Origin of the sequence: Pusillimonas sp. (genome assembly GCF_044464525.1) — a bacterium.
Classification (GTDB): domain Bacteria; phylum Pseudomonadota; class Gammaproteobacteria; order Burkholderiales; family Burkholderiaceae_B; genus Pusillimonas.
In genome coordinates this window covers 1-52,339 of the sequence record NZ_JBIQLE010000023.1, presented here as the reverse complement: position 1 = coordinate 52,339, position 52,339 = coordinate 1, and the positions used below count along the sequence as shown (strand labels likewise).

Annotated in this window: 52 protein-coding genes, 1 tRNA gene and 3 pseudogenes; 34 read left to right on the top strand and 22 right to left on the bottom strand. The window is 56.9% G+C overall.

The features are described 5' to 3' along the window. The first annotated feature begins 178 nt into the window (after positions 1–178). Both ACIY1O_RS12920 and ACIY1O_RS12915 read left to right on the top strand, forming a co-directional pair. Positions 179–682: a peroxiredoxin gene (locus tag ACIY1O_RS12920; RefSeq protein ID WP_397475504.1), complete on the top strand. Its 504-nt coding sequence runs from the start codon at positions 179–181 to the stop codon at positions 680–682. A 176-nt stretch (positions 683–858) separates the two neighbouring features. Then, the gene (locus ACIY1O_RS12915) at positions 859–2,262 is read left to right on the top strand and encodes an MFS transporter (protein WP_397475503.1); all 1,404 of its coding nucleotides are present in this window, start codon (positions 859–861) and stop codon (positions 2,260–2,262) included. Positions 2,263–2,356: 94 nt separating this feature from the next. Here the strand turns inward: ACIY1O_RS12915 and ACIY1O_RS12910 are convergent, their stop codons facing one another. From ACIY1O_RS12910 to ACIY1O_RS12900, 3 genes are all read right to left on the bottom strand, one after another. Then, positions 2,357–3,232 (bottom strand): EamA/RhaT family transporter, encoded by an 876-nt coding sequence (locus ACIY1O_RS12910; protein ID WP_397475502.1) that lies wholly within the window; start codon positions 3,230–3,232, stop codon positions 2,357–2,359. A gap of 34 nt (positions 3,233–3,266) precedes the next feature. After that, positions 3,267–4,343, bottom strand: coding sequence for a biotin synthase BioB (gene bioB, locus ACIY1O_RS12905; protein ID WP_397475501.1), 1,077 nt, complete (start codon positions 4,341–4,343; stop codon positions 3,267–3,269). A 264-nt stretch (positions 4,344–4,607) separates the two neighbouring features. Further along, positions 4,608–5,549: a LysR family transcriptional regulator gene (locus tag ACIY1O_RS12900; RefSeq protein ID WP_397475500.1), complete on the bottom strand. Its 942-nt coding sequence runs from the start codon at positions 5,547–5,549 to the stop codon at positions 4,608–4,610. Positions 5,550–5,756: 207 nt separating this feature from the next. Between ACIY1O_RS12900 and ACIY1O_RS12895 the strand changes: the two genes are divergently transcribed. From ACIY1O_RS12895 to ACIY1O_RS12875, 5 genes are all read left to right on the top strand, one after another. Beyond that, positions 5,757–6,893 carry an FAD-dependent monooxygenase gene (locus ACIY1O_RS12895; protein ID WP_397475499.1) on the top strand — a complete coding sequence of 379 codons (1,137 nt, stop codon included), beginning with the start codon at positions 5,757–5,759 and terminating at the stop codon, positions 6,891–6,893. 98 nt (positions 6,894–6,991) lie between these two features. Next, positions 6,992–7,885, top strand: a complete 894-nt coding sequence (locus tag ACIY1O_RS12890; RefSeq protein WP_397475498.1) for a beta-keto acid cleavage family enzyme — start codon at positions 6,992–6,994, stop codon at positions 7,883–7,885. 88 nt (positions 7,886–7,973) lie between these two features. After that, complete coding sequence (locus ACIY1O_RS12885; protein ID WP_397475497.1) at positions 7,974–8,537, top strand: cupin domain-containing protein; 564 nt, start codon at positions 7,974–7,976, stop codon at positions 8,535–8,537. Positions 8,538–8,572: 35 nt separating this feature from the next. After that, positions 8,573–9,745, top strand: a complete 1,173-nt coding sequence (locus ACIY1O_RS12880; RefSeq protein WP_397475496.1) for an ABC transporter substrate-binding protein — start codon at positions 8,573–8,575, stop codon at positions 9,743–9,745. Positions 9,746–9,787: 42 nt separating this feature from the next. Continuing rightward, a complete protein-coding gene (locus tag ACIY1O_RS12875) occupies positions 9,788–10,192 on the top strand; it encodes an acyl-CoA thioesterase (protein WP_397475495.1) in 405 nt (134 codons plus the stop codon). Between the two features lie 64 nt (positions 10,193–10,256). Here the strand turns inward: ACIY1O_RS12875 and ACIY1O_RS12870 are convergent, their stop codons facing one another. After that, positions 10,257–11,186 carry an amidohydrolase family protein gene (locus ACIY1O_RS12870; protein WP_397475494.1) on the bottom strand — a complete coding sequence of 310 codons (930 nt, stop codon included), beginning with the start codon at positions 11,184–11,186 and terminating at the stop codon, positions 10,257–10,259. A 162-nt stretch (positions 11,187–11,348) separates the two neighbouring features. On the opposite strand from ACIY1O_RS12870, the gene ACIY1O_RS12865 reads away from it, so the two are divergent. Beyond that, positions 11,349–11,870 (top strand): MarR family winged helix-turn-helix transcriptional regulator, encoded by a 522-nt coding sequence (locus tag ACIY1O_RS12865; RefSeq protein ID WP_397475493.1) that lies wholly within the window; start codon positions 11,349–11,351, stop codon positions 11,868–11,870. A gap of 69 nt (positions 11,871–11,939) precedes the next feature. Here the strand turns inward: ACIY1O_RS12865 and ACIY1O_RS12860 are convergent, their stop codons facing one another. Together ACIY1O_RS12860 and ACIY1O_RS12855 are read right to left on the bottom strand one after the other, a co-directional pair. Next, positions 11,940–12,296, bottom strand: a complete 357-nt coding sequence (locus ACIY1O_RS12860; RefSeq protein ID WP_397475492.1) for a winged helix-turn-helix domain-containing protein — start codon at positions 12,294–12,296, stop codon at positions 11,940–11,942. Continuing rightward, complete coding sequence (locus ACIY1O_RS12855) at positions 12,293–13,564, bottom strand: LysR family transcriptional regulator (protein ID WP_397475491.1); 1,272 nt, start codon at positions 13,562–13,564, stop codon at positions 12,293–12,295. The genes ACIY1O_RS12860 and ACIY1O_RS12855 overlap by 4 nt, the downstream gene beginning before the upstream one ends. Positions 13,565–13,700: 136 nt before the next feature. Between ACIY1O_RS12855 and ACIY1O_RS12850 the strand changes: the two genes are divergently transcribed. The 7 genes from ACIY1O_RS12850 to ACIY1O_RS12820 all read left to right on the top strand — a co-directional run bounded on the left by ACIY1O_RS12850 (position 13,701) and on the right by ACIY1O_RS12820 (position 20,008). Continuing rightward, entirely contained in the window at positions 13,701–14,375 is a 675-nt protein-coding gene (locus tag ACIY1O_RS12850) for an isochorismatase family protein (RefSeq protein WP_397475490.1), read from the top strand. A 16-nt stretch (positions 14,376–14,391) separates the two neighbouring features. Then, positions 14,392–15,597: an ABC transporter substrate-binding protein gene (locus tag ACIY1O_RS12845; RefSeq protein ID WP_397475489.1), complete on the top strand. Its 1,206-nt coding sequence runs from the start codon at positions 14,392–14,394 to the stop codon at positions 15,595–15,597. Then, positions 15,594–16,493, top strand: coding sequence for an alpha/beta hydrolase (locus tag ACIY1O_RS12840; RefSeq protein WP_397475488.1), 900 nt, complete (start codon positions 15,594–15,596; stop codon positions 16,491–16,493). Before ACIY1O_RS12845 ends, ACIY1O_RS12840 begins: the two co-directional genes overlap by 4 nt. After that, positions 16,487–17,362 (top strand): branched-chain amino acid ABC transporter permease, encoded by an 876-nt coding sequence (locus ACIY1O_RS12835; protein WP_397475487.1) that lies wholly within the window; start codon positions 16,487–16,489, stop codon positions 17,360–17,362. The genes ACIY1O_RS12840 and ACIY1O_RS12835 overlap by 7 nt, the downstream gene beginning before the upstream one ends. Continuing rightward, complete coding sequence (locus tag ACIY1O_RS12830; protein ID WP_397475486.1) at positions 17,359–18,348, top strand: branched-chain amino acid ABC transporter permease; 990 nt, start codon at positions 17,359–17,361, stop codon at positions 18,346–18,348. Before ACIY1O_RS12835 ends, ACIY1O_RS12830 begins: the two co-directional genes overlap by 4 nt. Next, on the top strand, positions 18,345–19,208 hold the full coding sequence (locus ACIY1O_RS12825) for an ABC transporter ATP-binding protein (RefSeq protein ID WP_397475485.1): 864 nt from the start codon (positions 18,345–18,347) through the stop codon (positions 19,206–19,208). Before ACIY1O_RS12830 ends, ACIY1O_RS12825 begins: the two co-directional genes overlap by 4 nt. Before the next feature lie 98 nt (positions 19,209–19,306). Beyond that, positions 19,307–20,008, top strand: coding sequence for an ABC transporter ATP-binding protein (locus ACIY1O_RS12820; protein WP_397475484.1), 702 nt, complete (start codon positions 19,307–19,309; stop codon positions 20,006–20,008). A 126-nt stretch (positions 20,009–20,134) separates the two neighbouring features. Here the strand turns inward: ACIY1O_RS12820 and ACIY1O_RS12815 are convergent, their stop codons facing one another. The 3 genes from ACIY1O_RS12815 to ACIY1O_RS12805 form a co-directional block, all read right to left on the bottom strand. Continuing rightward, positions 20,135–20,794, bottom strand: a complete 660-nt coding sequence (locus ACIY1O_RS12815; protein ID WP_397475483.1) for an SDR family oxidoreductase — start codon at positions 20,792–20,794, stop codon at positions 20,135–20,137. Positions 20,795–20,879: 85 nt separating this feature from the next. Then, the gene (locus ACIY1O_RS12810) at positions 20,880–20,978 is read right to left on the bottom strand and encodes a nuclear transport factor 2 family protein (RefSeq protein ID WP_397475505.1); all 99 of its coding nucleotides are present in this window, start codon (positions 20,976–20,978) and stop codon (positions 20,880–20,882) included. Positions 20,979–21,319: 341 nt separating this feature from the next. After that, positions 21,320–21,772: a winged helix-turn-helix transcriptional regulator gene (locus tag ACIY1O_RS12805; protein ID WP_397475482.1), complete on the bottom strand. Its 453-nt coding sequence runs from the start codon at positions 21,770–21,772 to the stop codon at positions 21,320–21,322. A 259-nt stretch (positions 21,773–22,031) separates the two neighbouring features. Here ACIY1O_RS12805 and ACIY1O_RS12800 point away from each other — a divergent pair, with 259 nt between their 5' ends. The 4 genes from ACIY1O_RS12800 (at position 22,032) to ACIY1O_RS12785 (ending at position 24,686) form a co-directional block, all read left to right on the top strand. After that, positions 22,032–22,766 carry an SDR family NAD(P)-dependent oxidoreductase gene (locus tag ACIY1O_RS12800; RefSeq protein WP_397475481.1) on the top strand — a complete coding sequence of 245 codons (735 nt, stop codon included), beginning with the start codon at positions 22,032–22,034 and terminating at the stop codon, positions 22,764–22,766. A 72-nt stretch (positions 22,767–22,838) separates the two neighbouring features. After that, on the top strand, positions 22,839–23,441 hold the full coding sequence (locus tag ACIY1O_RS12795) for an NADPH-dependent F420 reductase (RefSeq protein ID WP_397475480.1): 603 nt from the start codon (positions 22,839–22,841) through the stop codon (positions 23,439–23,441). Positions 23,442–23,764: 323 nt separating this feature from the next. Further along, positions 23,765–24,202 (top strand): DUF6152 family protein, encoded by a 438-nt coding sequence (locus tag ACIY1O_RS12790; RefSeq protein ID WP_397475479.1) that lies wholly within the window; start codon positions 23,765–23,767, stop codon positions 24,200–24,202. A 10-nt stretch (positions 24,203–24,212) separates the two neighbouring features. Beyond that, positions 24,213–24,686, top strand: coding sequence for a DUF2214 domain-containing protein (locus ACIY1O_RS12785; RefSeq protein WP_397475478.1), 474 nt, complete (start codon positions 24,213–24,215; stop codon positions 24,684–24,686). A gap of 556 nt (positions 24,687–25,242) precedes the next feature. Here ACIY1O_RS12785 and ACIY1O_RS12780 read toward each other — a convergent pair. Beyond that, positions 25,243–25,524, bottom strand: a complete 282-nt coding sequence (locus ACIY1O_RS12780) for a helix-turn-helix domain-containing protein (protein WP_053244314.1) — start codon at positions 25,522–25,524, stop codon at positions 25,243–25,245. Then, positions 25,521–25,859, bottom strand: a complete 339-nt coding sequence (locus ACIY1O_RS12775) for a type II toxin-antitoxin system RelE/ParE family toxin (RefSeq protein WP_397475477.1) — start codon at positions 25,857–25,859, stop codon at positions 25,521–25,523. Before ACIY1O_RS12775 ends, ACIY1O_RS12780 begins: the two co-directional genes overlap by 4 nt. A 375-nt stretch (positions 25,860–26,234) precedes the next feature. Between ACIY1O_RS12775 and ACIY1O_RS12770 the strand changes: the two genes are divergently transcribed. Next, the gene (locus tag ACIY1O_RS12770; RefSeq protein ID WP_397475476.1) at positions 26,235–27,329 is read left to right on the top strand and encodes a DUF4062 domain-containing protein; all 1,095 of its coding nucleotides are present in this window, start codon (positions 26,235–26,237) and stop codon (positions 27,327–27,329) included. 109 nt (positions 27,330–27,438) lie between these two features. On the opposite strand, the gene ACIY1O_RS12765 is transcribed toward ACIY1O_RS12770, so the two are convergent. After that, positions 27,439–28,407, bottom strand: a complete 969-nt coding sequence (locus tag ACIY1O_RS12765) for a hypothetical protein (protein WP_397475475.1) — start codon at positions 28,405–28,407, stop codon at positions 27,439–27,441. Positions 28,408–28,552: 145 nt separating this feature from the next. Next, on the bottom strand, positions 28,553–29,179 hold the full coding sequence (locus tag ACIY1O_RS12760) for a tyrosine-type recombinase/integrase (RefSeq protein ID WP_397475474.1): 627 nt from the start codon (positions 29,177–29,179) through the stop codon (positions 28,553–28,555). 458 nt (positions 29,180–29,637) lie between these two features. Here ACIY1O_RS12760 and ACIY1O_RS12755 point away from each other — a divergent pair, with 458 nt between their 5' ends. The 3 genes from ACIY1O_RS12755 to ACIY1O_RS12745 all read left to right on the top strand — a co-directional run bounded on the left by ACIY1O_RS12755 (position 29,638) and on the right by ACIY1O_RS12745 (position 33,885). Continuing rightward, positions 29,638–30,630, top strand: coding sequence for a hypothetical protein (locus ACIY1O_RS12755; RefSeq protein WP_397475473.1), 993 nt, complete (start codon positions 29,638–29,640; stop codon positions 30,628–30,630). Positions 30,631–31,207: 577 nt separating this feature from the next. Then, complete coding sequence (locus ACIY1O_RS12750; protein WP_397475472.1) at positions 31,208–32,644, top strand: tyrosine-type recombinase/integrase; 1,437 nt, start codon at positions 31,208–31,210, stop codon at positions 32,642–32,644. 68 nt (positions 32,645–32,712) lie between these two features. Further along, a complete protein-coding gene (locus ACIY1O_RS12745) occupies positions 32,713–33,885 on the top strand; it encodes an STY4528 family pathogenicity island replication protein (protein ID WP_397475471.1) in 1,173 nt (390 codons plus the stop codon). A 152-nt stretch (positions 33,886–34,037) separates the two neighbouring features. Here ACIY1O_RS12745 and ACIY1O_RS12740 read toward each other — a convergent pair whose 3' ends face one another. After that, a complete protein-coding gene (locus ACIY1O_RS12740; protein ID WP_397475470.1) occupies positions 34,038–34,400 on the bottom strand; it encodes a hypothetical protein in 363 nt (120 codons plus the stop codon). A 536-nt stretch (positions 34,401–34,936) separates the two neighbouring features. Between ACIY1O_RS12740 and ACIY1O_RS12735 the strand changes: the two genes are divergently transcribed. After that, positions 34,937–35,800 carry an integrase domain-containing protein gene (locus ACIY1O_RS12735; protein ID WP_397475469.1) on the top strand — a complete coding sequence of 288 codons (864 nt, stop codon included), beginning with the start codon at positions 34,937–34,939 and terminating at the stop codon, positions 35,798–35,800. A 52-nt stretch (positions 35,801–35,852) separates the two neighbouring features. On the opposite strand, the gene ACIY1O_RS12730 is transcribed toward ACIY1O_RS12735, so the two are convergent. The 5 genes from ACIY1O_RS12730 to ACIY1O_RS12710 form a co-directional block, all read right to left on the bottom strand. Further along, the gene (locus ACIY1O_RS12730; RefSeq protein WP_397475468.1) at positions 35,853–36,683 is read right to left on the bottom strand and encodes a hypothetical protein; all 831 of its coding nucleotides are present in this window, start codon (positions 36,681–36,683) and stop codon (positions 35,853–35,855) included. Between the two features lie 19 nt (positions 36,684–36,702). Then, positions 36,703–37,224, bottom strand: coding sequence for a SecDF P1 head subdomain-containing protein (locus tag ACIY1O_RS12725; protein WP_397475467.1), 522 nt, complete (start codon positions 37,222–37,224; stop codon positions 36,703–36,705). 102 nt (positions 37,225–37,326) lie between these two features. After that, entirely contained in the window at positions 37,327–41,100 is a 3,774-nt protein-coding gene (locus tag ACIY1O_RS12720; RefSeq protein ID WP_397475466.1) for a YadA-like family protein, read from the bottom strand. Between the two features lie 11 nt (positions 41,101–41,111). After that, entirely contained in the window at positions 41,112–42,260 is a 1,149-nt protein-coding gene (locus ACIY1O_RS12715) for an EAL domain-containing protein (RefSeq protein ID WP_397475465.1), read from the bottom strand. Positions 42,261–42,394: 134 nt separating this feature from the next. Further along, the gene (locus ACIY1O_RS12710) at positions 42,395–42,694 is read right to left on the bottom strand and encodes a fimbrial biogenesis chaperone (RefSeq protein WP_397475464.1); all 300 of its coding nucleotides are present in this window, start codon (positions 42,692–42,694) and stop codon (positions 42,395–42,397) included. Between the two features lie 505 nt (positions 42,695–43,199). Between ACIY1O_RS12710 and ACIY1O_RS12705 the strand changes: the two genes are divergently transcribed. The 7 genes and pseudogenes from ACIY1O_RS12705 to ACIY1O_RS12675 all read left to right on the top strand — a co-directional run bounded on the left by ACIY1O_RS12705 (position 43,200) and on the right by ACIY1O_RS12675 (position 49,523). Further along, entirely contained in the window at positions 43,200–43,760 is a 561-nt protein-coding gene (locus ACIY1O_RS12705; protein ID WP_397475463.1) for a recombinase family protein, read from the top strand. A gap of 192 nt (positions 43,761–43,952) precedes the next feature. Next, entirely contained in the window at positions 43,953–44,315 is a 363-nt protein-coding gene (locus tag ACIY1O_RS12700; protein WP_397475462.1) for a YkvA family protein, read from the top strand. A gap of 219 nt (positions 44,316–44,534) precedes the next feature. Continuing rightward, positions 44,535–44,636, top strand: a pseudogene (locus ACIY1O_RS12695) (RNA polymerase sigma factor); the annotation flags it as partial. 9 nt (positions 44,637–44,645) lie between these two features. Next, positions 44,646–45,497, top strand: a complete 852-nt coding sequence (locus tag ACIY1O_RS12690) for an anti-sigma factor family protein (protein ID WP_397475461.1) — start codon at positions 44,646–44,648, stop codon at positions 45,495–45,497. A gap of 56 nt (positions 45,498–45,553) precedes the next feature. Continuing rightward, a complete protein-coding gene (locus ACIY1O_RS12685; RefSeq protein ID WP_397475460.1) occupies positions 45,554–45,736 on the top strand; it encodes a substrate-binding domain-containing protein in 183 nt (60 codons plus the stop codon). A 392-nt stretch (positions 45,737–46,128) separates the two neighbouring features. Then, the gene (locus ACIY1O_RS12680) at positions 46,129–48,330 is read left to right on the top strand and encodes a TonB-dependent receptor (RefSeq protein ID WP_397475459.1); all 2,202 of its coding nucleotides are present in this window, start codon (positions 46,129–46,131) and stop codon (positions 48,328–48,330) included. A gap of 14 nt (positions 48,331–48,344) precedes the next feature. Then, complete coding sequence (locus ACIY1O_RS12675; protein ID WP_397475458.1) at positions 48,345–49,523, top strand: PepSY-associated TM helix domain-containing protein; 1,179 nt, start codon at positions 48,345–48,347, stop codon at positions 49,521–49,523. A 43-nt stretch (positions 49,524–49,566) separates the two neighbouring features. On the opposite strand, the pseudogene ACIY1O_RS12670 reads toward ACIY1O_RS12675, so the two are convergent. Both ACIY1O_RS12670 and ACIY1O_RS12665 read right to left on the bottom strand, forming a co-directional pair. Next, a pseudogene (locus tag ACIY1O_RS12670) lies at positions 49,567–50,102 on the bottom strand (c-type cytochrome). A gap of 97 nt (positions 50,103–50,199) precedes the next feature. Next, a complete protein-coding gene (locus tag ACIY1O_RS12665; RefSeq protein ID WP_397475457.1) occupies positions 50,200–50,364 on the bottom strand; it encodes a hypothetical protein in 165 nt (54 codons plus the stop codon). Between the two features lie 194 nt (positions 50,365–50,558). On the opposite strand from ACIY1O_RS12665, the pseudogene ACIY1O_RS12660 reads away from it, so the two are divergent. The 3 genes and pseudogenes from ACIY1O_RS12660 to ACIY1O_RS12650 all read left to right on the top strand — a co-directional run. Continuing rightward, a pseudogene (locus ACIY1O_RS12660) lies at positions 50,559–50,957 on the top strand (P-type ATPase actuator domain-containing protein); the annotation flags it as partial. A gap of 471 nt (positions 50,958–51,428) precedes the next feature. Beyond that, on the top strand, positions 51,429–51,743 hold the full coding sequence (locus ACIY1O_RS12655) for a transcriptional regulator (protein WP_397475456.1): 315 nt from the start codon (positions 51,429–51,431) through the stop codon (positions 51,741–51,743). Next, complete coding sequence (locus ACIY1O_RS12650; RefSeq protein ID WP_397475455.1) at positions 51,736–52,020, top strand: helix-turn-helix domain-containing protein; 285 nt, start codon at positions 51,736–51,738, stop codon at positions 52,018–52,020. The genes ACIY1O_RS12655 and ACIY1O_RS12650 overlap by 8 nt, the downstream gene beginning before the upstream one ends. 160 nt (positions 52,021–52,180) lie before the next feature. On the opposite strand, the gene ACIY1O_RS12645 is transcribed toward ACIY1O_RS12650, so the two are convergent. After that, positions 52,181–52,257: transfer RNA gene (locus ACIY1O_RS12645), tRNA-Asp, on the bottom strand. Between the last annotated feature and the right edge of the window lie 82 nt (positions 52,258–52,339).

Sequence of the window (52,339 nt, the reverse complement as noted above, 5' to 3'; positions counted from 1 at the left end):
GTGGGCCAGCGGTCTTAGGAAGACAATAGGTCCGATCAATTCCTTGGGCTTTCCAACTTCCATGCAAGGGTTTTCCCGCGCAGCTTCTTCGGAACGTGCTACAACAAACATTGCATGCGCAGTCAATATTGATCTGGGCCGCAAGCCCGGATCAATCCACCCAATTGGAGAAAGCAATATGACGATCAAAGAAGGCGACCGCATTCCGAACGGCACGCTGGCCGAGTACGTGCAGGTCGAGACCGAGGCCTGCGGCCTGGGACCGAACCCATTCAATGTGGCCGAGCAAGCCAAGGGCAAGACCGTGGCGCTGTTCGCAGTGCCGGGTGCGTTTACGCCCACGTGCTCCGAGCAGCATTTACCCGGCTATCTCGAGGCGGCCGAACAACTCAAGTCCAAAGGCGTGGACGAGATCTGGTGCGTGGCGGTCAACGACCCTTTCGTGATGGGGGCCTGGGGCAAGAGCCTTAACGTAGACGGCCGTGTCCGCATGCTGGGCGATGGCAGCGGAACCTGGACCAAGGCGCTGGGTCTCGAGCTCGACCTTACCGACAAAGGTCTGGGCGTGCGCTCGCAGCGTTATTCTGCATTGTTGCGCGATGGCGTGGTCGAGAAACTTAATCTTGAGAACGGACCGGGTCTTGGCGTCAGCGATGCCCAGACACTGCTTAAGCAGCTCTGATCAGGTCGTTTCATAGCCTGCGTCCCGCTGGATGCATGCCTTCGGGAACGGCGGTTGCCGATGCCGAGAATGCAATGCCTTGCGCCGCCGCCTAACTGCGGCCGGCGTGGCCATGCGGGGCGGAACACTTTTACTTTGATCTGCCGTCCGGTGCACACCGGACGGCAGTGCTATTTATGCTGACGAACGTTGCATCTTTTTTTTCGTTGTACCTGGCAACCCTGGTCATGTTGCTGGGTGTCGGCCTGTTCAACACTTTCTTGAGCCTTTGGCTTACCGCCGCCTCGGTTTCCGAGTTCTGGGTGGGCGCGCAGATTGCCGCCTATTACTTTGGCTTGGTGGCAGGCGCCCGGGTGGGCCATAAACTCATCATCCACTTCGGCCACATACGCGCCTATTCGGTTGGCGCTGCAGTTGTGACTGTGGCGCTGCTTACCATGGCCCTGATCGACAACTTGTGGGTCTGGCTGGCATTGCGGTTTCTGGTGGGGCTGGCCATGGTTGCCCAGCTTATGGTGGTGGAAAGCTGGCTCAACGAACAAGCCGAGAACGAGATGCGGGGCAGCATCTTTGCGTTGTACATGGTTTTTTCGGGGCTTGGCACCGTGCTGGGGCAGCTGGCTCTGGCCATGTTTCCGGAACTGGATTACAAGCCCATTGTTTTTGCGGCTATCTGTTCCGTGCTGTGCTTGTTACCGGTAGCCCTCACACGACGTCTGCACCCGGCCATGCAAGTGCCGGTACCCATCAAGCCCCGCTATTATCTTTCTCTGGTTCCCATGTCGCTGGCCACGGTCTTCATCAGCGGCCTGCTTACCGGCGCCTTCTATGGCCTGGGGCCCGTCTTTGCGGTAAAGCAGGGGCTGGATAACAACCAGGCTGCCCTTTTCGTGGCGGCCGCCGTCGCCGCCGGCCTGTTGGCGCAAGGCCCGCTGGGCTGGCTTGCCGACCGAGTGAACCGGGCCGGGCTCATACGCATCAACGCATTCCTGCTGCTGCTGGTGGGCATCCCCTTGTGGGGCTGGGGGCAACTGCCTTATTGGGCTTTGTTGCTGGTATCCGCTGCATTCGGAATCTTGCAATTCACACTTTATCCAATAGGCGTGGCCTTCGCCAATGACCATATTGAGCCCGAGCGTCGCGTTGGTCTTAGCGCCATCGTACTCATGGCTTATGGATTGGGCGCCTGCCTGGGCCCCTTGGCCGCGGGGGTGCTGATGCGCGACATCGGCACCGATACTTTTTTCATGTTCGTGTCGGCCTGTGCAGCCGTGCTGGTGCTATACGTGAGGCCGCAGCAGGTTAAGGGCGATCACCTTAGTGCCGACGCACCGACCCAGTTCGTGCCCATGTCCGAAGTGCAAGCCACCCCGGTGGTGGCCGCGCTTGATCCGCGCGTCGACGTCGAAAGCGATATCTCGGGCGAGCCATTGCCCGAAGAGATGCCGGAGGAAGCACCTGGCGAGGTGCGGGATGAAATGCTCGATGAGATATCTGCCGAGGTGTCTGCGGAGGACTCTTCCGAGGTATCTGTAGAGTCGCAGACCGGGTGGCAGCCCGATCCCCCGGCAGAACGCTGAGGCGTTTTTTGCCTGAGTTTGGGTTGCGCGCCCCCAAGTAGTGTTGCGGTCTCACCATCGTTTTTGGCTCTTTGCGGGCTCGGCCGGGCTTGGCTTAACGAGGAAGCAGCAAGCCGATCGCGATGACGGCCAGAACCAGGCCCATCACCTTGGTTCTAGGCAGGCTTTCCTTGAACATCCACGCGCCGACCAGGGTGCCCAGGCCGATCACGCCGATGTTCATCGCGGCGAAGACCAATGTGGGGTTGTCGGGATATTGCTGATGGGCGCGCAGGTAGAAATAGATGTTGCTGAAGTTCAAGGCGCCTAATAGAACGCCCGCCGCCATGCTGCGCGCATGCCACCGCGTGCGGCGGGCGAGCAGCCACAACCCCATGATCAACCCGGCCAACACAAAAGACACGAACAGGCTGCTCGAAAAGTTCATGGCGCTGCGCGCCATTTGCTTGAACAGGACGTCTATGGTGCCGTATCCCGCCCATACACACAGAAGAAGGGCCAGGGTGGCGGCTGCAGTAGAAGTGAATGAGCCGGCGGCTGGCGCATTCGTTGTTGGCCTGTCGCGGGGCTGCCATAGCAGGCAGGCAAGAGCTGCCAAGGCGACAGCCATGCCGGCCAGCTTGGCTGCGCCGGCCGACTCGCCAAAAAGCAAGAAGGCGGCGGCCAATGGAATAAGCAAGGACAAGCGTTGTGCGGCGTCGCTAACCACGATGCCCGCATGGCGCACTGCGCCGGCCATGGCCACGAAGATGCTTGGCAGCAGCACGCCCAAGGCAAGCAGCACCCACCACGGGGTGTCCGGCGCCAGCACCTGAGCCGGCACAGGACGCAATAGAACCAGGCACAGCAAGGCCGCTACAGGATAGTTGACAGCGATCGCCTGGTCGACCTCGACGGCGTGCCGCCGGGCGATCTTGAGCAGCACGGAAACAGCGACGCTGGCGGCGACGCTCGCCGCTAGGTTGAGCATGGAAAACGCTTCCGGCGCATGGGAAGCTTTAAGCTCAGGCTCGGCTTGCCGCTACGTGCTCGGGTTCGGTTGAGTTGTGTGCGCCGTGGTCTGCCGCTTGGTGCATTTCATCTGATCCATGCGCAGAGTGGCCGGCCTCGCGCAGGCCCAGCCTGTCGAACAGGGCCAGATCTTGCATGTATTGCGGGTTGCCGGTGGTAAGCAGTTTTTCGCCGTAGAAGATAGAGTTGGCCCCGGCGGCAAAACAGAGGGCCTGCATGGTCTCACTCATGGCTTCGCGCCCGGCCGAAAGACGAACCACCGCCTTGGGCATGGTGATGCGGGCCACGGCGACGGTGCGGATGAACTCGAACGGGTCCAGGTCGGGCGTATCGTACAGTGGCGTGCCTTCAACCTTGACAAGGTTGTTGACCGGCACCGAGTCGGGATAGGGGTTCATGTTGGCAAGCTGCGATACAAGCCCCGCGCGCTCGCGGCGCGATTCGCCAAGCCCGACGATGCCGCCGCAGCAAACATTGATACCGGCTTCGCGCACGCGCTCGAGTGTGTCGAGTCGATCTTGATAGGTGCGTGTGGAAATGATCTGGCCGTAGAACTCGGGCGAGGTGTCGAGGTTGTGGTTGTAGTAATCGAGCCCCGCATCGCGAAGCTGTTCGGCCTGCCCCTCTTTGAGCATGCCAAGCGTCACGCAGGTTTCAAGGCCCATCGCCTTTACCGCGCTGACCATCTGGGCCACATCGTCGATCTGGCGCGCTGTGGGGGAACGCCAGGCGGCGCCCATGCAGAAGCGTTGTGCGCCGCCCGCTTTGGCTTGCCTGGCGGCCTCCAGTACTTCAGCCAGCGGCATCAGCTTTTCTTGTTCGACCTCGGTTTCGTAACGGGACGATTGAGGGCAGTAGGAGCAGTCTTCCGGGCATCCGCCCGTTTTGATCGACAGGAGGCTGGAAAGCTGCACCGCGTTGGGCTCGTGATGTTCGCGATGGACCGTTTGCGCCTGAAACAACAGATCGAGAAAGGGCAGTTCGTAAAGTGCGACGATCTGGTCGATTGTCCAACGCGCGGGCGCGTTGTCTTTATTGCGACGGACTTCTAGCGTTGTAATGGCGGACATGGAACCTGACGTTGAAAAAGAGGGTGCTTGCGAATATGCCGGCATGGCCTGAACCTTTGGAGTCAAGCCATTTGCAGTGCCGGCAATGGTTCTGTCAATAGTATGATTCGCGTGGGAATTCAGCAAATGGGAAGGCGTATGCAATATCGCATAAGAAGACGCTAAATGCTTTCAAAACACATCAATTACATGCAATTGTTCAATAAACAGGGTGTCGACGTTGAGCGAGGCTGCTTGCTGGAATTTTGTTTCTAAAGGTAATTTCTATAGGCCGGCAGTTGAGGGAATTGCGCCGCCAGGCACTTCGACGCCATACCATTTTCCTAGGGCAACGGCTTGAGAAACGGTGCCATGGACCAGTTTTCGTCCTTCGTGCACGGCTTGCGAATGCGAGCGCGACAGGCTTTCGAACAGGGACCATGTCAGATATAGCCCGCGTAGCGGGCTCCAGCTTATATCGGCCATGTCGTGTTCGTACAAGGCGCTGGCCGGCACGATTGTCAGGCCCAGGCCTTCGCGCGCCAGATCAAGGCACAAGGCCAAAGTATCGGTTTCGATTGCGATATTGAAATGCATGCCCTTACGCTTGAGCATATGTTCGATCTGCGAAGTGATGGCATTGGGTCGGCCCGGAAGGATAAGCTTGGCTCCGTTAATTCGCGATATGGGTGTGGATTCACTGGGGTCGAGATTTTCAGGGGTGCCGCCCAGCACGATTAACGGTTCGCGCACCAGTGGCGTTTGTGCGTATCCGGTTGGCGGAGCAGGGTCGAAAGGAATAATGCATAGATCGAGCACGCCGGCCAGCAGGTAGTCTCGAAGTATGTTGCTGACGCCCTCATGGACGCGCAGCTTGATTTCGGGGTGCTGACTCAAAAGCGTGCCGACGAAGGGTGACGTAAACGCTTTTTGCCAGGAAGTGGGCGCACCAATGGATAGCTGGCCGGTGGCCATTTCGCCGACCTGGTCCTTTAGCATGGCGAATTGCCTTAGCAGCGGCCGGCTACGGTCGGCCAGCAGCTTGCCCGCCTCGGTTAGGCTGACTCCGCCCTGGCTGCGTACGAACAAGGCTGCGCCCATTATTTTTTCGAGCGCCGCGATATGGCGCGACAACGTGGGCTGTGACAGGTTGAGATCGAGGGCTGCTTTGTTGATGCTGCCCAGTTCGGCGACCCGCAACATGTATTCGAGCAGGCGTGTATGCATAGTTCGAGGGTGGCTGGCGGACGATCAGAAAACGGTCGGTATCCGCCCGGCATGCAGTGGGTTAACCGGAATTCGAATAACGACTATATCACCCAAGCATTATTTTGATAACTGCGGCTTGCACTACTATTGCAGGTAAGGCGCAGCTAGCGGTGGAAGACCGTGTTTCTACACCTCTGCGCGGGCGATCGCAGTCAAGGAGAGTTTATGAAGATCAGAATCGTAGGGGCCGGCCCAGCCGGACTCTATTTTGCCGCTTTGATGAAACAGCATGATCCCTCGCATGACATCGTTGTTTACGAGCGCAATCCGCGCGATGCCACCTGGGGCTTCGGTGTGGTGTTTTCCGACCGCGCGCTGGAGTTTCTCAAGGGCGACGACGAGCAGCTTTACCATTACCTCACGCCGCACCTCGAAAACTGGCCCGAGATCACCATTGTTCACAACGACACGCGCATTCCAATCGCGGGCAACGGCTTTGCATCCATTGGCCGGCTCGAGCTGCTGACACTGTTGTACGAATATGTCGAGAAACTGGGCGTCGAGATTCGGTTCGAAACCGAGGTTGCCGGCTTCGATGACCTTGGCCAAGCCGACTTGGTGGTGGGAGCCAATGGGGTGTCGTCGTGGCTACGAGCCCAGAACGAAGACAAACTGGGCGCCACCACTGATTGGCGTCCCAACAAGTTCATCTGGTACGGTACCAGCAAGGCTTTCAACAGCCTGACTCTTACCTTTCGAGAGACCGGCAAGGGCGTGTTTTGCGCCCACCATTACCGTTATCGGCCCGACATGAGTACTTTTCTTGTAGAGGTCGAGGAAGACACCTGGCGGCGGGCGGGTTTCGAGTCCATGAGCCCCGAAGACACCATCGCCTATTGCGAGCGTGTTTTCGCCAAAGATCTTGACGGCCATCCCATCGTCAGCAACTTTTCGCACTGGCGCAATTTCCCGGTTATCTGGACCGAGAACTGGGGCTTCGACAACGTCGTGCTATTGGGCGATGCATTGCGCACAGCGCATTTTTCCATCGGCTCGGGTACCCGCCTGGCCATGGAAGACGCGGTGGCCCTGTTCAAGGCGTTCAAAGAAAAGGGCGATGACGTGGCGGCGGCCCGCGAGCGCTTTCGCCAGATGCGCCTGCCCCCCATGCGAAAAATCTGGGAAGCCGCCAACGCCAGCATAGAATGGTACGAAAAAATGGATGAGCTGGTTCCGTCTTTGAGTCCGGTAGAATTTGCCTACAGCTACATGACTCGTACAGGCCGTGTTTCCCACGAGGACATGCGCCGCATCGATCCCGAACTGGCGTCCGCCTACGAGCGGTTGAAGTCGGGTACCTGAAATCTGAATAGCACGTATAGCATTTGCGCAGTATTCAATTAACCGAACAGCCGATACGATGCTGAAAATATCGGCCCGGAGCATCAGGAGACAATTCAATGAGCAAGCGTAAAGTCATTATCACGGTCGCCCCCACCGGCGGCATGGCCAGCAAAAAGCAGAACCCCAACCTGCCTACCCAGCCGAAGGAAATCGCCGAAGACGTCCTGCGTTGCTATAACGCCGGCGCCAGCGTCGTGGCCCTGCATGCGCGCCGCGCCAGCGATGACGAGGCCACCTGCGACCCGGCGGTCTATGGCGAGATGAACGCCCTGATCCGCGACAAATGCGACATCGTGCTTAACAACTCGACAGGCGGCGGGATCAACGGCGATATGATCCACCAGTTGAACAACGGCTTGTGGGAGATCAAATTCGAAGAGCGCCTAAAAGGCATGGAAGCGCCCGGCGCCGAAATGTGCACGCTCGACGCCCAAACTATTTGCGCCAGCTTTGGCGACAAGGAAATCCTTGTTCCCACCACACCTACCCGCATCAAGGAACTGGCCGAAAAAATGATGGCGCGGGGCATCAAGCCCGAATGGGAAGTCTTCAGCCTCGAAGACATTGTCCAGGACGTGGCCAGAGCCATCAAGACCGGCCTGGACAAGGCGCCGTACTTCATCAACATTGTCATAGGCGTGAACGCCTTCCAGGGCGCGCTGCCCTACACACCTCGCATTTTGCAGATGATGGTCGACCACCTGCCGGCCGATTCTTTGTTCAACGTCAGCGGCATCGGGCCCGCGCAACTACCGGCCACCGTACAGGGTATTGTGCTGGGCGGACACGCCCGCACGGGTCTGGAAGACAACCTGTATTACGAGCACGGTGTGCTGGCCACCAACGTGCAATTGGTCGAGCGCCTGGTGCGCATCGTGCGCGAATTGGGACACGAGCCCGCCACAGCCGCCGAGGCGCGCGAAATGATGGGACTGCAGCCGCTCAAATAGATGGCGGCGGTCCATGCGGGGCGAACCGGATGCCAGGACACATAAAAGCCAGCGCCCCGTCAAGTAGTTCACAACCACCGGAGGAGTCATGGACAGCGGCAAAGATATCAGGCCCGTGCGTAGAATCGTCACCGGTCACAATAAGCAGGGGCGTTCAGTCATACTTTCCGACGGGCCTTCGCCGCATGCGATTGCCTTGGCAGGCGTATCCAGTTTTGGCATCACTGACATCTGGAAAACAGACCAGGCTCCGGCAAGCAACGAGGGTGATCGCGACCCGTGCTCGACCGACATCAGCCTGGCGCCGCCGCCTTCGGGGTCTGTTTTCCGGGTGGTGCAGTTTCCACCTGACAAAGAATATGTCGGCAAATGGAAGCGCGAGCAGGCTTTTGCCTCCATGGGAGATTCCGGCGCCGACGCCCTGCATGAAAGCGGTGATCGGCACGAAGCCATGCATCGCACCGACTCCATCGATTATGCCTTTGTGCTCGAGGGCGAGATCTGGGCAGTGATGGACGAGGGAGAAGTGCGCATGACGGCGGGCGATGTGCTCGTCCAGCGAGGAACCAACCACTCATGGAGTAATCGCAGCGACAAGCCATGCATGGTGGGTTTTGTCTTGATCGATGCAGTACCTGTTTCAAACCCATAGCAGTCATTCGGTTTGAGCTTTCCCAGGAGACAACCATGAAATACAACATGCTTATTGCGGGTGTTGCCAGCTCGCTTGCGCTACTGGCTTCCCCCGCCGGCGCCGATATCAAAATCGGCTTCAGCGGCCCGCTTTCGGGGCCGGGCGCCGCGCTGGGCCAAGACCAGTACGACGGGCTCATGCTTGCCGTCGAGCAGCACGGCGGCAAAATGGGTGGCCAGCCTGTCACCGTCATCAAGGAAGACGACCAGGTCAAGCCCGAAACCGGAGTGCAAATCGCGCGCAAACTGATTGGGCGCGATCAGGTCGATGCGATCGTCGGCATGGGTTATACCAACGTGCTCATGGCGCAGCTTCCGCAAATCGTCGAGTCGGGCGTGGTGGCCATCTCCACCAACTCCGGCGCACGCGCCATTTCCGGTGAAGGGTGCAAGCCCAACATTTTCGCCGCTGCCTGGCAAAGCGACGGCCCGGCCGAATCCATGGGCGTTTATGCGCAAAAGCAGGGCTATGGCAAGGTTTTCCTGATGGCGCCCAACTACCAGGCGGGCAAGGAAATGCTTGAAGGCTTCAAGCGCCACTACAAGGGCGAAGTGGTGGACGAGCTCTACACTCAGTTGGGGCAAACTGACTATTCCGCGGAAATCGTCCAGTTGCAAACGTCGGACGCCGATGCTTTGTTCGTCTTTTATCCCGGCGGGATGGGCATCAATTTCGTCAAGCAGATGCGTCAGGCCGGAATGTTGGGCAAGCTGCCCGTGTTGTCGGTGTTTACCGTTGACGGCACCACTTTGCCGGCGCTAAAGAACCTGGCTGAAGGCGTCATTGCCGGGGCCATGTGGAGCGCAGGTTTCGACAGCCCCGAGAACAACGCCTTCGTAAAAGCATTCAAGGAAAAGTACAAACGCGCTCCAAGCATGTATGCGGCGGCCGCTTATGATGCGGGCAATCTGCTGGCCATTGCGGCCGACAAGCTCGACGGAGACGTGTCCGACAAAAAGGCGTTTGCCCAGGCGGTAAAGGCGGCGGGCGATGAACTGAAGTCGGTTCGCGGCCCGTTCAAATTCAATAACAACCACATGCCTATCCAGAACTACTACGCGTTCGAGGCGGTAAAAAGCGAGGGCGCCGATGTGGTGTTGAAGAAGATCGACACACCGCTTGAAATGCATCAAGACATTTATCACGAACAGTGCCCAATGTCATAAACGGCTATTATCAGACCTTTTGTATTGCGGAGCTTGGCGATAATGAGCCTGTTTGAACGTAGCCTTACTGTCGAGTGGGGCGATTGCGATGATGCCGGAATCGTTTTTTACCCCACTTTTTTCTATTGGTACGACAGTACCTATCAAGGCCTTTGCCGCAGCCGCGGCTTGGGCCAGCGCAAGATCCGCTCGCGTTTCAACGCGGTGACGCCGCTGGTCGATGCCGGCAGCGTGTTTCGCTCGCCCATTACCTACGACGATGTCATTACCATCGAGGCGGACATCGTCGAATGGGCCGATCGGCGCTTCAAGGTAGGCTACACCGTCAAGTGTGGTGATAGGCTCGTGGCCACCGGCCACGAGCTGCGCGCCTGGGCCGAACTGGTGGGCGAAGGCCGTCTGAAGGGTGTTTCCATTCCCGACGAGTTCAAGGCCTGCTTTTCTTGAAGCCCGCCTTCTTAGAGGCTGTAAGCCTGGAACGAATGCAGGCAACAGCCCCGGCTGGTATTTTCTAGCAGCAGCCGTCGTTGGTGGGCGGCTGTAGGCGGATGTAGCGGCCGAACACCGGGTCTTTATCCAGGCCCAGCAGGCGAATGGCATTATCACGCAGGATCAGAGGCTTGACCTCGTCGCGAATGCCGATGGTTTCGAAGTCTTCCAGCCAGCGGTCTGGCGTGATGACGGGAAAATCCGAGCCGAACAGCATTTTGTCTTTCAGGATGGTGTTGGCGTATTGGATCAGAATCTGCGGGAAATACTTGGGCGACCATCCTGAAAGGTCGATGTACACGTTTGGCTTGTGTGTGGCCACAGCCAATGCGTTCTCTTGCCATGGAAACGACGGGTGAGCGATGATGATGGGCATGTCGGGGAAATCGACCGCCACATCGTCCAGAAACATGGGGTCTGAGTACTTCAGGCGCACGCCGCCGCCGCCGCGCATGCGTGCGCCCACACCGGTCTGCCCGCTGTGGAAGATGGCAGGCAAGCCTGCCTCGGCGATAACCTCGTACAGATCGAAGGCCCGACGTTCATTCGGGTAGAACTCTTGTTGCGAAGGGTGGAACTTGAACCCCCGGACGCCGAAATCCTTGATCAGGCGACGGGCTTCGCGTGCGCCCATTTTGCCGCGCAAAGGGTCGATACTGGCGAAAGGAATAAGCACGTCTTGGTGCTTGGCGGCTTCTTCGGCAACTTCTTCATTTGAAATACGCACCTGGCCGTTGGCTCTTTCGGTATCCACCGTGAAGATTACCGCCATCATATTGCGTTCACGGTAATACTCGGCCGTCTCAGCGATGGTGGGCCGCGGCATTTTTTCTTTGAAATAAGCCGCCATGGCGGTATCGAATGCGATGGCTACTTCGTCGGGTGCATTGCGGGTGGAGACGGTAGCATGGGTGTGGATGTCGATGGCCACAACCTGATTGATGCCGGTCATGAGTGTCCTTTGAATATGAAACGTATGGAAGCGTGGCGAAGGTCTGCGCTGCTGTCCATCAGGGCCGATACTAATATATTGTTAAGCAGGTTAACAGTTATAAGGATCATATTATCTCGGATATTGCGTAACCATCCGGGCTAACCCTGTGTGGCGCTAACCATGACTAATTCAAACATGTCCGGCATGGCCGGAAACCCTGTAAAACCTGATGCGGCTGTCGACTCCCAGGTCGAAGGCGGTAAGGCGTGCCCGGACGACATAAATCTTTTGCAGGATTCATTGGCCTACGAAATCAAGAAGGCTCAGGTGCGTACTTACGAGATGCTGTTCGAACACATGGGCCCCGACGCCTTGTCGCCCGGGCGCATGACGGCTCTGTGCATCATCGGCACTCAGCCGGGCATCAATCAGTCGGCGTTGGCGGACGCCTTGCGAGTGAATCGGGCCAGCGTGGTGAAGGTGATTGATGCCCTGGAGTCATTAGGCTATGTAGAACGCCAGAGCATACCAGAGGACCGGCGCAGCTACGCGCTGGCAGTTACGTCAACAGGCTTGCAAGAGCTGCGCCGCCTTACCGAGGTTTCGCGTCGCTTCGAAGAAGAGGTTGCAGCGCAGCTTACCGCTCGCGAGCGCAAGACTCTGTTCAGGCTGTTGGCCAAGGTAGCGGCCGACAGAGTCTAGATTCCTGCTCAGCCCATTTGCCGGAACGGTACAAATGCACTGAACGGTACAAATCAACGAAGCCGCATACTAACGAGCAATAAGCGCGGTCAATGCATCGATATCGGCCCGTGCCGCCCGTGCCGCTTCCTGTTCAATGTTGCGGTAATGCTGGATCAGGGCGCGCCCGGTTTCTGTAAGCTGGCTGCCGCCCCCCGAGACGCCGCCTTCGGATGAGCTGACGGCAGGTTGCTTTAGCGCGTTATTGGTATCGTTGACCAGCAGCCAGGCTCGACGGTAGGACATTTTCAATTGGCGTGCCGCACCCGAAATAGATCCTGCCTGGTCGATGGCTTCGAGCAGTGCGATACGGCCCGGACCGATGGCGATGGAGTTGTCGCGGTAGACGCGCATACGAAATTGTACTTTGGGTTCTGAGGTGCTCATAGGGCGGGTGCAGGTTGTGGCGCGCGAAGCTCGGGTAGGGACGTAATTGCGCGCACTTCGGCGAGCAGCAGTTGCGCACCGGGTGAAGGGCGGTCGTCGGTACGTCTGAGCAACCCGACTTGCCGCGCCGTTTCGGGCAGGTTCAGGGCGAGTTTCTGAAGTGCTCCGGAGAGCAGCTCGCGCCGAAACTGATGTGGTGATACGAATGTCAGCATATCGCTTTCAAGCATAACCTCGCGAATGATGGACAGATCGGTGGTTTCGAGAGATACCTGGGGCGGCCCGATTCGACGCAGCGAGAACAAGTCCTCGAACAGGCTGCGTGTAGGCGTACCGGCGTGCGGCAGAACCCATGGGTAGGCCAGGGTGTCGACCAATGAGGCCTGGGGCCGTTCGCAAAGGGGGTGGCCGGCTCGGCAGACCACGGCCATGGTGTCGTCCAATAACGGCTCCCGGCTTAAGCCCTTGCAATGCTGTGGCGAACGCAGGGCGCCCAGTACAAAGTCGATTTCGCCGGCCCGCAGGGCGGCCGCCTGAACCTCGAAGGCGCCTTCCATGGTGGAGATTTTCAACTGGGGGTGCGTGCGCAGCAGGCGGGTGATGGCCACGGGCAGCATATAGGTGCGGCCCAGCGACAACACCCCGACTCGTACTTCGCCCTGCTTGAGGCCGTGCATGGCGGCAACTTCATCGGCCGCGATGCGTATTTCGTTCAAGGCCAGCTTCAACTGCCAGATGACGGTTTCGCCTACCTGCGTGGGGTATAGGCCGCGGACGCCGCGCTCGAAGAGCGTGGCGCCGATATCGCGTTCGATATCGCGCAGCATGAGACTGATTGCCGGCTGCGAAATTCCCAGGGCGTCGGCGGCGGCCCCCATGTGGCGGCGCCTGGAAAGTTCGACCAGCGCCCTGAGCCGCCGAGAGTTCATATGCAGCAGGTACAGCCCGCTGCGGCGTGCATTATCGGACAGCACGGCTACGTCACGATAGGCGGTGTCCATATAAGCGAACGCCCGCTCGACTCGGCGCAGCAGCACCTGCCCAAAACGGGTGGGAAGCATGCCATGCACCGAACGTTCGAACAGGGGCGCATTAAGCTCGCTTTCCAGTTGAAGGATGGCGCGTGTGACGGCTGACTGTGCCCGGCACAGCGCGGCACTGGCCCGAGAGACACTGCCATGGCGGCATACCGCATGGAATGCGCGTAGATGGCGGGTGGAAAGTGAAGGCGTGACACATTCACGGTCTCGGTTAGGCAGGGTCGGCATGGGGTATATAAGTAATTTAGATGCCTGATGAGTGGATTTTCGTCTATTCAGAGTGATTTATCCACCCTAGACTGTAAAAAAAGCGGCTCGGCTAAAACAGCGCCGGGCGGCACGCCGATCAACTTTACGGATGCATATGAGCCTTGATCCATCTTTCGCCATGCCGGCCCACGTCATCGAGCGAGTCATGCAGAAGCGTGGGCGGCTGCGTTTATTCGACCGCTTTGATCCAGCGCGCACCGCCCTGGTCATCATAGACATGCAACGCTTCTATGTCGAAGGCTTGCCCTCCGCACTGCACATCATCCCTGTCATCAATCGTTTGGCGGCCGGCTTTCGCGCCAAGGGCGCTTTGGTTGCGTGGGTCAGCATGACCGCGGGCCAAGGCGGCAAAAGCCTTTGGCCGCTGTATCACGAATATTTCTTTTCGGCCCAGAACGGCGCGCGCCATCGCGATGGGCTCACGGCAGGTAATCCGGGCCATCAGTTGCATCCTGATCTGGATGTGCAGCCAGTCGATCTCCAAGCCAGCAAAGACCGGTTCAGTGCGTTTTTTCCAGGCGCTTGCAACCTGCATGAACAGCTTGTCGCGCGCGGCATTGAAAACGTCGCCATCGGGGGGGTTGTCACCAACTTTTGTTGCGAAACCTCGGCGCGCGACGCCATGATGCTCGATTATCGAGTGGCAATGGTGTCCGACGCAAACGCGGCCCGTTACCCAGAAGACCATCAAGCAGGCTTTACGACCGTGTTCCAAAGTTTCGGAGACGTACTCACCTCCGACGAAATACTTAACGAGGTATTGCGCTAGCCCAAGGAGGCGTCAAATGAAGTCAACCCACAATATTCAATATCGCTCGCGCCGGCGGTTCGGCGCTACCCTGGCCGCGCTCATGGCCGGTCTATTCCTCACGGCGGGCGCATCGCCCGCATTGTCTGAAGATGTGGTTCGTGTAGGTGTCATCGGCGAATTTTCCGGTGCATTCGCGGCATATGGTCAACAATCGCGGCGCGCCATCGAGTTGTTCATGAAAGAGCACGGCGACAAGGTGGGCTCGACCCGGGTCGAAGTGATCTACCGCGACACAACCGGCCTCAACCCCGAAGTGTCGCGCCGAGCGGCGCAAGAACTGGTCACCCGCGAGCACGTGCAGTTCCTGGCGGGCTTCGGCCTTACCCCCAATGCATTGGCCGTTGCGCCGGTGGCCACTCAAAGCAAAACCCCCATGGTCGTCATGAACGCCGCGGCAACGGTCTTTGTTCCCACCCGGTCCCCCTACATAGTGCGGGTTTCGCTCAGCCAGCAGCAATTGGCAGTGCCCATGGCCGAATGGGCCCTCGAGCAAGGCATCAAGACGGTATACGCCATCGTGCCTGATTATGCGCCGGGCATCGACATCGAAAAATACTTTACCCAGGCCTTCGAGGCAGGGGGCGGCAAGATGGTGGGTTCGGTGAAGACGCCGCTGGGCGGGGTCGAGTACGCACCGTATCTGCAGCGCGTGGCCGCCGAAAAGCCTGACGCCGTCTTCTTCATGAGCCCCTCCGGAGACCAGGGCTTGCAGTTTCTTAAGGCCTTTCGCGGGCGCGGCATGGACAAAGACATCAAGCTGCTGTCCACGGGCGAGCTCACCGACGAAATCGTGCTCGACAGCCTGGGCGATGATGCACTGGGTCTCATTACAAGCATGCATTATTCGGCCGCCCACGATTCCGACGTCAACCGCAGCTATGTAAAGGCCTGGCAAGAAGCCTATGGACAGGCCGAGCGGCCCAACTGGTATGCCACCGGCGCCTGGGACGGCATGGCCGCCATCTACTACACGATTGAAAAGCTCGGCGGCCAGATAGACTCCGACAAGGCGATCGAGGCGCTCAAAACCTTTACATCCGAAAGCCCGCGAGGCCCCGTTTCAATTGATGAAAACCGCGATATCGTCCAGAACATCTACATCAGGCGCGTGGAAAAGGTGGATGGCAGACTGGCCAATGTCGAATTCGAAACCATCCCCGACGTGAGAACGGTGCAATGAAACGTGCGCTTGACACACCGCCCTGGGCGGCATTGGATACGTCCGCCCTGGACAACGGTTACGAAGACTATGACATCGACTCTCGCACGCCCGATGCCGCAGGGCTGCTGGCTGATTTCCAGCGGCGCAGCGACGAGGCCCGCGCTCACACAGGAATCAGGCGTGCGTCGATTTCTTATGCCGAACATCCACTCGCATTGGCCGACGTTTTTCGGCCCGACCAGGGGTCGGTCAAGGGCACCGTCGTATTTATTCATGGCGGCTATTGGAAGGGCAAAGGGCGCCCCAACCGCGCTTTTCTGGCTCCAGCATGGGTTGACGCCGGCGTGCAATGGATAAACCTTGGCTATCCAGTGGCGCCCGAAACGCCCATGCCCGACATCGCTCGCCTCACGCGTACGGCGCTGCGTGATATTGTCGGCGGCGCCTCGCCGTTCGAAATGGTCGAGGGGCCGGTAGTGCTTGCAGGCAATAGCGCCGGGGCGCATCTGGTGGCGCATGCGTTGGCAGAGCTATTGTCGGTCCAAGCGCCACGGCGCATTGCGGGCTGCTTGCTGCTTAGCGGCCTTTACGACCTACGGCCGTTGCTTGACACCCCGGCGCAGCAATGGATGCGCCTGGACGAAGAACAGGCTTACCTGCTCAGCCCCTTGTGTCAGTCGCCGCCGCGTTTGCACGCGCCCATTATGGTGGCGGTCGGCGCCGACGAGCCGGATGCCTTCATCGCGCAGTCGCGCGCCTACGCCCAATCGATGCTTGGCTATGCCTCGGTCGACTACCAAGAAGTGCAGGGGCTTAATCATCTGACCATGATCTCGGCGCTTGACAGTCCGACGGCCCGGCTGGGCCGTGTGATGGCCTCTTGGCTAGGAATCGATAAAGGGCCTGCATGCTGATCAACGGCATAGCCGTGCTGCTCGATGGCTTTGCATACGGAGCCTTGTTGTTCCTGATGTCGGTCGGCCTTTCCATCACCCTGGGCTTAATGGGGTTCGTCAACCTTGCCCACATGGCCATTGCCATGCTGGGGGGCTATGCATTGATCAGCGGCACGTCGATGCTCGGGTTGAGTTTTTTCCCCGCGTTGCTGTTGGCGATCGTGCTGACGAGCATCTTCGGCATATTGATCGAGCGCGGGCTGTTCCGCTTTGTATACGGCGCGCCGCCTCTGGCGCAAGTGCTGCTTACGGTGGGCGCCTTGTTCATGATTGCGGCAGCGGTCACCTATATTTGGGGGCCGGGCCTGCAAGCGGTCGCCATCCCCGAGTTCCTTGAGGGGCGCCTGCGTGTCGGGCCGTTCGGGTTCTCGCGCTACCGGCTCTTTCTCTTGGTTGTAGGGGTGGTTGTGCTGGTGTTGCTGCAGGCGGGCATGATACGCACGCGTTTCGGAGCCATGGTGCGCGCTTCGGTCGATGATCAAGACGTCGCACGCAGCCTTGGCATTCCCGTCGACAAGGTCTTTATGGGGGCTTTTGCTGTCGGCTCTGCATTGGCCGCGCTTGGCGGAGCCCTTAGTGTGCAGGCGATGGGCCTTGACCCCAGTTTCGGGCTCAAGTATTTGGTGCTGGCATTGCTGATCGTCGTGCTGGGCGGCCCCGGTTCCATCATGGGCACATTCCTGTCGTCGATGTTGATCGGCATTGCCATGATCGCAAGCTCCTACTATGTACCGGCCATTGGCGCCTTTGTCATTTATCTGGTCATGATCATTGTGCTGACGCTGCGGCCCACGGGCCTTGGCAGTATGCGCCGGAGACACCCATGACAAGCGGACCGGATTATCTGCGCCGGCGGCGGCGGTGGCATTGGGCGGAGATCGTCTTCTGGCTTCTGGCGCCGGCTGCCTGGTTCGTGTTTCCCGGCTACCTCGTGCTTGGCACCCAGGTGCTTATCGCGGCACTGTTCGCCTTGTCACTAGATCTGGTCATGGGGTATGCGGGCATCGTCACTTTGGGCCATGCGGCTTTCTTCGGCATAGGGGCATACACAGCGGGCAAGCTGGGCCAGCAAGGATGGACCGAACCCGTATCGGGGCTGCTGGTCGCCGCCGCCGCTGCCGCTTTCATTGCTGCCCTGACTGCCCGCCTTGTGTGCCGGGGCAATGACCTGAGCCGCCTCATGATCACCCTTGGGCTAGGCATGCTTTTCTACGAGATCGCCAACAAGGCGGCCGGCATCACAGGCGGGCTGGACGGCATGTTGGATATTGTCATTGCCCCGATTTTTGGGGTGTTTGAGTTCGACATGTGGGGGCGCACCGCCTACGTTTATTCGGCGGTCTGCTTGTTTCTCGGTTTTCTGCTCGCGCGGCATCTGGTGCGCCAGCCATTTGGTCTGGCCTTGCATGCCGTGCGTCTGAATCCAATGCGGTCCGACGCCATCGGCATCGACAACACGCGCGCCCTGGGCCGCATCTATGTGCTGTCGGCCGCCATGGCCGGGGTGGCGGGCGCACTGCTGGCGCAGACCAACCAGTTCGTTGCCATCGATGTGTTGTCCTTTCAACGCAGCGCCGACGTAGCCACCATGCTTATCATCGGCGGGCTCGGGCAGTTGTATGGGGGCCTGGTAGGCGCCACCGGCTTTCTTGTGGCGCAAGACGCTCTGGTCAGTGTCAATCCGGTGTATTGGCAATTTTGGCTGGGCCTGGTGTTGATCCTGGTGGTGCTCTTCGTGCGCGGCGGGATGGTGGCGCTGGCGCGCCGGGTAGCGCATCGTATCAGCCGGCGTATGCGGTGGAGACGGCCATGAACATGCCTTCAAGCACTGATGCGGTCCCCGGTTCTCTCGTGCAACCCAACGAGGGCGGGTCGGCAGCCGCGGGTTCGGGCGCCCTGAGCGGAAACAAGACGCCAGGCTCTATTCCAGCCGTACTCGAGACGCGCAAATTGTGCCTCAGCTTCGGCGCCTTGCACGTAACGCGCAATATCGACTTCCAGCTAAGGGGCGGCGAACGTCACGCGCTTATCGGCTCGAACGGGGCGGGTAAAAGCACCTTGGTCAATCTGCTGGCCGGCGTGCTGCAACCTCAGTCGGGCGATATCCTTCTGTACGGCGAGCGCATCAATAAGCTGCCACCGTTCCAGCGAGTGCGGCGCGGCCTGGCTCGTACCTTTCAGATAAGCGCACTGTTCGGAGAGATGACGCCGCTTGACTCGGTCGCGCTGGCAGTATGTCAGGCGAACGGCATCGGGCTTTCCTTCGTGCGTGCTTCCGCCGCTCATGGACAAGCCGTGGATGAGGCCGCCGAGCATCTGCGCACCGTCGGCTTGATCGATCATGCCCATGACGAAACCCGCTTCATGGCTTATGGACACCAGCGTCTGCTTGAAATCGCCCTGGCTTTGGCATGCCGGCCACGAGTGCTGTTACTTGACGAGCCCGCCGCCGGCGTGCCCCTGGCTGAAAGCCGCCGCCTTTTCCAGACCTTGGCCGAGCTGCCGGGCGATCTTTCCATTCTGCTTATTGAGCATGACATGAAGCTCGTGTTCCAGTTCGCCTCGCGCATCTCTGTGTTGGCCGAAGGCGAGCTGCTTGCACAGGGCTCGCCCGAGGAGATTGCCAATGACGAGCGCGTGCGTCAAAGTTATCTGGGGTATGGCCGTGCTTGAACCCGCTGAAAGGGTGAAAATAGGGCTGGGCCTCGGCCCATTATTCGTGCAGAGCGATTTAGTTTGCGTGTATTGTCAATTGACTCAAGAGCGCGGCCATGACTGAGCTTCTAACCTTGCAAGAAGTAACCGCCGGCTATGGCGACGCCGTCATCATCGAAGATATTTCCTTGGCGATACAAGAGGGCGCAAGCCTTGCGGTGCTGGGCCGCAACGGCGTGGGCAAAACCACTTTGCTGCGCACCTTGCTGGGCGCCACCAGGCAGTTTGGCGGCGTAATCAAGTGGCGCGGGAAATCGCTTGCCGGGGCAGATTCGGTTCATCGCGCCAGATTGGGAATGGGCTGGGTACCGCAGCAGCGGGGCGTGTTCCGGTCACTTACCGTCGAAGAAAACCTATCAGTGGCGGCCCGGCCCGGGCATTGGGATCAGAACGCAGTCTGGACGCTGTTCCCGCGCCTGAAGCAACGCCGATACCATTACGGAGACCAGTTATCGGGCGGCGAGCAGCAAATGCTGGCCATAGGCCGGGCCTTGATGACCAACCCCGCCTTGCTCCTGCTTGACGAACCGCTCGAGGGGCTTGCGCCGCTGGTGGCCGAAGAGGTATCTTTCGCGGTGCAAAAAATGATCACCCAGGGAACGGTCACCGCCATCGTGGTCGAACAGCATCCCATTGTCGCCCTGAAAATGACCTCTCAGGCCATTGTGCTGGAGCGCGGTCGAATCTGTCATCAAGCAGCGAGCGAAGCGCTTGCCGAGGACGAGGCGCTGCTGGATTCGATGCTGGGCGTGGCGTAAGCCGGATGCGGCGGGTTGCGCCCGCCCGAGCCGTCAGGCAGGCTCAAGCACACGCATCTCCAATGGAGCCCTGCGGCAGCGGCCTTAATAGAAGCCTGAGGCTAGACGCCCTAATACGCTCTGGCCTCAGACGCACGCCAGTTGCCGAATGGCGTCACCCACGAGAGTATCGCCTTGGGTTAATTCAATAATGATCCGGCTTGGCTCAGGGTGCTCGACGATCTCGACCAAGACCGCAGCCACATCTTCTCGCGCTATGTCGCCATAGGGAATTGCCAGACCCGCGCGCACTTTGCCTGTACCGGGAGAATCAAGTAATAGGCCAGGCCGCAAGATCACCCAGTTCAGGTCGGACTCGGCCAAATGCACGTCCGCTCGTTTTTTCACCGCCATGTAGTTTTCAAACGTCTCTGATACCTTCTTGCCCCGCGACGCTTCGGGAAAGGCTGACACCAGCAAAAAGCGCTCAATACCCGCCGTTTGCGCTGCGGCCACCGCCAGCTCCAACCCACGGCCGTCTATGGCATTGGTCATTTCGGGCCCTCCTTTACCCCCGGCCCCGGCAGAGAACACCACCACGTCACTACCTGCCATCATTCGGGCGAGTTCGCTCACATTGAGTTTGAGCAGGTCACCGGATACGGGGGTAGAGCCGAGCTTTTTGAGCTCGTTCGCCTGTTCGGCATGTCGGTGTAGCGACAGTGGTGTGTGGCCGCGCGCGTGCAATTTCTGTGCAAGGTGACGAGCCACTTTTCCTGAACCACCAACAATAAATACCTTTTTCATATTTGTCCCTTGTCGGGTGTGATGGCCGGGCTGGCCATCACTATTCATCGAAGAAGTGTGCGCCGCATTTCAAGGCAGGCCATGTTCATTCAGCGGAGTGGGTATGGTAGATCTTGTTGACCACCGTCCACTTTCCTTCTGCCTTGAGCAGATTGAAGAAGTCTGTAAAGCAAAAAACCGAAATATCGTTGGTGTCGATTCCGGTCTATCTAATAAGACCAACCAATTGGCCCAAAGTTTAGCTGAGTGTCAGTAAATGTCCGGGCTTTTTCTGAGGTCCAACGTACAGGGATGACGTACCCAAGTTTGCGGAAGGCAAGCAGCTGACAGCCGCGATGGGGTGATTTCGAATGTCTCGAACTGGCCGAGTGAAGTCTATCAGCCATGTCTCAGAGCGTCCCGGAAGAGACATTCAGTAGCGGCTAAATCAGCCCTTCGCGCGCTAATTACCACGCTGAAAAATCCCGTCGCGCTCGCCAAATTTCCATTTCCGCGAGGCATGACTGGACGTTTTTTCGGTCTTATTTATTCCTGACTCTCAGGAAAGACACACCCGCCGTTTCGGACCAACTCCTTCACCTCATCGCTCACCAGCATGGGGTTTTGACGTAGTCGCTCAAAGAAATCCTTGTCGGGCAGTGCGTACGACTTCGCATCGTGCTGCGCACTCCAAAGGATGATGTTAAGCAGGATGGGAATGAGGTCTAGGCCTTTCTCGGTCAGCGTGTAGAAATCCTTGCGCCTGTCGGTGGGGCTAGGCGCCCTCGAAAGAATCCCTTGCTCCTCAAGAAAGGCAAGGCGGGAAGCCAGGATATTGGTCGCGATTCCCTCTTCCGATTTCAGGAATTCGCCATATGTCTTCTTGCCAATAAAAACAATGTCGCGAATGATCAAGAGCGACCACCGGTCGCCGAAGATCTCCACGCCGTAGTTCACTGGGCAATGAGATCGAAGATTTTCTTTGCCCGTAGTTTTCATAGTTAAGTTGCCCGTCGCTTTCATAGCTGAATTTTAACATTACTTGTATTAAACAAGTTAAATATCAAATATCACTTGCTTTTTGCAAGTGATAAGAATAGCATGCTTCTATGCCTTACCGACCAATTGAAAGTCTAGGCACTTCGCCGGCCGGACGGCTGCAGGCTGTCGCTGCCCGACCTTCAGTTATCAGAACTGCATAAAGTTTTTAAGTATGCATTTCCCTACTTCCGTACAACTCCAACGAAGGATGCATGACATGAACAGATTAAATGGAAAGACCGCCGTGATCACCGGCGGCGCTACTGGCATCGGCCGCGCCGCGGCAAAGCGCTTCATCGAAGAGGGCGCCTTCGTCTTCATCTTTGGCCGACGCCAAGAAGCGCTCGACGCCGCTGTGGCCGATCTAGGGCCCAATGCCCGCGCGGTGAAGGGCTCGGTCTCCGATCAGGCCGACCTCGACCGACTCTACGCGGCGGTAAGGGCCGAGCGCGGAACCCTCGACATCGTCTTCGCCAATGCCGGGGTGGGAAGCCTGCTTGCGCTCGGCAAGATCACCGCCGAGCACATTGACGAGATCTTCAACACCAATGTGAAGGGTTCGATCTTCACGGTCCAGAAGGCGCTGCCGCTGATGGGCCAGGGCGGTTCGATAATCCTGACGGGATCGAGCTCCGGCACCACTGGCGCCCCGGCATTCAGCGCCTACAGCGCAAGCAAGGCGGCAGTACGCAACCTCGCACGATCCTGGGCGGAGGATCTGAAGGGCACCGGTATCCGGGTAAACGTGCTGTCGCCCGGGCCGACGGCGACCGAACTCGCGGTGGAGGCGGTAGGCAAGGAAGGCATGAAGCTCTTCGCCTCGATGAATCCGCTCCAGCGTATGGCCGATCCGGCGGAGATTGGAGCGGCGGCCGCCTTTCTCGCGTCGCAGGACAGCAGCTTCATGACCGCCAGCGAGGTCGCCGCCGACGGCGGCCTGGCGCAAATCTGACACGCCACGCTCTGCCGGCCACTCCATTCGATATTCGGAGCCCGCAGGGCGTGGTAAACCCAAGGAGAATATATGAACTACGCAATTATTGGCTTCGGCGAGATCGGCCAGGCTCTTGCCAAGGCGTTTGCCCGCAGCGGTATCGAAGTATCCGTCGCAACCACTCGCGACCCGGAAAGCTTCGCATCCGCTGCTGCCGCGATCGGACCCGGGGTCATTCCCAAAACATTGGCGGAAGCCGTCAAGGCGGACATCGTCTTTTTGGCTGTTCGTTACGAGTCGCACCGGGATATCGCGAAGGCGCTGCCTACCTGGAAGGGAAAGACCATCATCGATGTGACCAACACCTATGGCGTGTCCCCCGACGAACAGGGAGGACAGCCTTCTTCCAAGGTCGTCGCGCAGGCTTTCACTGGTGCAAGTTTGGTTAAGGGCTTCAACCATTTGGTCGCCGCCGTCCTTGGCCAAGATCCAGCCGTGCATGGTGGCAGGAGAGTCGTGTTCCTGGCGAGCGACGATGAGGGCGCCGCAGCGGAGATTGGTGCACTTGCAGAAAATCTCGGTTTCGCACCCGTAAATCTTGGGAAGCTCGAAGAGGGTGGCGCGCTTGTGCACGCGCGGGACAATACCTGGGGGCCTCTGATCTTCCAGGACCTGTTCAAGAAGGAGCCGTGAGCGATGTAAGACCATCACGGCAAGAGGTTCTAGCTGCCGCTGGGTAGACCCCTCTCATAACCGAGGGACGGGAAAAGGCACTCGACTAGTCACAGACTTGAACATCCGCCTCTAAGAGAGCAGCTTCAAAGCCTAAGCGGCCGGTCGTAGCTGATTGTGGCCAAAGGAAGATGACCGAATCCGACCCGCAGCTGACGTTTGGAAAAGGCTATTACACTTCGCTTTAGGGGCCGTAGGTACTGGCGGTTCTTGTACCATTAAAAACGGGAGCTGGGTCAACGCGTTGGACTCTCAGTTTTTTACTCACTTCAAGGAGCATGATTATGTCGGTATCAAGCGAAAGTCGAACCGCCACCCGAGTAATCTCCATTACGGCGCGCAATGTAGCGCATCGTATGGTCCTCATACTTTGCGCCACGGCTATGGCGCTATTTACCATGCAAGCCTTCGCGCATCACGGCTGGGCCTGGGCGGAAGAGGAGCAGTCCGAGTTGAAGGGCACCATCACCGAGATTTCAATGGCGCCGCCACATCCAGCCCTGCGCGTGAAGGACCAGGATGGTCGTTTGTGGCAAGTCGATCTGGGAAACCCGAACCAGACACAGCGTTCAGGTTTCTCCGGCGAAACTGCCAAGGTGGGCGATGACATTACGGTACTGGGCAACCGCACCAAAGAGCCGAACAAGGCGCATATAAAAGCCGTGCGCATTACGGTCGGCGGCAGACAGTACGACATGTATCCAGAACGCATCAAGCAATGACGCCACGGCGATGATAGGTTTTCTGCAAGCAATTTCCGGCTGGCCCGGTGCCGCCTTCCTGCAGGAATACTGGGTCGCCTATCTCGTTGTCAATGCAGCCCACATCCTTGGTATTGGGCTACTTCTTGGCGCGATCCTACCGCTCGATTTGCTTCTTTTGCGTTCAACGCGCGGACGGGATCTGCCGACCCTTGGCCCCTTTCTTGTACGCGCAGCGGCGACGGGCACCGCACTCGCGGTAACGACAGGGCTTTGGTTATTCTCAGTGAAGCCGGTGGTGTACGCAGAGAATCCGGCTTTCCTCTTCAAGGCCACACTGCTTGTACTGGCAATCTGCAACATCGCACTGCAGCATCGCGGCGAGCACTTTGCTGCAGCCCTGCGCAGCGGCCAGCCATCTGTGCGAGTTCGAACCTTGGCCGCCACATCCGCCATTCTTTGGCTTTCCGTCCTCATAGCCGGACGCTGGATAGGCTTTGTCTGAGACGATGTAATTGGCGGGAGATTGTCGGTGGGGGGTAGCTGCGCTACCAATTAGTAAAAGCCTGCTTTATGCATCAGACGAAGAACGTTCGCTTTTGGCCCAAAGCGGATCTATCGCCTCTCCATGAGTCCGATGTGAGTGTGCGCTGTATGCAAGCGCAAGCTTCATATGCCCGAATCATCGCGGATACCGCTGGCGGTCGCTGGTGATGCTCACAGCCTTTCCCCGACTATCTCGCAGGTGTTGCTTCGTTGGGGCAGGTGCCGGGCCTGTTGGATGAGCGGCTAGCCAATATGGCCGATACGGTGCCTGACGAAAGTTCGGGACGAAAATCAAGCACTTACATGCCGTAAGTGCTTGATTTTCTCGAATTCTGTGGCGGAGCCGACGGGACTCGAACCCGCGACCCCCGGCGTGACAGTCCCCTTGTCGAAGTCAATTTTTATGCGGGTTTCCAGCCAAATCGTATTCCAAAAAACGTTAAAAACATGTCGATTTCATGCGGTTTTGTGGACTTTTATTCCAAAGTTTTTGACTCGAAGCTCTAGGCCTGACCCTAGGCAGGTTCAAGTACACGCATCTCGATGTGCAGTCCAGCGGCAGCGGCCATATTGACCAGTGCATCAAGACCAAAAACATTGATTTTTCCACGCATCAGGTCAGAAACGCGGGGCTGGGTCACGCCAAAAATCTTGGCGGCTTCGGCCTGACTCATCTTGGCGTGGACTATGTGGTGCCTAAGCGCCGTCATCAGGGTTGAACGAAGCTTCATGTTTTCCGCGACTTCCTGGGTGTCTTCGATGGCATCCCAGATGCTGGCAAATCGTTGGTTGCTCATTTGCTTAGTTCCTGCAATAGGTCTCGATAACGTTTCGAGGCCAGATCTATATCCGCCTTGTTGGTTTTCTGCGTCTTTTTCTGAAAGCAGTGGATCACATAGACGGCATCGGCGAACTTGGCGATGTAGATGACCCTGAAAGCGCCCTCACTATCGTGAACGCGGATTTCTTTGACACCTTGGCCCACTGCTTTCATAGGCTTCCAGTCGTCGGGGTCCAAACCGTTCTGCACCTGATCGATCTGGTAACCCGCTTCGCGCTTGGCAGAGGGTGGGAAGGCGCGAAGATCATCAAGTGAGGTTCCGACGAACTCGACAGGCTTGAACAGTGGCATGCGTGATTTATACAATATTTTGTATGTTCTGGCAAGCTCCATGCCATCACTTTACTGGTGTATCGGCTGCTACCTCAATGATATACAAGAGGCGCTCTCTGATAGGAAAGCCCTTGCGAAGGAGGCCGCTACGTTTCGAAGGCACGTACAGGAGCGTCGGAACGTCGCACGTTGCGCTCCCGGAATACGTATTACATTCATCGGTTGAATCCGCAGTCAAAAGCAGCCATTAGCGACTGGCCGTTTTCGACCCAAAGCGGCCGGTCATGTCTGACGAAGTATGTTCTGAGCCAGCATTCCGGATACTATCGATAGCAGTTATATATATTTATAACTTTCTACTATTCGAGGATTTTTTGGCCATGTCATCAAGCGATGGATAAGCGATACCAAGTCTTTATAAGCTCGACCTTCACTGACTTGAAAGACGAGCGTCAAGCTGTCCTCAAGGCAATTCTTGAGCTGGACCATATGCCCGCCGGCATGGAACTCTTCCCTGCAACAGACTCGACGGCATGGCAGTTAATCAAGGACGTCATCGACAGCTCGGACTATTACGTCTTAATTATCGGAGGAAGGTACGGCTCATTGGATGAAGCCGGTATAGGATTCACCGAGAAAGAGTACGACTATGCCATTGCGACGAAAAAGCCGGTTGTTCCATTACTTCACGAAAATCCGGACAACCTTCCTCGAGATAAGACGGAAACAGACGCTGCAGCTTGGAAAAAGCTGACGGCATTTCGTTCTAAGGTTGAGAAACGGCATACATGCGTCTATTGGAAGAACGCAGATGAGCTAAAAGCCAAAGTCATTGTCGGGCTTACGTCAGTGATTAAGCGAAGTCCCGGAGCTGGTTGGGTTCGAGCTGATACGGTACCAACTGGCGCCACGTTAGTTGAGGTCCTCACGTTAAAGAATCGCATTGCCGAGCTTGAGCAAGCTTCTGCAGCTCGTGACAATGGCCCTCCGAAAGGAGCTGAAGAGTTAGCTCAGGGAAATGATCGTATAGAACTCAACCTTTCGTTTATTGCCCGGATACGTGGCTCCAGGTACCCACACCTCGATGACATGAGATATCGCGGATCGATTAATCCGACTTGGAATCAAATCTTCGGCGCGATAGCTCCAACCATGACCAATGAAGCTACTGATCAGGTACTTAGAGCTGCACTCAAAAAGTTTTTAACGCAAGAAACCGCAAAGGTTTATCAAGAAAACAAACAATTTAAGGATAAGCAATTGACTGAGTTTTCGCATACAGCGAGTGAGATCGACACCTGTATTATTCAGTTGCGCGCACTAGGGTTGATCAAAGTGAACGACAAAAAGAGAAGTGTGAAAGATACCGGAACGTACTGGACATTAACCCCTTACGGAGACTCGCTAATGGTCCAACTCCGGGCGGTTCACAAGAATCCTATCGATGAAGGAGTGTTGGCAGGTGACATTAAGGAAGAAGACGTATAGCTGAACGCTCCGTAAACGGTGTATTTTAGGAAAGATACCGACCCAAAGCGGACCTCGGACCGTTAGCATCTCACTCGGAGTAATCCAGGCGGCGGCTATAGGAAACAGCCTACGATTGGCCACCTTGATCCTCTCCACTACCGACGTCGATCGGGACGCCCGGATGGTTGTGCCAGTCGCACGCACCGCAGCTGAGAAAGTAATCGCCATCTGGCTGAATTTCGATGTCGAAGAAGGTCCGGATGTTTCGTGAGCGACAGGAGGGGCATTCTTCCGCGCCTCCTGTTCTCTGTCGTTCGAGAAGTTGGATGAACGTGCGCAGCGTGTCTCCGCAACCGCCTATCGCAATCTCTGTTGCCACTCTGTCCACGCTCCGAGAGTGTGTTAGCCAGTTCACGAGCTGCCATGTTTCCTTTGCGTGGCTCTTGAGATATTGGCGTAGGCGCTCGTTACTTCCGCCGCCGCATAGGACATTTAAGAGCACGTCCGTCCAGCTTATGAAGTTAGCGACTTGCGGAGCTTCCACGCCTTGAGGCAAGACAACCCTTCGGTGCACTGCGGTCGTGAGTGAAATCAAACCCTCACGTAGAAGCATCCCGATGGCCTGCAAGTCCTCAACCTCAATCGCATGCCCGAAACGCTCTTCCGCTTGTTCGAATCTTCTCAAGACCTCATCGAAGGGCGTCGGGTCATTCCCGTCGGGCGAGCTGGAGCGGCTACGAACTCTTGCCATCAGTCCAACATGGAACGAAAGTGTGTAGTCCAAGCTTGGAAAGTGCTGCTGCGAATAGAGATTCGTAGGGTTCGTGACGACCCACCACCTACTTTGGTCAGTAGTCACATCCCATATCTCATACGGATCGCCCAAAATCACTTCGCGCTTCACACGCTCGACATGACTGACAACCTCCTCACGCGCCTGGCTGTGAACATAGTCAGCGATGTCCTGCTCGGCGAACGGATCACGCTCGACCGAGTAATGGTGAAGGTGTTCGGCAGGGACCGGATGATCAGGCGGTAGTACGCAGGCATCTTCTGCGTCCAAGAGTGCGTTTGGTTTAACGTTTTCGGCAGTCATCTGTGTCAACTTGGCTTCGCTAGAGATTGATCATTATGAGTCGCTCGGTAAGGCGTCTTCTGGTACGAGAGCAACTTGCACCATGCCCGCTCCTGGCCGAACAACGAGCAAGTGGGTTGCTGCCCTAACGAATTGTAAGTAAGTATCACACTTCTGTCTGCTCTGCCATTTCCAGCGCATCATCGACTTCGATACCCAGGTATCGCACCGTGCTTTCGAGCTTGGTATGACCAAGTAGCAATTGAACCGCTCTTAGGTTTTTTGTGCGTCGATAAATTAGCGATGCTTTTGTTCTTCGCATTGTGTGCGTTCCGTATGCGGTAGTGTCTAAACCAATGGCGGTCACCCAGCCATCAACTATCCGAGCGTACTGCCTTGTTGATAAGTGCGATGATGCGCGTATCCTGCTTGAAAAAATGAAATCATCAGCGTGCAATTGTCTGCTGCGTATCCATACCAGCAACACGTCGCGTGTTTGCTCAGTAATTTCAAATTGCACGGGCCGTTGAGTTTTCTGCTGCATAACAATTGCACGAGTTGCCACGTGTTCTCCGTGTGCGATATCTCGGACTTTTAGCTTCACTAAGTCGCACGCCCGTAGCTTGCTGTCAATCGCGAGGTTGAAAAGAGCAAGATTACGGATATCATTCGACAGTTGTAGCCGGACGCGGATAGCCCAGATGTCCTTGAGCTTCAATGGTGCTTTTTGCCCAACGAGTTTGCCCTTATTCCAAGGCTCGCGTTTTATAGCAGCAGGTGTATTTGGATTCATGATGAACTCCTTTTTGTAGGGAAGGAGTTTTAGTTTGCGATAATCACGGAATATCGATAATTCCTATTGCCGAAGCGAGATCGAGGACAATCCGACCCACAACAGGCATTCATCCGCCCACCGCCAAACGGTCGGTCATGTCCCGAAACCCATGGGTGGGTGCCCAGCTGGATGATCGTTCCGCTCGCAGAGACCTTCAATACACAGATAAGCCTTCTCCGTGCTGAGGCTATAGTGAAGATAGCGGATATGCTCCCAGATTTGGATCAACAGTCGAGTGGAGCGCAAAAGAAGCGTGCCTGATTTCATCGAATTTTTATGACTGTGTTTTTACATAGCTCTTCGAGCAACAACCCAGGCTGCAAGCCATTTTCAGGAGGAAGTCGTGCCCAAAATATCCCGCATCGTCCAGCTTATCCCGCAGAACTTGCGGGATGCATTACGTTAGGCGGCCACGAATGCTTCAGTTTGTCGCGGACCAAGTCGATCAACTCGACCTCGCACTCGATCAACTTGCCGTCCGCGACCGCAACTTCGATCGCTTTGCAATGATGCTCATTGACAACGTCGTTGAGTTGACTCTTCATCGGCATGCCCGCGAGAAGGCGAGAGAGAACGAGATGTGGAGGCACGACTCCAGTCCGAAGAACGATCCCAAGGTCGTAGCAGCTGCGCTTGGCCAGAGCTTCGAAGCAAAGGTATGTCTGGCTCGATCCACGTCGATGATTCCCGCTGAGGTTGCCCAAAGCATTCAGTATCTTCACGCCTTCAGAAATACGGTCTATCACCAGGGACGCCGCCACGAGGGTATCCTGCACTCCCTCGCAATTTTTTACTTCCAGAACGCGTGCTCCGTCCTCGAGGGCTTCAAACCAATGTGGTGGTCTACAGGCAGCCGAGATCGAATCTCTCATCGCGCTATCAAGTACCTTGGCTCACCGAAGCTGTTCGAGCACCGGGAAGTGATGGCAAGTGCCTGCACACGCCTACGGCAAGTTGGTAATTCGTTGGGCCAGACATTGATCGCTGACCTTCAAGCCGACATGAACAACACCATCGAACGCGTGGACGAGATGATTGACTTTTTGACAACGGAAGCGCCGCAGACCACCTCCCGAAAGCAGGCGATCATTTCTGCCCAAGCATGGCCGTTTGCCTTTTCGGACGACGGAAAGCAGTGGGCAAGGGACAACCATTGTCCAACCGACACGGTCGGCGGATATGTCGACTGGCTCTCTGCCAACTACCCGTGGCCGGTTCGAGCTGATCCAGTCAGCGGCTGGCGAAAGCGCCTTGTCTCACTGAAGGCGGAGAAGGACTTGAACGCTGCCTTGAAGAAGTACTGCGACTTCATGCGCCAGACCGAAGACTTCAGATCGAAGATCGACGAATCTGCCTCTCAACTTGACGCATATATTCAACAGCAGATCGACATCGCACGCGGAAAATGACAGCCTAACCCGTCCATCGAGCTGACCACCAAAAAGCTGCGCTTTTTTGGCGTTTGCTCATGTCCAACGTTGAGCGTCTGCTTCGACATCACACCAGCGTCCGCTCCTGGCCGAAAGCGGATCTATCGCCTCTCCTTGAGTCCAATGTGAGTATGCGCTGTATGTGAGCGCAAGCTTCATATGCCCGAATCATCGCGGATACCGCTGGCGGTCGCATAGTGATGCTCACAGCCTTCCCCCGACTATCGCGCAGGTGTTGCTTCGTCAGGGCAGGTGCCGGGCCTGTTGGATGAGCGGCTAGCCAATATGGCCGATACGATGCCTGACGAAAGTTCGGGACGAAAAAAAAGCACTTACATGCCGTAAGTGCTTGATTTTCTCGAATTCTGTGGCGGAGCGGACGGGACTCGAACCCGCGACCCCCGGCGTGACAGGCAATTAAAAGTAGAACTCAATGGAACGCGGTAGACTAAAAAAGATCTTTTTAATCAATATCTTATTGATGTTTAACGGCTTCTGTGTTCTTATGGCGTTTACCGAAATCCACTGATTTTTAGGACACGGCTAGGACACGGATATGGCCAATATGACTGTTAGAGGCATCGATGCCTTGAAGCCCAGGGACACCAACTACAAGGTTACGGTTGATCGGGGATTGTATCTGCGCGTGGCACAGGACGGCAGCAAAACATGGCTGGTCAGATACACCGTGCAAGGCAAGCAGCGACAAGCACGCTTACCACGTTTGTATGCCAGCAAGAACGACCCGGCTTACATGAGCCTTGCTCAGGCATTGTCCGAGAACGCGCGCATACAGGCTATGGCCAGGGATGGTTTGGATTTTATACAGGAACAGGAAAGACAGCAGCGTCTGCGCCAACAGCAGGCGGTGCGGGAAGAGGCTGTCAAGGCGACTTTTCGCCAGATGTTTGAAAGCTGGCTGGAAGACGGCGTGAGTCGCCAGGATGGCAACGCCGAATTGAAACGTACCTTCGGCAAAGACCTTTTACCCCCATTGGGAGACTTGCCTGTACGCCTTTTGACTGACAAACAGCTTGTAGACGCATTGCGGCAGGTCGGCCGGGTTCGCGGCCGAGGGCGAACAGCGGAACGCATGCTGACGGAATTGAGGCAACTTTTCCGTTGGGCCAGTAAGCGCCAGCCCTGGCGCGGACTGCTGGAGATGGGCAACCCTGTGGACTTGATCGAAACCAAACAGATTGTACCGATTGACTATGTCGCCACCATTCGTGAGCGAGTGCTGCGACCTGCGGAACTTCGAGAGCTTCAGCAAAAATTCCAACAAATGCAGGTGGCCTATGATGCCGCGCCGGACAAGCGTGTTGCGACACGACCACTGCGGCAGGAATCCCAGCTTGCGCTATGGCTTTGCTTGGGAACGGCATGCCGCATTGGGGAGCTGCTTCAGGCGAGGTGGGAGCACGTGGATTGGGAAAAAGGAACCTGGTATGTGCCACGAGAGAACACCAAGACAGGAGTTGAATGGTGGGTGTTTCTTTCGCACTTTGCGTTAGAGAAATTCAAAGCGCTGCATATGCTGACTAAGCATTCGGAATGGTGCTTTCCATCCAGAGACGGAAAATCACACGTATGTCTGAAGACGATAAGCAAACAAGTAGGCGATCGGCAAATTCGGTTCAAGCAGCGTAAAGAATTGACGGCCCGATGCAATGATGATTCGCTAGTATTGGCTGATGGAGCCAGCGGAGAGTGGACGCCCCACGATCTAAGACGCACAGCGGCCACCATGATGCAGGCACTCGGCGTAGCTCCTGATGTGATCGACCGCTGCCAAAATCATGTGCTGCCTGGAAGCAAAGTACGGCGACATTACTTGCACCATGACTACGCACAAGAGAAGCGACAGGCATGGGATCAATTGGGAGCGCAGTTGGATAGTATTTTTAGCTTCTGCGGGCCAGACCTTAAACGATACCTACTTGATCTGCGCGCCGATAAATACGGGTATGGTGCAGACCGTATTGTTGCCTGACATGGAGACGGGACTGCGATGAGATGCAGGGCAACGGGCTGCTGTGGCCCGACCCTCGGAGACTTCTCATGTCAGACCATCACGATCACAACAACCCGCAGGGGCTCAATGCCCTGTTTACCACGCCCACCGCGCTGATGCTGGATACCCGGCTCACGCCGCTGGAGCGCAATGCCTGGCAAGTCTTGCGCATGCTGCGCGGTGCAGACGGCTTTAGCCCACTGGCGAGCCTGGGGCAGTTGCGCCGCTATCTCACCACCACGCCCTTGGGGCAGCGTGCGGGCTACTTGACCGCACGGCGCGTGCTCGTCGTGCTGCGTTTGACCGGCTGGATCAGCCTGGTAGGGCAGCATCGCGATCCCATGACCGGCCACGTTCTGAGCGAGCGGTATCGGGTGCATGAGCAGGCGCTCGGCTTCCCGCAAGCGTGCGAGCTCGACGCCGGGCTGTCGCAACTGTTGCAAGACTCCGTGGACGATGACAACAACCAGGTGGATCGCGTCGCCATGCACATCCGGGAAACGCTAGAACAAGCGCCCACGGCGAGCGATGACACGGCCCCCGAACCGCGCCACGACGACGATGAACCGCCCGCAGCCATGCCGCCATCGCAAGCGGACCAGGGCGCTGCCCAAAATCCAGCATCCGATGATTCCGTCAGCGATACGGTGGGTCCGCAGCAGACTGCCCACGCCCAGCAGACAACCCGCGAGCAAGACAGTACGTATACAACGTATTTGTATAAAAAAGAACGTACGTACCGCGCACGCGCGTATGAGGATGGCGATTCGATATCCTCCCCCGTGGCATTGCCGCCGTGCCTGGGCAGCGCCCAGCCTGATCAGCAAAAAGACGTGCTGGCCGCCTTGCGTCGGCTGCCGCCTGAGCATCGCCAGGCGGTGCTAGACGAATTGCAGGCACGCAGCCAGAGCGGCACTGTGCGCAATGTCATCGCCTATTTCTTCGGCCTGGTCAAGCGGGTGCTGGCTGGCGAGTTTCGCTTATGGGCGGGCCGCAAAGCATCGCAACCCGCTAGCGCTGCACAACAGGCCGCCCCTCGCACGACGGCGACAACCCAACGCACCGAGACTCGCCAGGAACCAGCCCCCGAACCGGCATCACGCGAAACCGCATTGGCGCATCTCACCACCATCCGCACGATGCTGAATGCGCCAATGAACGCCGGAGACCTTGTCGCCCAGGTGATCCAGGCCAAAGGGTGGCGTCCTGGCCCTGCCTGACGCGCCCGTCATCATCTTCGCGGCCTGACGGCCTTGACCAAGAGGCGCTGCCTCTTGGAACACCGTTCTCGCCGAAGGGCAAGGGTGCGGGGGCAAAACATCCCCTGCACCCAGCCGACAGGCTGAGGCGCTGCGTGGGCGTCAATGGTTCGCTACGCCGGGTGCTCACCCGTTCGGTGCTCGCCTGCGGCTGCGCGCCGCTGCGGCTTGCGCGCCCGCCATTGACCCCCACTACGCGCGGCTTTCTCTGGCCGGTTGCGCACCGTGATGGTGGATGCTGCCACATGGGCTGTGCACGCAAGCTGCCTGTGCAGGCGTGACATGGGAACCATGTCATCCCTGCGCAGGTAGCCGACAAGGCCTAAGGCCGCGTCAGTGCCGCAGGTGAGGGGTTGGCGCGAATGCTGCCGCAACGCTTTTTGCCGCAGCACGGCACCGATGCCGCGACATGGGCCGTCACTGCCCGCCGCAGTGACGGCCCCACGCAACCCAAGAACAATGCGGGCGAGCGCCACTTCGTATTGCCTGCGGCATACATGATGATGGCCTTCTACACTGACCGGGAAGTTGCCACTGACCGATGGGCTTCGTACATCGGCGTCCCCAACAGCGTAGGTTTCTGCAAACGCTGGCCCGCAAGGGTGAAACCCTTCCCAGGCGTGCCCAGGCTCCTATTGCCCGCCAGTCCCTACCCATGGGGCGGAGCCCTTTTTATCCCTTCGCACTTATCCTTTTTCGCGCTCACGGCGCACGGTCTCTCGTGGTCATCCCTTGCGTGGAATGCGCAAGGTGGCCGCTGCTTTCTTGATTTATCCCGCTCACTTTCAACAAGGAGGATTCATCCACATTTACAGCATTTTCATTTCGCAGTACGTCCGTCCGGCCTTCCAACAGGAAGCAAGACGGATACCTCATTCGAGGCTCTGGTGTCTCCTGAACACCATGCCCTTGCCCTGACGGGATCTCGCCCAGCGAGTTGGCACCAACACTAACCATTGAATTTCAGGACAACGCGGCAGCACTGACAACACGTTCACCCGAAGAGGCAAAGATGGACGACTTGACCTATACCCTGCGCCAGCTGTGTCAACGCAACCGCGATGGCAGCCACGCGACCCAGGCCGACCGCCTGCGTTCGCTGGCTCTGGCCGCACGACAACTACGCGAGGCCGGTTTTAGGCAGATGAAGGCCTCGTCGCTCAAGGGCAAGCACATCCAAGCACTGCTGGATCGCTGGCAAGGCGAAGGCCTATCCTCCGGCACCATCAAGAACCGGCTTTCACACTTGCGCTGGTGGGCCGAGAAGATCGGCAAGGCCGGTATTCTGCCAGCGGACAACACGCAGCTTGGCGTGCCCGAACGGCGTTATGTGACCAACGTCAGCAAGGCACGCGAGTTGGGGCCAGCGGTGCGCCAGGTCACGGATGCCCATGTGCGCATGAGTCTGCAACTGCAGGCCGCGTTCGGATTGCGCCGGGAAGAAGCCATCAAGTTCCAACCCAGTTATGCGGACCGGGGGGATTACATCGCCCTCAAGGGCTCTTGGGCCAAAGGCGGGCGCGAGCGCAGCATCCCCATCACGACGCCCGAGCAACGCAATGTGCTTCAGGCGGCGCACCGTCTGGCGGGAGCCGGATCGTTGATTCCGGCACACAAAAGCTATATTCAGCAACGGCATGTCTACGATGGTCAATGCAAGGCGGCGGGCCTGAGCCATATGCATGGGTTGCGGCATCAGTACGCACAAATCCGGTATGAAGCGCTGACGGGCTGGAAAGCACCATCGGCGGGTGGGCCATCAACCAAGACCTTGACGCCTGCACAGCGTGTGCAGGACGCGCAAGCACGGCAAATCATTAGCCGTGAGCTGGGGCATGAAAGGACGCAGGTCACAGCAGTTTATCTTGGCCGGTAGACGAAGCTTATGAAAGCCTATCGTTAGGATAAACATAAATAAATTATCAGACCTATTCGTGCGGCGCGTCTTGGTGCAATACACTCAGCGAAGGTGCATTGCTTTCCTGGTCCTGGACTATGCGACACGACTCGGTAAACCGATACCCGCCGGACTTAACGAATAACGGAAGCGTGATGTCCAATGTCGCGCACTTTCGGCGCAGGCGGCCCACAAGTACGGATAACGCCGACACTTTTTTGCGCATACCTCCGCCAGTACGCCCAAAGCGTCTATCCCACTGGACGAACGAAACAGTCTTGTCGTCTGCCGTGAAAACGTGGGTCATTAAGTCCCGCTCTGTCGCAGTCAGCCTCAGGCTGATGCCTTGTGGCGTACATAACACCCAACCATGATTAATTAGCTTCCAACATAGCTCGGTTGGCATGGCTTCGCTCTTTAGCGGCCTCTTATTTTCCCGCGTATCCGTTTTCACTAAAAGACTGGCCTTGTCAGACACCGCAGACTGTTTTTCCTTTACCAATCTGATCAACGCACCACAGAACTCATCAGCACAAACATTGGCAGGCAGGCAAATGTCCGCGCCTGCCTCCAGTCCACGTTCGCAAGCCATGGGGATTGATTCGGCCAGAAAAACAATCGCCACGTTATGCAATCTGCGCATCGCCGCCGTCACGGCATAAACGTCAAAATCACTATCCCGGTCACCATCAATGACAATCACCCGCAAGCGCCGACTGGTAGCGGCCAGATCGGCTGGACTCGTCGCTACGGCCGTATGAAAACCTACATTTGCTGCGGCATCGTGCAAGCATCGCATTTTATCAACGCGTGTTGAGAGTGTCGAGATAAGCAATAGAAAAACCACGTCGAAATCATACATAGTGAATTAGGGGGGCGATTCACTGTTTGGCAGGTTGCCCTGCGACGATGCGTGTAATGCTTTGGGCAACATCGTGATTCGCCACCTGGACACCCAGCACACCATCATTCAGAAGGCCCGAGATCTTTGGTACCGCAACGAGCGTGCCATTGATGACGAGCGCGAGCGATTTACCGATATTTTGCTCACTCAGGGCGGCTAGTTTTTGTGTTCCGGCCTGGTTAAAAGTGAAAACGACGAATGCCTGCTTGTCCTGGCCGATGGCGGCGGACTCGACCCTTGCAAGGTCATTGCGTGTCAGCACCGCATTGGGCAGCACGTAGATCGACTGTGTCTTGGATAAATCCACCTTCTGCAAGTTTTGTGCCGGCTGGTTTTGAGCAATTAAAAATAAAACGCTGGGAGCCGATTGCGCTTGTTGCTGTGGTAAGGGTATTGCATTTTGTGCCTGGGTGTTTTGACTATTCACGCCCAAAGGCTGACAAGCGGCCAGTATGGTGACCATGCACAGTGATAATAAAACATGAAGAGAATGACGCATCAGTACTCCAAATCGTAGGTTTGCGCAGGTAAGTGATGTGTGGGCGGGGCTTGCGTCCCACCCACACATAGTTACTTAATTACTTAGTGGTGTGTTACAGACCTACCACTGATAACCCACCCCGACAGAACCACCCATGTCGCCGCGAGACGAAGCACTGGCAGAGCCTTTAAGCAGCCAGTGGCCATTGTCGGTCAGGTGCGACAAGCCCAATGCGTACCCGCCCTGGCCACGCCATACGCCGCCCCCAAGAGAGACCATGCTTTTGCCCGGCAGGTAAGCCTGTGGCAAACCTGCTGTGGCCAACGCTGCGGCAATCCCGCCGCTTGCACGACGATCATTGCTGTTGATCTTGCTGTCCAGACTGTCGATCCGGCTGTTCACACCGTTAATGGCCGTGTTCAACTGTCCGGTATTGACGGCATCACCTGGCTGCACGCCTGGGGCGACATTGGTGATGCGTTGATTCATCATGTCGATACCATTCTGGTCGATCGTCGGGCCGCCATTGATCTGAACCCTGTTGGCGTTGACCGTGTTGGAGTTGACCATTGCAGCGTTAACCGTGTTGGCCGTCAGGCTATTGACGTTCAGATCCTGGCTCAGCCTCACGAGCATCGTGCCGCTGGCAGCCACGGCCTGTGTCGTGATGTTGGGGTCAGCACCCAGGATATTGAGTGTTTGACCAATATCACGGTGAACAGGGCCGCCAGTCGTGCCGGCGAAGTTCATGCCTGCTTTCTGGGTTTGATACAGTTGGCTGCCGTTGATCGCATCGGTGCTTGTGGCATCGACCTGACCTGCGGCGACGTTCTGAATCTGACGCTCCTGACCTGCCGAGCCTACTGAAACCACATCGCCGGCAGCCGGGGCGCCGCCTGCGAAGTTGTAATCGACACCATCGATCGTCATCTTAGGCGTGGCGGTAGCAGCCGAGACGGTACTGTTATTGCCTAGGGCTACTGCTCCGTCTAGACCCACACCCACGTTGATATTGTTGCCCAATACAAACGCACCATCGGCCTCAACGATGTTGTCGTTACCAAAGGCATAAGAGCCTGTTCCGCTAACGGTGTTGGGGTCGCCAAACGCACCGGAATTCTGGCCCGAGACAACATTTCCGGTACCGATACTGATAGAGCTTGTGCCCGTGGCTTGGGCGCCTGTACCGATGGCAATGGCGTTTTGGCCTTGTGCGAGTGCTGTGTCGCCAATCGCGGTAGCGCCATCGGCCAGCGCCTGGCTATTACTGCCCAGAGCGACACTGACTTTACCCGTGGCCGTATTGGAATCACCTAAGGCGATAGCGCTCCGACCGGTAGCATCATTAGCATTACCTAGAGCGACGGCACCTTGACCTAGGACAGTATTATTATCACCTACGCTGACCGCTCCTTGACCAGCGGCGATATTGGTATTGCCTGCAGCGACGGCTCCCGGGCCAACGGCGGCATTGTTGTCGCCTACGCCGACTGCTCCTGGGCCAACGACGAGATTAGTGTTACCTACACCGATCGCACCTTGACCTGTGACGCTATTGTCCTTACCCACGCCGACGGCACCGGTGCCCGTAACAATATTAGGATCGCCGATAGCCACGGCTCCGTCACCGCTGGCCGTATTGCCAGCGCCGATCGAGACGGCCTTGCCGCCCAGAGCTTGAGCACCGGTTCCAATTGCAACCGAATCCTCGGAGGCTGCCACGGCGCCGTTGCCTTGAGCAATGGAGTTCTTGCCGCTGGCTACCGCATTAGAACCGATGGCAATGCTATTTTCGCCGGTTGCTTGGCTATCCGGGCCGGAGGAGTTGACGTGGACATACTTGATGCCTTGGCTGTTGATGCTGTCGATGGCAGCGCCCACGTTGTTTACAACACTGGTCGTGCCGTCGTTGTTGTACATGGTGTAGCTGGGGGCCGTGTCGATACGCCCCGTCGTCAGGTCGTAAGTCGCACCGCCGCCCAGTGCGGTTGCGGTATCACCACCCAGGTTATTGAGCGCGGTGTTGGTGCTAAAAAGTTGGCTGCCGTTGATTGCATCCGTACTGCCGGCCGATACAACGCCTGCGGCGACGTTCTGAATCTGGCGCTCACTTCCGACGTCGCCCACTGACACAACCGAGGCGGAACTCGTGGCTGCAACAGGGCTTGCTGCGTCAAACCCGAAACTGCCTGTGTGAGCAGCAGCTGTTACGCTGCCTGAGCCAAGCGCGACATCATTAGCGTTGACAGCAATTGAGCCCGAACCCAGGGCTAGACTGTTTTCTGCTTGTGCGAGTGCTGTGTCGCCAATCGCCGCAGCGCCATCGGCCAGCGCCTGGCTGTTACTGCCCAGAGCGACACTGGCGTCGCCCATGGCCGTATTGGAATCACCGATAGCGGTAGCGCCCCGACCGGTAGCGGTATTCTCGTTGCCGGTAGCGACAGCACCTCGGCCACCGGCGGTATTGGTATTACCTGCAACGACGGCGCCTCGGCCAACGGCTGTATTGTCCTTACCAACACCCACGGCACCTTGTCCAACGGCGGTATTGGTGTCGCCTACGCCGATTGCACCTCGACCAACAGCGGTATTGGAGTCACCCACGCCGACGGCACCGCGACCAACGGCGGCATTGGAGTCACCCACGCCCACTGCGCCACGGCCAAGGGCGGCATTGGTGTCGCCTACGCCAACTGCGCCTTGTCCAATCACGGAGTTGGTGTTACCAACACCCACGGCACCTTGACCAACGGCGGTATTGTCCTTGCCAACGCCCACCGCGCCGGCGCCTATCACAGTGTTAGGGTCGCCGATAGCCACAGCTCCGTCACCAATTGCCGTATTGCCCGCGCCGATCGAGACGGCCTTGCCGCCCAGGGCTTGAGCACCGGTTCCAATTGCAACCGAATCCTCGGAGGCCGCCACGGCGCCGTTGCCTTGAGCAATGGAGTTCGTGCCGCTGGCTACTGCATTAGTGCCGATGGCAACGCTATTTTCGCCAGTTGCTTGGCTATCCGGGCCGGAGGAGTTTGTGTGGAAGTATTGGATTCCGTTTTCGTTAATACTGTCTAATGCGGCGCCGACGTTGTCGACGGTACTTGTAGTGCCGTCAATGTTGTAAACAGCGTAAGAGGGGGATGAAATTTCGCCCGTCGATGAGTCGTATGTCGCGCCACCCCCCAAAGCACCAGCGGCGGAATCGCCAAGGGTGTTGGCTTTCGTATCCAGGGCGGCGATATCTGCTGTATTGATTGCGATATCGGCTGTGTTGGCGTTGACGTCTGTTCTGAGAGCACCGATGTCTGCCGTGTTGACGTTGACGTCCGTTCTGAGGACGCCGATGTCTGCGCTGTTGGCATCGATATCCGTTTTGTTGTCGGCGATGGCGGTTGTATTGGCAGCAATGTTTGTTGTGTTGGTGCCAATACTGGTTGTATTGGCGGTGATAGCTGTTGTATTGGCGGTGACGTTCTGATTAGTCGCATGCAGCTGGCTGCCATTTACAGCATCCCAACTGGTAGCTACTAGGGCGCCGTCTGCGACGTTAATGATTTTATTAGAAGGGCTTGCGCCATGTGCCGCGTTATACGCGTTTTCGGCTGAATCCCAATTTAAGGCATCGCCGCTGCCCGCTCCGGTCAGATCGAAGGTTAGTGTCGGGTTTCCGTGGGGACCTGATGATGTTTTGTTGATAGTAACGGAGCCGTCACTACTTGTGATTATTACGTTTTGGACTGCCTGAGCACTTCCAGCCATTCCAAAAAATGACACTGCTGCTGCCCCCACCATCGCAACGACCTTGCTGCTACGTTTGCCTTTTGTTTTTGTGTTCTCCGAGACAGCAACATACGTTCCTGTTTGTTCATTCCATACACTTTTATATATATGATTCATGGTTTCCTCTCCTAAGTCACTAGTAAATATTGATTGGTTGCTATGCTGTGATGGGTGGGGTTGAAACTGTCTTGGACACACACCGGCGCAGCCCGCCAAGGGGGCTGGATACGGGGTAGGTCAATGAAATAGCCTTGAACGGCATGCGCGCCGGCGTCGATGCTTAACTGCAGATCGTCTTCAGTCTCGATTCCTTCGGCCACGACGTACTGGCTTAAGCCCTGGGCCGCTTCGATCAAGGAGCGAAGAACGGTGGCACCGCTCTTGTCGCGTGCGCCATGCACCAGGGACTTATCTATTTTTATGACGTCGGGTTTCAGTACCTGGGCCAGCTCCAACGTGTTGAATCCTGTCCCTATATCGTCTATGGCTATCTTGCAGCCCAACAAGCGTAATGTTTTCAGCAGCTTGATAGCCTCGTCCATGTCGAACACGGCGGCTGTTTCGGTGATTTCCAGCGTCAGGCGACGGCTCAGTTCAGGAGCGTTACCCAGCACAGCAAATATCAAGCGCCACCATGCGCCATGCTGTAGCGATAAGGGAGAGATATTGCATGCCAGATGAATGTCGGGATGCTGTTCCAGCACCTGCATCACCGTCCAAAGCACGCTGGCGTCCAGCCGCTCGATACTATGCAGCCGCTCCAGGGCCTGAACCACCGATTCGCACGATGTGGGCTGGGCGCCATCGTCAACGGCGGTACACCGCAGCAACGCCTCGTGATAGAACGGCTGATGGTCGTCTTCAATAGAGACTACGGGCTGAAATGACAATACAACCTGACCGTCGCGGATATGCTCGAAAAACTGACTGGCCAGCGCCATATCGCTACGCGTCTGTGCGCTTGTCTGTGATTCAACCTCGGCAAAGGCGATGGCTTTAGTGGCCGAATACAAATCAGAAGAAAAAGCGAAGCACTCAGCAGGAATATCAGCGGCTGCTTTTATCCAGGTTGCCAGCACACTGACCAGCACGCGATGCGAGCCGCAGAGCACAGGCTCGTAAGATAGAACGGCCTTGATGTGCTCCAGGAACAGGTCTTTGCCAACTTTAGTGGACAGGTTCAGGCCGCCAAGACCGACCAGTACCACGTGATCCAACAACAAGATATCGCTAGCTGTGACGCCATACGGCGTAAGCCGTTCTTCAAATGCGGACACGAGGGCTTGCCGAAAGGACCTTGGCCCGTAAGCGTTCGCAAGCGGCGTACAGCTACTCAGGTTTAAAAGCAGATAGCCGGCTGACGGGGCGGCTTGTTGCAACCCGCCTGACAGGGGCTCGATCCATTGGATGCTCATGGCGCCCCCAACTCCGAGGCCGGCACCAACTCATCTTCGTCATTAGTCTGGGACCACGAAAACACCCGCAGTTGAAGGTTGACCGGTTCAATGCCGTTGTTGACCAGTGTGATTGACGCCGCGCGCTGCGTGGCCGGCAGATCCAGGCCAATGGGTGAGATGCGCAGCGAGGCCGCCTGCGATTGCCCGGGCCGCAGCACCGCCAGGCAAGCAATGACGGCTGACGCCGCCAGGCAATAACACCTCAAAAAAGGAAACCTACGCAGCACCCATCCGTCCAGAGGCATGATCATCATCGGTCTGCCCCTCGCGTGAGGCTGCGCCATGTCGATACCCCTGCGCATTCACGGACGAGCACGCAGCCGACGTCCACCATCGCCTGCTGTGCGCCAGAGAAGGCCACCAAACCCTTGAACGATCCAGGAAAAATACCTTGCCCGGCAATACGCCAGTGCAGACATCTGCGCACAGCGTGATGCCATGGCTGCCCTGGAGTTTTCCTATAGAAGTCCGCCATCTAGCGCCCCTAATTCACTTCGTAGCTCGCGGACTAAAGGGAACCCTTTAGTCCGCACGTTAATTGCTACTGCAATTTGATTGAATCGACTGTCTAACTAAGGACAGCCAAGTCCATTTACTTCAAGTTCAACATTCTTACAAAAGGGTTCCCTTTTGTCAATACGGAGAGCGCTAAATGCGGTTTATTGACCTCAATTCGAAGGACATCGGCCTATTGTTCTGAGCAAGGCCGGTGCACAGGGTCCTACGCCTGCGGTCTCACAGCACGCGAGGCAATATTTAATGAAAGCGAGAATGATCGGGTATGCAAGGGTCTCTACCGACGACCAAAACATGGGGTTGCAGTTGAAGGCGTTAAAAGCCATAAATTGTGACAAAATTTATACGGATCATGGCGTATCAGGGGCGCGAAGCTCCCGCCCTGGTCTAGCTCAGGCGCTGGCCGTACTGCGACCGGGCGACAAACTTGTGGTCTGGCGACTGGACCGACTAGGGCGCTCTCTCGTCAACCTGATCCAGTTGCTGGAGCAACTCGGCCAGTGCGAAGTCTTGTTCTTATCGTTGTGTGAGCAGATCGACACCACCACCTCTGGCGGCCGGCTTGTGTTCCACATGATCGCAGCGCTAGCGGAGTTTGAGCGCAACCTAATCAGTGAGCGCACACGCGCCGGGATGGCCGCCGCACGTGCCCAGGGTAAGCACCTTGGGCGCGCATCAGCGCTCAGCCCGGAGCAGTGTCAGGAAGCGCGTAAATTACTAAACGGAGGGTTAGCACCTGCGCTTGTGGCGGCACGCTTCAAGGTTCACCCACGAACGCTACAGCGGCGATTAGCGAAACTGTAGAAAACGTTTGACCCGGTCGCAGCCAATGCCACCCCAGGTTCATGCTGCGCATGGATTAGGTGAGTTGATTGGGGATGGTAAAGTCCCTGCTACTCCTGTGTGGGAGCAGATAGTGCCTACCGTCGGTAATGCGCTGTAAGTCTTTCAGGACAGCGATGGTTATGGGCCAAGCGCATTAAGCGGGATGCCGTCATGCTGTGGTTTGTCCGTCGCCACCCGGATACGCCGCTCGTCGCTAAAGTTTTATGTGTTTTTGCGGTGGCTTATGCGCTAAGCCCCATTGACTTGATTCCCGATTTTATTCCCGTGCTCGGTTACGTCGATGATGTGCTTTTACTGCCCGCCATGATTTGGCTTGCAGTACGCCTTCTACCGACACATGTTATCGAGACATGTAGAGAGCAAGCGGAAAAGTGGATCCTTGAGGACAAAGCTAAGCCAACAAGTTATGTTGCTGCAATAGCCATCGTAATTGTCTGGATGAGCGCTATTTATTTCTGCTGGCAACTATTTGCCCACCGAGATGCTGAAGCGTTCCCGGCCAATTGTCACTAGGATGCTGGTGCTGAGTTGGCCCGGCGCGGTCGTTTTGCTGGAATCTGGCCGGCCTTGGCGGTGCTCGGCGCCTGCTCGGCCTGGACATTGACAACAATTTGACGCGGAAGGTTTCGCTCACCGATGTCACCTGGATTGCTTCGGTTAAAGGGTTGATGGCCGGGTTCGTGAATTTAGCCTTAGCGTTCGGTTTGGGCACGTCGCCAGAGCTCTGAACATCCGCAAGGAACAGTGATGTCAAGACTTTTCCGCGGCCGAGAACGACTACGAGAATTGATGGATGATACCCGACAGGGTGCATTTTTAAAAAGCGTGAAGTGAACTCGTGTTATGAATACTAATCCCACTGTCACAGAAGACGATCTGCACGCACTGGTCGACGGCCAACTCGAGGCCCATCGATTGCCCGAGGTGGAAGCCTACCTTCGGGAGCGCCCCGAGCAAGCCTGCCACGTTGCCGCATGGACCATACAACGCCGTCAGCTACAGGCACTATTTTCGCCTGTCATGACTGACCCAATTCCTAAGCGATTGGAACGATCCGCCCGGCAGCATCAGTGGCCGATCTGGCAGGCCGCTGCCAGCGTTCTCATTGCCCTTACCAGCGGCATTATCGGTTGGGGGCTGCACGACAAGGTAACAGAAGAGGCGCAACCATACATGGTTGCATCATCGACCGCGACGGGACAACTCGTGCAGTATGCAGCAATGGCACATGATGCCGTCTACGCAGCCGATCAGCGTCGTCCGGTGGAGATCACCGCTGCTCACGAGGATCAGCTCGTCACCTGGTTGTCCAAGCGAATGGCCGCTCGGATGAACCCGCCTGACCTGCAATCTTTGGGCTATCGGTTGGAGGGTGGTCGCCTACTGCCGGGGCGCCTCGGACCCGTGGCCCAGTTCATGTACGAAGACGGTTCCGGCATGCGCCTGACGCTGTATGTAGCAAACGAGGCTGCCCACACAGCCAGGCAGGCCACGGGCACGAACCACTCCGAAACGACGACGGCATTTCAATTCGCACAGGATGGGTCAGTCAATGTCTTTTACTGGATCGACGGACCGTTTGGCTATGCCATTTCCTCTTACGGAGGACGCTCGGAATTGGCCCGTGTTTCCGCAGCAGTATTTCGTCAGCTTGATCCAGAGCGTGCGCGTGAAACTTCAACGACAACGCAGTGACTCAAAAGGAACACCAGATCGAGGTTGATGTAATAGCTGGCCCCACGCCAAAGTGAATGATTTGGAATATCTGGCAGGTGGCCAATCCCGAACTGGCCGACCAGGTGCCAGTCGAAGAGCTCTGGCGTATTTATCGCGACGCGGGTGTCGTGCTGACAACTAACGGAAAGAAGAATACACAGGCCGGGGACTTTGTAGGGTTTCTGAAAGCCGAAGAAGGCCAGCGTATTTTTTGTTAAATGGGGTTGGGAGACCGGTGCGAAGAACTAAAAAGAAAAATTTGATTGTTGCATCGCGCAAGGTGCAGCATATTGCCAGTTGCATATTCCTGAACCGCTGACTCATAGCGACCGGCATCTTTCAGACAGCCACCATTGACATAAGTATTGATGTAGGGATGTGACCAGAGCCGTCGTTAGAATGGGATGCGGGCAAAGCCACCATCCGTCTCTTGACGCTTAAGCAAAGTCTTCTCTTCCTGCATGGCTTGGTAAAATAATGATTGATATTTATAATCATTCTCATTATGATTACAAAAATTTAAGCAACTACCCGTCACAAATCTCAACACAATATGAATCCAGCCACGATTGACCGTTGCCACCTCCGTCCTTGCGCCATCACACTAGCAATGTCGGCCCTATTTGCCACATTGCCGTCTCTTTCGCTTGCGCAGACATCATCCTCATCCAATGCAGTTGTTCCCGCCACTCAGACAACGTCTCAAGCATCGGCGGTGCAGAGTGGAGTGCTTGCACCGATTGAGGTTCGTGTGGATCGGATCGCGAACGAGCTGGTAAGCCCTACGCGTCAAGTCACAATACTGGAACGCGACGAAATCGAGGAGCTCAAGGCAGGCTCGAACAACCTTGCGACAATGCTGAGCAAGGTTGTCCCCGGGATGGCGGACTCCAGCCGTACCGTGACCGATTTCGGACAGACGCTACGGGGACGCAGCGCGCTGATACTGGTCGATGGCATCCCGCTCAACACCAATCGCGACTCGGCGCGTAACCTCGCCAGTATCGACCCCAGCGATATCGAAAAAATCGAAGTCCTGCGTGGCAGTAGCGCTCTTTACGGCGCCGGCGCCAGCGGCGGGATCATCTCGATTACGACCCGGCCGGCGGGTGGGGAGCCCAGCGCGGATACCACCGTATCGCTGGGGTCGCCATTGACGCGTTTTGGCAAAGATAGCTTGAGCGCGAATGTGCAGCACCATATCTCAGGCAGCCAGGGGCCGATCGACTATGCCTTTCACGTTGGCGGTCAGCGTGTTGGCAGCCCATACGACGCCCATGGCAGTCGTATCGCTCCAGAGCCGAGCCAAGGCGATCTTTCGGACTCTAACGTCTACAATATCAGCGGCAAGCTGGGCTGGCGTATCGATAGCCGGCAACGGATTCAATTCAGCGCCAGCCAATATCAAGCCAAACAAAATAGCGATTACGCCTCGGACCCATCCGTGGCTAAGCTCCCGGCCGGATCGGTTCCCGCACGGGCGATTAGAGGTCTGCAACTCGAAGACCAGAACACTTTGCGCAACACCATTTTCAATCTCGACTACCGGCACGACAACCTTTTTGGCAGCGCAGTATCCGCTCAAGCTTATCACCGCGACTATTTCACGCGATTTCCGCCTTTCGATGCGCGCGCCGTCGTCACTCGGGGTGGCAATGTCGACCAGGTTACCCAGAATAGCCGTGTATTTGGCGGGCGCCTGACCATTGACACTCCTTTAACCAAGGACAAGAAGACCAAGCTGTTATGGGGCGCCGATTACAACCAGGAGCGTAGCGACATGCCGCTTGATGTGTTCGACCCGGCAGGCTACGACGCCAGCGGCGGGTTGGTATTTGCCCGCACTGGCTCCTTGACCTATATGCCACCGCTGACCACCCGCAGTGTCGGTATTTTTAGTCAACTGCAGCATAAGTTCAATGATAAGTGGTCGATAGAAGGTGGCTTGCGCTATGAGCGCGCCAATGCTAGTGTCAGCGATTTCATGCCGTTGTCGCAGTCGCGTGTGGTCAATCCGGTAGCAGTGCAGGGCGGTAACGTCAGCTTTGACGCTTGGCTGTTCAATGTTGGCGCAGCGTATGCGCCAGTCAAGGGTCAGGAATTCTATACCGCCTTCAGTCAGGGGTTTCAACTGCCGGATATTGGTTTGCAGCTTCGCAATGCACGACCGGGCTTTAGCCTTTCCTCGTCGGAACTGGAGCCGGTCAAAACCAACAACTATGAAGTGGGTTGGCGCGGCAACTTCGGCAGCACGCTGGCAACCCTTGCTCTGTTTTACACGACTTCGCAGTTGGGCGATGTTCAAAGCTTCAATAACGGCCTGATCCTCACTCGCACCAAGGAACGCATTGCAGGCCTGGAAGCCAGCGTTGACTACCTGAGCGATGACAGCAAGTGGGGGACAGGTGGTACCTTCACTTTGATGAAAGGGCGCGAACAGCCGCAAAGCAGTTCCAACGACCAGAACATGAGCGGTTACCGCATTCCTCCGCTAAAAGTGACTGCTTATCTGCAATACCGACCGATGAGGCAATGGAGCAATCGTCTGCAGGTCAATTACTACGGCAGTAGCGATTACCGGCTCAAGGGACAGGACAGCTTCGGCCGGCGCCAGGTAAGCAGCTACACGACTGTAGACCTTATCAGCCGCTACGAGTTGGGCAAGAAAGATACTGTGACGGTCGGCATTGAGAACCTACTCAACCGCGATTACTTCCCGCAATACAGCCAATTGCTGCGCAACAGTAACAACACTAGCCATATACCCGCACCAGGCATCACGCTGATGGCTACATATCAGCATCGCTGGTAATCGATCGGATTCTCATGCTTTACGGCAGGGCACGCACTTTATTTCGACAGTTGCATTTGTATGCCGGGCTTTTCTTTGGCAGCCTGTTCATGCTGTCTGGCCTATCGGGCAGCTCAATTGTCTGGCTGCCTGAATTGGATAGCATGTTGAATCCGGATCTGTTTCAAGCAGTTCCGGCAAGCGGTGCCAGCGTGGAGGGTGCCGCGTCGATAACAGCAAACACGGTTCAGGAAGTCATTGAAGCGCTCACCGCAGATCCAGCCTACGGACGGCCGTTGCAGATAACGCTTCCAGAGTACGCCAACGAAGCTCTTATCGCGTGGTATCGGGTCAAACCATCCGGCAATGCTTCGTTGTTGGCGTTAAGAACGGATAGACAAGTCATGGTCAATCCTTATACGCTGCAGGTAAACGGCGAGCGAAATTGGGGGGAAATCGGAGTGTCGCGGCGCGTGCTGATGCCAACGCTGTTCCATTTCCATAGGTACTTGATTGCAGGGGAACTGGGCAAGATCTTGGTCGGCATTTCGGGACTTGTGTTGTTCGTCACGTCCGTTATCGGACTTGTATTATGGTGGCCCAAACCCAACCGCTCGGCGCTTCGGCGAGCATTCACGATTTCTCACGCGGGCTCGTGGCGGCGTTTCAACTATAGCTTTCACAAGGTCGCTGGCTTTTTTGCCGCGCCCATATTGATCGTCATCGGGTTTTCGGGCTGGTATTTGAATTTGCCCAAGTGGGTAACGCCAATCGTAAGTAGCATAGCAACCGTGTCGGCGCCAGGAAAACAGAACAATCAAACGCCAATCCACGGCACCCAGATTCCGCCCGAGCAGGCATTGACAATAGCCCAGGGACTTTATTCAAACGCGCGGATTTCCCGCATTTCGCTGCCATCCACGGCATCGACGCCTTACAGGATAACCTTGCGCCAACCGGATGAAGTTCGCCAGGACGACGGAGCAACGCGCGTTACGATCGATGCCTATAGCGGCAAAGTCCTGCGGCTGCAGGATCCAATGAACGCGCCCGGCGGCGACACGTTCTTGAATTGGTTGTATCCGCTGCACAGCCGGGCTGTATTCGGCAATGCCGGCCGGTGGTTCCTTACATTTTTCGGCGTCGTGCCGCTGTTATTTTTGATCTCGGGTTGGGGTATCTGGTTAAGGCGGCGAAAAATCCATCGTCCGTAATCTCCGGGGCATCGATGTTTTAGCGCACGGAGATAAATACAATCTATTGGGGCTGTTTTTTTGGTGGGGATAGGCAACAGACCGCACCCATGAGGACGGGACGACAAGGTTCGAGCGTCTCCAAGAGGTCGACCCACGCCTGTTTGGGCCAGGAGCTCTTGATATAAGCCAGCACAGCCAGGATGTCGTGATCCGAAAGCAACTTGCCGTAGGCCGGCATATCGCTGACATACCCTGGCGGCGCTGTTACGCCAGGCATCAGGCCATTTTTGGTAATGTCAATTAAAACGGCGTCTGGATGATGCCAGGTATGCCCGGTTTCATCGTGCGGCGGGGCGGGCAAACGTCCATTCGCTTGACGAATCCGCCAATCGGGTTGCCCCTCCAGCTGGGCGCCGTGGCAAGCGGCACAGTTTTGGCATAGATCTTTTTTCCCCGCGCCACAAGGGTGTGATCCGAGGGGTCTATATACGCACCAGTCGAATCGGTGAGTGTTTCATACAGGAATGTGCCAGCGCCGAACACCAACAAGCCAACTCCCCCGGCAATCATTGCCGACTTTTTCACTACAGTTGCCATTCAAGCTACCCTTTTTTTTCAGAAAACGTTGACAGCTTCACTTCGGCTCGGATGGATTCCACGTTCCCAACCCAGCCACCAACATCAGACTCAAAAATTACCGGGTAATCTGATCGCCTTTGAAATCACACTGGTCATTGGGGAAGACGCTGAAAAACATAGCAACCACATAGCAACCGGTTGTGAATTTCATTGCATCGGGCGGAATGCAGGTGCCAGAAGCAAGGCCGTGCTTTGGTACGCTCGCTTCTTCAATGAACAAGTTTATCCTCATCTGCTCTCGCTCCTGCCCCTTTAGGCCTCCTGGGGCGTGGTCAGTGCGTACGTGGTGCAAGCACACGAGACCTGTCCTCCTGCGTGCCCCGAGGTTCTAGAGCCTCAAGCCAAAGACGGTAATAAACATAACTCCAAGCACATAACCGTTCATCACGAAGACCGCTTTTGTGGTCTGCATGCGTTGTCCGGGTGAAGCCGGGCGAGCCGATCGGCCTAGACGGTGAAATCGTGAGTAGCCGCTCGTCGGTGAGCCAGGCGCCAATTACCGGCGAAAGCCTGCCAGTCGACAAAACCGAGGGTGATCGCGTGTTCGCCGGGACGATCAACGAATCCGGCTCCTTTGATTACCGGGTTACGGCGGCGGCGAACAACACCACCCTGGCACGCATCATCCATGCGGTCGAGGAAGCGCAAGGGGCGAAAGCCCCAACGCAACGCTTCGTCGATCAGTTTGCCCATGTCTATACGCCGATCGTGTTCGTTATCACGCTGGCCGTGGCTATACTGCCGCCATTGCTGATGAGTGGTCGCCGATGGCGGAAATATGTTGTGATGTGGTCATATCGCGGCTTCAGGCTCGACCAAACAGTTACCCCAGTCAGAGAAAAATTCGGTGGGGCAAAAAGTGGGGCAAAAATCAACATTTATGAAAATGGCTTACAGGCCGAAATCTGTAAGTCCTTGATTTTATTGGTCGGAATGGTGGGATTCGAACTCATCACCCCTTGCGCCCCATACTTAATTCGACATGATGTTCGCTTTGATAACAGCGGGGTATGGCTCTGGTTTCTTAGGCGTCTCGCAGATTGCCATGTGTCGGCATCCGGAAGTCGTGGCGCGCCCACTGAACGTATCCGACGCCGTGCTGACAACTTACCATGTTGCGATCCGAGAACCGAACATCAATATAGTTAGATCGATTACTGGAGCATGCGTTGCGGGTGGAGTGAGGCAGCAAAGCTACGCTGCGCCTTCTTTTTCCAGGCTGCTAAACTGAAAAATCAATTCTACACTTGCTTGATCATACGTCTCTGACGTATGATTGCATCTATGTACACGGTTATCGAAACCCCGATTTTTAGCGCAGATGCCAAAACCATCTGGCAAGAAGACGAGCGTGGCGAGTTCTGCGTTTGGCTGACGCAGCATCCAGAGGCTGGCGACGTGATCCCAGGCTCGGGCGGTTGCCGCAAGGTGCGCTGGGCGCGTCAGGGCACAGGCAAGCGCGGCGGTGTGCGGGTAATTTACTTCAACCGCCTGGACAACGGCGTGATCCACCTACTGGTGATCTACGCTAAAGCGGTGCGCGGGACCATCCCGGCGCACATTTTGAAAGCGATTAAAGAGGAACTGGAGCATGACTAAACATGAAAGCATGACGGGGCAGGAGCTAGGCTTGAAGCTGTTAGCCTCGGTCAAACAAATGAAGGCTGGGCTAGGCACGGTGACGCACTCTCCGGTGGCGCAGGCGAGAGCAGTTTCCGAGTTGTCGCAGACGCAATTCGCCGCACTTATGGGCGTATCCGTGCGCACCCTGCAAGAATGGGAGCAAGGACGTCGCAAGCCTTCAGGCGCGGCGCAAACTCTGTTGGCGGTGGCCATGCGCCACCCCGAAGTGCTGCGCGAGCTGGCGATGGGGTAGTCGCGCGGGCACGGCTAGTATTGGCATACCTCATTGCAGTCGCTGCTGTGGTATTAAAGAGATAGATTAGGACAGCATGATTTCCAGGACACCGTTAGGACACCAGCGTCAGAAATTAGAAAAGGCTCACAGTGAAAACACTGTAAGCCTTTGAATTTGTTGGCGGAGCGGACGGGACTCGAACCCGCGACCCCCGGCGTGACAGGCCGGTATTCTAACCAACTGAACTACCGCTCCGCAGCGGTGTACCGCTTGCCAGATAAACTGGCGTCCCCTAGGGGATTCGAACCCCTGTACCCACCGTGAAAGGGTGGTGTCC

Excerpts from the sequence above, each read along its gene's own strand:
- ACIY1O_RS12655 (WP_397475456.1), top strand. The coding sequence starts at position 51,429 with ATGTACACGGTTATCGAAACCCCGATTTTTAGCGCAGATGCCAAAACC.
- ACIY1O_RS12880 (WP_397475496.1), top strand. The coding sequence starts at position 8,573 with ATGAAATACAACATGCTTATTGCGGGTGTTGCCAGCTCGCTTGCGCTA.
- ACIY1O_RS12845 (WP_397475489.1), top strand. The coding sequence starts at position 14,392 with ATGAAGTCAACCCACAATATTCAATATCGCTCGCGCCGGCGGTTCGGC.
- ACIY1O_RS12750 (WP_397475472.1), top strand. The coding sequence starts at position 31,208 with ATGGCCAATATGACTGTTAGAGGCATCGATGCCTTGAAGCCCAGGGAC.
- ACIY1O_RS12920 (WP_397475504.1), top strand. The coding sequence starts at position 179 with ATGACGATCAAAGAAGGCGACCGCATTCCGAACGGCACGCTGGCCGAG.
- ACIY1O_RS12765 (WP_397475475.1), bottom strand. The coding sequence starts at position 28,407 with ATGACTGCCGAAAACGTTAAACCAAACGCACTCTTGGACGCAGAAGAT.
- ACIY1O_RS12820 (WP_397475484.1), top strand. The coding sequence starts at position 19,307 with ATGACTGAGCTTCTAACCTTGCAAGAAGTAACCGCCGGCTATGGCGAC.
- ACIY1O_RS12825 (WP_397475485.1), top strand. The coding sequence starts at position 18,345 with ATGAACATGCCTTCAAGCACTGATGCGGTCCCCGGTTCTCTCGTGCAA.
- ACIY1O_RS12785 (WP_397475478.1), top strand. The coding sequence starts at position 24,213 with ATGATAGGTTTTCTGCAAGCAATTTCCGGCTGGCCCGGTGCCGCCTTC.
- ACIY1O_RS12805 (WP_397475482.1), bottom strand. The coding sequence starts at position 21,772 with ATGAAAACTACGGGCAAAGAAAATCTTCGATCTCATTGCCCAGTGAAC.
- ACIY1O_RS12875 (WP_397475495.1), top strand. The coding sequence starts at position 9,788 with ATGAGCCTGTTTGAACGTAGCCTTACTGTCGAGTGGGGCGATTGCGAT.
- ACIY1O_RS12860 (WP_397475492.1), bottom strand. The coding sequence starts at position 12,296 with ATGAGCACCTCAGAACCCAAAGTACAATTTCGTATGCGCGTCTACCGC.
- ACIY1O_RS12650 (WP_397475455.1), top strand. The coding sequence starts at position 51,736 with ATGACTAAACATGAAAGCATGACGGGGCAGGAGCTAGGCTTGAAGCTG.
- ACIY1O_RS12790 (WP_397475479.1), top strand. The coding sequence starts at position 23,765 with ATGTCGGTATCAAGCGAAAGTCGAACCGCCACCCGAGTAATCTCCATT.
- ACIY1O_RS12690 (WP_397475461.1), top strand. The coding sequence starts at position 44,646 with ATGAATACTAATCCCACTGTCACAGAAGACGATCTGCACGCACTGGTC.
- ACIY1O_RS12780 (WP_053244314.1), bottom strand. The coding sequence starts at position 25,524 with ATGAGCAACCAACGATTTGCCAGCATCTGGGATGCCATCGAAGACACC.
- ACIY1O_RS12775 (WP_397475477.1), bottom strand. The coding sequence starts at position 25,859 with ATGCCACTGTTCAAGCCTGTCGAGTTCGTCGGAACCTCACTTGATGAT.
- ACIY1O_RS12870 (WP_397475494.1), bottom strand. The coding sequence starts at position 11,186 with ATGACCGGCATCAATCAGGTTGTGGCCATCGACATCCACACCCATGCT.
- ACIY1O_RS12800 (WP_397475481.1), top strand. The coding sequence starts at position 22,032 with ATGAACAGATTAAATGGAAAGACCGCCGTGATCACCGGCGGCGCTACT.
- ACIY1O_RS12855 (WP_397475491.1), bottom strand. The coding sequence starts at position 13,564 with ATGCCGACCCTGCCTAACCGAGACCGTGAATGTGTCACGCCTTCACTT.
- ACIY1O_RS12755 (WP_397475473.1), top strand. The coding sequence starts at position 29,638 with ATGCTTCAGTTTGTCGCGGACCAAGTCGATCAACTCGACCTCGCACTC.
- ACIY1O_RS12830 (WP_397475486.1), top strand. The coding sequence starts at position 17,359 with ATGACAAGCGGACCGGATTATCTGCGCCGGCGGCGGCGGTGGCATTGG.
- ACIY1O_RS12700 (WP_397475462.1), top strand. The coding sequence starts at position 43,953 with ATGCTGTGGTTTGTCCGTCGCCACCCGGATACGCCGCTCGTCGCTAAA.
- ACIY1O_RS12900 (WP_397475500.1), bottom strand. The coding sequence starts at position 5,549 with ATGCATACACGCCTGCTCGAATACATGTTGCGGGTCGCCGAACTGGGC.
- ACIY1O_RS12915 (WP_397475503.1), top strand. The coding sequence starts at position 859 with ATGCTGACGAACGTTGCATCTTTTTTTTCGTTGTACCTGGCAACCCTG.
- ACIY1O_RS12890 (WP_397475498.1), top strand. The coding sequence starts at position 6,992 with ATGAGCAAGCGTAAAGTCATTATCACGGTCGCCCCCACCGGCGGCATG.
- bioB (WP_397475501.1), bottom strand. The coding sequence starts at position 4,343 with ATGTCCGCCATTACAACGCTAGAAGTCCGTCGCAATAAAGACAACGCG.
- ACIY1O_RS12710 (WP_397475464.1), bottom strand. The coding sequence starts at position 42,694 with ATGATGATCATGCCTCTGGACGGATGGGTGCTGCGTAGGTTTCCTTTT.
- ACIY1O_RS12730 (WP_397475468.1), bottom strand. The coding sequence starts at position 36,683 with ATGTATGATTTCGACGTGGTTTTTCTATTGCTTATCTCGACACTCTCA.
- ACIY1O_RS12795 (WP_397475480.1), top strand. The coding sequence starts at position 22,839 with ATGAACTACGCAATTATTGGCTTCGGCGAGATCGGCCAGGCTCTTGCC.
- ACIY1O_RS12850 (WP_397475490.1), top strand. The coding sequence starts at position 13,701 with ATGAGCCTTGATCCATCTTTCGCCATGCCGGCCCACGTCATCGAGCGA.
- ACIY1O_RS12865 (WP_397475493.1), top strand. The coding sequence starts at position 11,349 with ATGACTAATTCAAACATGTCCGGCATGGCCGGAAACCCTGTAAAACCT.
- ACIY1O_RS12725 (WP_397475467.1), bottom strand. The coding sequence starts at position 37,224 with ATGCGTCATTCTCTTCATGTTTTATTATCACTGTGCATGGTCACCATA.
- ACIY1O_RS12760 (WP_397475474.1), bottom strand. The coding sequence starts at position 29,179 with ATGAATCCAAATACACCTGCTGCTATAAAACGCGAGCCTTGGAATAAG.
- ACIY1O_RS12685 (WP_397475460.1), top strand. The coding sequence starts at position 45,554 with ATGATTTGGAATATCTGGCAGGTGGCCAATCCCGAACTGGCCGACCAG.
- ACIY1O_RS12675 (WP_397475458.1), top strand. The coding sequence starts at position 48,345 with ATGCTTTACGGCAGGGCACGCACTTTATTTCGACAGTTGCATTTGTAT.
- ACIY1O_RS12815 (WP_397475483.1), bottom strand. The coding sequence starts at position 20,794 with ATGAAAAAGGTATTTATTGTTGGTGGTTCAGGAAAAGTGGCTCGTCAC.
- ACIY1O_RS12770 (WP_397475476.1), top strand. The coding sequence starts at position 26,235 with ATGGATAAGCGATACCAAGTCTTTATAAGCTCGACCTTCACTGACTTG.
- ACIY1O_RS12885 (WP_397475497.1), top strand. The coding sequence starts at position 7,974 with ATGGACAGCGGCAAAGATATCAGGCCCGTGCGTAGAATCGTCACCGGT.
- ACIY1O_RS12835 (WP_397475487.1), top strand. The coding sequence starts at position 16,487 with ATGCTGATCAACGGCATAGCCGTGCTGCTCGATGGCTTTGCATACGGA.
- ACIY1O_RS12680 (WP_397475459.1), top strand. The coding sequence starts at position 46,129 with ATGTCGGCCCTATTTGCCACATTGCCGTCTCTTTCGCTTGCGCAGACA.
- ACIY1O_RS12735 (WP_397475469.1), top strand. The coding sequence starts at position 34,937 with ATGGACGACTTGACCTATACCCTGCGCCAGCTGTGTCAACGCAACCGC.
- ACIY1O_RS12910 (WP_397475502.1), bottom strand. The coding sequence starts at position 3,232 with ATGCTCAACCTAGCGGCGAGCGTCGCCGCCAGCGTCGCTGTTTCCGTG.
- ACIY1O_RS12895 (WP_397475499.1), top strand. The coding sequence starts at position 5,757 with ATGAAGATCAGAATCGTAGGGGCCGGCCCAGCCGGACTCTATTTTGCC.
- ACIY1O_RS12840 (WP_397475488.1), top strand. The coding sequence starts at position 15,594 with ATGAAACGTGCGCTTGACACACCGCCCTGGGCGGCATTGGATACGTCC.
- ACIY1O_RS12745 (WP_397475471.1), top strand. The coding sequence starts at position 32,713 with ATGTCAGACCATCACGATCACAACAACCCGCAGGGGCTCAATGCCCTG.
- ACIY1O_RS12705 (WP_397475463.1), top strand. The coding sequence starts at position 43,200 with ATGAAAGCGAGAATGATCGGGTATGCAAGGGTCTCTACCGACGACCAA.
- ACIY1O_RS12720 (WP_397475466.1), bottom strand. The coding sequence starts at position 41,100 with ATGAATCATATATATAAAAGTGTATGGAATGAACAAACAGGAACGTAT.